Below are 56,684 nucleotides of genomic sequence, written 5' to 3'. Positions count from 1 at the left end.
GATGCAGATGAGGGCGAAGAGCGCCCAGTCGCCCCAGTCGTAGCGGGATGCCACTTGCACCACGGCCGCGACCAGAAGGCCCTGCGCCGCCCCGACGCCTGCCGCTGGCAGGTACCCGCGCATTGCGATGAGCGCGGAGGGACGTCGGCTGGTGAGAGCGCGCGCCGACACCGCTTGGAAGGCCACGAACGACGCCAGCCCACCGAACCAGAGCACCGCCATGGCCAGCAGGGGGACGGCCGCGAGGCCGAACAGGGAGGTGCTCACGCCGGTCGCCGACACGGGATCCGCGACGACATCGGCGAGGGTCGTCGCCTGCGCGTCGGTATAGGTCGGTAGTTGTGCGACGGCGGTGTCGAGACCGTCCGCGAGCGACGAGGTTCCGGATGCCACCTGACCGACGCCGTCGGCCAGTTGGGCCGCACCCGTCTCGGCGTCCGATGCCCCGGATGCCAGCTGCCCGGCCCCGGATGACAGCGCCGCCGCCCCGGTGCCGAACTGGCGTGCGCCGTCGGCGAGCTGCGTCGCACCTCCGGCGAGCCCGTCGATGCCGCCGGCGATCGTGCCCAGACCGGCTGCCGCTTCGCGGGCTCCGCCGGCGAGACCGGTGGAGCCGTCGGCGAGCTGCTGGTTGGCGTCGGCGATGGCGCGGATGCCGGCCGGGAGCTGCGCCGCCTGACCGGCGAGGTCACCGATGCGGGTCACGGTCTGCGTCGCCTGGGGGAGTGCTTCGTCGGCCTTGGTCGAGGCGTCGCGCAGCACCTGGCATTGCTCGGGGGTGCCGGTGCACTCCTCGGCCGCCTTTCGCAGGGCCGCTGCCGCGTCGACCAACGCGGTGTTCACCTGCGGCGCGGCTTGCGCGAGCTTCTCGGCGTCTGTGGCGAACTGCGGAGGAATCCGATCGGCGAGGCCGTTGACCTGCGTGGCGAGCTGCTGATTGCCCGCGGCGATGCCGTCGGCGCCCGCGGCGAGCTTGTCGACACCCGCCGCCGCTTCGCGCGTGCCGCCCGCCAGCGCGCCCGCTCCCGTCGCGAGCTGACTCGCGCCGTCGGCGAGCGGCCCCGCGCCCGCGGCGAGCTGCGAGGCGCCGTCGGCCAGGCCGGTCGCGCCGCTCGACAGCTGCCCGAGTCCGTCACTCAGGCCGGTGGCCCCGTCGGCGGCCTGACGCGCGCCGTCGGCGAGCTGATGCGCTCCGCTCGCCGCCTGCCCGAGCTGGTCGCTGAGCGACGTGAATCCCAGGAACACGTTCTTGAGGTACTGCGACGACAGCTCACTGCCGTAGACGCTCGACGCGGTGGACGCGAGGGTGGCGGTGATGGCACCGTCGACGACCCGCGCGCCGGGAGCCGTCTGCACGTCGATGGTCGCCTTCTCGGGGGTCTCACCCGGCCGGGTCGAGAGGGAGGCGGCCGTGAAGTTCTCGGGGATGGTCACGACGGCGGTGTAGGTGCCGTCGGCGAGGCCCGCCGCGGCGTCTTCATCGTTCGAAATGACCCAGTCGATGTTGCTCGGCTGATCGGAGGCGCCCTTGACGAGGCCGCCGGTCAACTGTCGTCCGAGCGGCACGGGTTGACCGTTCAATTCGACGGCCTTGTCGTCGTTGACGATCGCGGCGGTGATGTTGTCGAGACGGTCGGTGGGGTCGTAGAGCGCACCGACCAGGATGCCGCCGATGACGGCGGGGAGCAGGAGCACGCCGATGAGCGTCAGCCAGGTGACGGGGCGGCGCGAGCGGGAGCGCTCGACGGGGAGTGTCATGCGAACACCTCGGAGAGATCGGCGAAGGTTTCGGGTTCGGGCTGGTGCCGACGCGGGGTGGGCAACGCGAGCGACTGGACATCGGGGCGCTGGGCCTCGGCGAGCAGCGCGAGCGCGCGGCGCTCGTCGCGGGCCGACACCACCAGCGTCATGGGCGAGGAGGCGTCGTCGGACCGTTCGTGCGCCTCGAGTGCCGCACGACGCAGCACCCGGGCGACGTCGTCTCGGGCGTCGTCGTCGAGGCGGTCGATATCGGAGACGACCACGATGCGCGTTCCGCGCGCGATGGCCTGGGCGACCTCCGCCTCGGCGGTCGAGGGGTCGTCGAGCAGGGCGACGCCGACGCGGGCGCGCACGGCGCCGGCGCGCTCGGGCACCAGCGATCCGTCGACGCGCAGATTGCCCTCGATCTCGGACAGGCGACCGGCGAGGGCCAAGAGAAGAGTGCGCGTGGTGCGCGTCTCACCCGTCACGAGCAACGTGCCGCCGACGCCGACGCGCAGCGTCACGTCGCGGAACACAGGCTGCGCGGCGTCGGAGGGGACCGTGGTGCGCAGGTCGTCGGCGGCGATGGCCATGTCGGGTTCCGACGGCCAGTCCGCCAGGCGCACCTCGCGTTCGACGGCCTCGCCCTCGACATCGAGCTTGGGCAGCAGGCGGTCGAGCCAGCGCGGCATCCACCACGCCTTCGCGCCGAGCAGCGCGAGGATGGCGGGGACGAGCGTCATACGCACGAGGAACGCATCGACCGCGACGCCCACGGCCAAGCCCAGGGCGATCGGCTTGAGGCTCGAGTCGCCCTCGGGAACGAACGCCACGAACACGGCGAACATGATCACGGCGGCCGCGACGACGACGCGGGCGGATGCCGCGAAGCCACTGCGGACGGCGCCGAGAGCCACCTCGCGCGGCGTTCGGCCCTCGCGGTCGGCGTGCACGAAGTCTTCACGCATGCGCGAGACGAGGAACACCTGATAATCCATCGCCAAGCCGAACAGCACGCCCATGACGACGATCGGCATGAAGCTGATGATGGGCCCGACCTTCGCCACGTGCAGGGCGTCGGCGAACCAGCCCCACTCGAACACGGCGGCCACGACGCCGAACGAGGCGGCGACCGACAGCAGGTAGCCCCCGGCGGCGGTGAGCGGCACCCAGATCGAGCGGAACACGACCATCAGCAACACGAGTGACAGCCCCACCACGAAGAGGCCGAACGGCAGCAGTGCCGCCCCGAGCTGATCGGAGATGTCGATGGTCACGGCGGTGTATCCGGTGACGAGCAGCCGCACGCCGAACTCGTCGAACAGCCGGTTCTCTTGCGCCCGGAGTTCGCGGACGAGGTCGGCCGTGCGAGGGTCGTCGGGAGCGGTCTCTGGCACGATCTGCACGATGCCCGTGTCGGCCGTCTCGTTCGGCGTCGCCAGGGCGACCTCGGCCACACCGGGGATCTTGGCGATCTCGTCGCCGATGTCGGTCATGAGCGTCAACGGGTCGTTCGAGGTGACGATCGTTCCGGTCATGATGAGCGGACCGTTCGCGCCCGGGCCGAAGTACTCGTCGGTGAGTTCGTACGCGACGCGCGCCTCGTCGCCCTCGGGTAGCTGCCCGGCGTTCGGCAGCGTCAGCGCCAGCGACGCGGCGGGGATGGCGGTCGTGCCCAGGATCGCGACAACGGCGACGGTCGTGACCACCGGGTGCCGGGTCACCAGACCGACCCACCGCTTCGCGGGACCGTTGCGTTCGGCCCGCGCGGCCGAGGCCGCGGCCTTCGCCTCGCGCTCCCGGGCGGCTTCGGCGAGAGCGTCGGCGTCTTCTTGCGCCGACATCTCGCGGCGGCGACGCGACGAACGCGGGCGCGTGTGACCCCACCCCACCACGCGGCGACCGGCGAAGCCGAGTAGCGCCGGGGTGAGCGTCAGGCCGACGCACACGGCGATCGCGACGGCGACGGAGGCGGCGATGCCCATGGTCGTCAGGAACGGGATGCCGGCGAAACCGAGACCGATGAGGGCGATCAACACCGTGATCCCCGCGAAGACGACGGCCGAACCGGCCGTGCCCACCGCGCGCGCGGTGGACTCCTCGGGGTCCATCCCGGCTCTCGTCTGGTCTTGATGTCGCGACACGATGAAGAGGGCGTAGTCGATGCCGACCGCCAAACCCAGCATGACCGCCAACAGCGGCGTCGTCGCCGACACGGTCGCGAACCCCGTCGCGATGAAGATGAGCCCGACCGAGAGCGCCACGCCGAGGATCGCGGTGGCCAGCGGCATGCCGGCCACCAGGAACGAGCGGAACGTCACCATGAGCACGAGCGCGGCGATCAGAACGCCGAGCGCCTCGGTGAGGGAGGCGCCGGGGATCTCGGTCGCGAACAGTTGGCCGCCCAGCACGGCCTGCGATCCCGTCGGCAGCGCCGATCCGAGCGCGGTCGCCGCTTCGCGCAGGCCGTCTTCGGTGGCCTGCGGCACGGCCGTCGCCTCGCCGGAGAACTGGATGCGCACGATGGCGGCGCGATCGTCGTCGGCGACGCCGCCGGCGATGCGCGCGTCGTACGGGTCGGTGACGGCCTCGACGAAGTCGAGCTTCGCGATGTCGGCGGTCGTCGTGGCGATGGCCTGCTGGTAGGCCTGCTCGCGCACGCTCGCGCCGTCGGCCGCGACCACGATGATCTCGGCGCTCGCGCCGCTGACCTGGGGGAACGTGCGCTCCAGCATCTCGAGGCCGGCCTGCGACTCCGTTCCAGGGATCGTGAAGGTGTTGTCGGTGCCCTTGGCGAAGAGCGCGACCCCACCCCCGGCGATGACGACGATGAGCAACCAGGCGGTCACCACCCGCCACGGGTGGCGGAACGACCAGCGACCCAGGCTGTAGAGGTATGTCGACACGGCGGCTCCCACGATCGGTGAACGGGTCGATACATCACCGTATCGGATACATCAATGTATCGTAGTGCGGTAAGGGAGGATCGAACCTGGATCCATCCCGTGAACAGGAGGTCGCGGATGACCGACATCGCCCCATCGCGTCGGCGCGAGAACACGCGTACCCGTCTGATGGACGCGGCCGCGGAGATGTTCGCCGAGGTCGGCATCGACGCGGCGTCCGTCGAGGCCGTGTGCGAGCGCGCCGGATTCACCCGCGGCGCCTTCTACTCGAACTTCGCCTCGAAAGAGGAGCTCTTCCTGGCGCTCTGCGCGCGATCGGCCGAGACCACCATCGCGGCGGTGCGCGAGCGCGTGACGTCCATCGAGGATCGCGGCCTCGAGACGGCGGGCGACGTCATGCAGCTGGTGCAGGAGGTGCTCGAGGCGACCGGGGAAGACCGGCTCGACGTGCTCCTGGGTGCAGAGACGCGTCTGCAGGCCCTGCGCAACCCGGGCTTCGCCGAGGCGTATCTCGCCCTCAACCGGGGTCTGGGCGAGAGCGTCACGCAGCTCGTGCGCGACATCGCCGACGCACGCGGACTGTCGCTGCGGCTGCCGGCGGACGTCGCGACGGAGCTGCTGCTCTCGGTCTGGATCTCCACCTCCGAGACGGCGCTCCTCACCCGTCAGGCGCCGGCGGAGTCCCGGTCGGGGCTCGCCGAGCGGTTGTCGCAGGTGGTCGGGCTCATCCTCGAGTGATGCCCGCCGAGCGCGGCACCCGGGTGCGCCCGAGCCGACAGCTCATCTCGCCGTGCGCTCCAGCAGCGTGTGACAGCGGCGCAGGCGCTCGAGCCACCAGTCGCGGCGGTCGTCGGCGGCGCTCACGCGGTCGAGCTCCGCGGACGACGGCCGGGGGCGGTCGAGTGTCAGGACGCCTTCGCGCGCGACCAGGGGGGATGCCACGACGTCGGTCGTGAACAACGACGCGGTGCCCAGACCGCAGTCGTAATCGAGGCCGGGCAGCGCCGCCGCCAGCGTCGCGCCCATCGCCAGCCCGATCGAGGTGTCGAGGGCGCTGGAGACAACCGCGGGCAGCCCCGCCCGCGCCACGATGTCGAGCGCGGCGTGCACGCCGCCGAGGGGCTGCGCCTTGATCACCAGCAGGTCGGCCGCCCCCGCACGGGCGACCCGCAGCGGGTCGACGGCCTTGCGCACGCTCTCGTCGGCGGCGACGGGGATGTCGAGATAGGCGATGCGCTCGCGCAGCTGGGCGAGCTCATCGATCTCGGCGCACGGCTGTTCGACGTACTCCAGGTCGAACTCGGCGAGGGCGTGCACGGCCCGTTCCGCCTCGTCGAGGTTCCACGCGGCGTTGGCGTCGACGCGCACGCGCCCCTCGGGGCCCACCGCCTCGCGGACCGCCCGCACTCTCGCGACATCGTCGGCGAGGGTCTGCCCCGCCTCGGCCACCTTCACCTTGACCGTGCGGCATCCGTCGTACCGAGCCAGGATGCGAGGAACCTCGGATGCCGCGACGGCGGGCATCGTGGCGTTGACCGCGACGGTCTCGCGCAGCGCCGGCGGTGCGGGGTTCCATCCGAAGTCGAAAGAGCCGGCGAGCCAGGTCGCCGCCTCCGCGTCGTCGTACTCGAGGAACGGGGAGAACTCCGTCCATCCGCGCGGCCCCTCGAAGACGACGGCCTCGCGCGTCGTGACTCCGCGGAAACGCACCGCGAGGGGGAGGGCGACGACCCGCGCCGTCGCGAGCACGTCGGCGAGCGGGGGGAGGGGCATGGAGCTCATCCCCCCATCCTGGCCCGGGTGTCGGAGGGCCGGAATAGGCTTGCCGCATGCTCCTCGACACCCCGGTCCGGCTCGGCGTCCAGATCCAGCCGCAGCACGTGCAGTACTCCGACATCCGCGACGCCGTCTTCCGTCTCGAAGAGATGGGGGTCGACATCCTGTTCAATTGGGATCACTTCTTCCCCCTGTACGGCGACCCCGACGGCGAGCACTTCGAGTCGTGGACGATGCTGGCGGCGTGGGCCGAGCAGACCGAGCGCGTCGAGTTCGGGGCGTTGGTCAACTGCAACAGCTATCGCGGTGCCGACCTGCAGGCCGACATGGCCCGCACGATCGACCACATCAGCAAGAAGGGCGGCGACACCGGCCGCTTTATCTTCGGCACCGGGTCGGGCTGGTTCCAGCGCGACTACGACGAGTACGGCTACGACTTCGGCACCGCAGGATCCCGTCTGAACGCGCTCGCGACCGACCTCGACCGCGTCGTCGAGCGATGGGGGAAGCTCAACCCCGCGCCCACTCGCAAGATCCCCGTCATGATCGGCGGCAAGGGCGAGCAGAAGACCCTCCGCATCGTCGCCCGTCAGGCCGACATCTGGCACAGCTTCGTCACCCCCGACGAGCTGCCGCACAAGCTCGGCGTGATCGAGAACTGGGCCGGCACCGAGGGGCGCGATCTGTCGGGTCTCGTCGTCTCGAACGAGCTCAAAGACCGCGACGAGTCCGTCGCCGACGCCCTCTACGACGCAGGCACCCGTCTGTTCACGCTCGGCTTCTCGGGTCCCGACTGGGACTACTCGCTCATCGAGCGCTGGCTCACCTGGCGCGACGGCAAGAACGCCTGAGCCGGGCCACCGTCGCGACCGTCGAAGGACGGGTTCGGGGCGGCAGGGGTCAGATCGACCCGCTTCCTCCGCCGCCCGACGTGAACCGCTCGGCCTCACCCCGATACCTGTTCGTGCTCGCCTGACGCAACGCCGACTGGCGCGCCTGTTCGGCATCCTCGTGCGACGGTGGCGCGCCCACGAAGTACTCGCGGATCCGGCCGAGGACCGACATCTTCTTCGCCATGCTCATTCCCATCGTCGGGGGCGTCCAGGCTATGCGCACGCGGCGCCCGCGTCGATGGATCCGGCGAGACGGCGCGTCAGAGACCCCCGCGGCACGGCGACGCGTGGCGGTCCTCACACGTCGACCGCGATCTAGGCTGATCGGGTGACCGTCTCCGAGCTGTTCGACCCCGCGGAGTGGACCCTGGCGCCCGGCGCCGCGGACTACACCGACATCACCGCCCACGTCACCCACGACGGGCGCATCGCCCGCATCGCCTTCGACCGTCCGGAGGTGCGCAACGCCTTCCGGCCGCACACGGTCGACGAGCTCTACCGCGCTCTCGACATCGCGCGACAGGACCACCGCATCGGCGTCGTGCTGCTCACCGGTAACGGGCCCAGCCCGAAGGACGGCGGGTGGGCCTTCTGCTCCGGCGGCGACCAGAGGATCCGCGGACGCGACGGCTACAAGTACTCGCACGACGAGACCGCGGTGCACGATCCGGGCCGCGCGGGGCGCCTGCACATCCTCGAGGTGCAGCGCCTCATCCGCTTCATGCCGAAGGTCGTCATCGCCGTGGTCCCCGGCTGGGCCGCGGGTGGGGGACACTCGCTGAACGTCGTCTGCGACCTGTCCATCGCGAGCGCCGAGCACGGCCGTTTCAAACAGACCGATGCCGATGTCGGCTCCTTCGACGCCGGGTACGGCTCCGCGTACTTCGCCCGTCAGATCGGGCAGAAGTTCGCGCGCGAGATCTTCTTCCTGGCCGAGGAGTACTCCGCCGAGCGCGCGTACGAGATGGGCGCCGTCAACCGCGTCGTGCCGCACGTCGACCTCGAGCGCGAGGCCCTCGCGATGGCCCGCACCATCCTCACGAAGTCACCCACGGCGATCCGCATGCTGAAGTACGCCTTCAACGCCGTCGACGACGGCCTGGTGGGTCAGCAGCTCTTCGCCGGTGAGGCCACGCGCCTCGCCTACGGCACGGACGAAGCCGCGGAGGGCCGCGACTCGTTCCTCGAAAAGCGCGACCCCGACTGGTCGGGCGTGCCGTGGCACTTCTGAGCGGCCTCGGCGCATGAGGCTCGCGCCCGCGGCATCCGGTGATCCGCGCGACGTCGTGCGGGCGCTGCGGGCCGCCGTCCTCGGCGCGGGTCCGGCGGTCGCCCTGGGCGGAGCCGATCTGCCCGACGAGGCGCCCGCGGGAACAGCCGCCGTGGTGACCACCTCGGGTTCGACCGGCGTGCCGAAATCCGTCGTGCTCAGCCGCAACGCGCTCATCAGCAGCGCCTACGCCACGGCCGCGCGCCTCGGCGAGGGCGCGTGGCTGCTCGCCGTCCCCGCTGCCTACGTCGCGGGCGTCCAGGTCATCGTGCGGGCGCTCCTCGCCGATCGCGAACCGGCGATCGTCGCCGGCCCCTTCCGTCCCGAGCCGTTCGCCGCGGCCGCTCTCGGCATGGCATCCCATGTCGACGGCGCACGCGTGCCGAGCTTCACCTCACTCGTCCCCGCGCAGTTGCAGAGGCTTTTGGATGCCGCCGAGCACGATGCCGACGTCGCCCGCGCGCTGCGCTCGTTCGAGGCCATCCTGATCGGCGGCCAGGCGCTCGCGCCCGCGGTACGCGAGCGCGCGGAGGCGGCCGGCGTCCGCATCGTGCGCACCTACGGCTCGAGCGAGACCAGCGGCGGCTGCGTCTACGACGGCGTTCCGCTCGACGGCGTCGGCATGCGCCTGATCGACGGCGAGGTGCAGCTGTCGGGCCCGACGCTCGCCGAGGGGTATCTCGGCGACCCCGCGCGCACGGCATCCGTCTTCCCCGTCGACGCCGACGGCACGCGCTGGTACCGCACGGGCGACGGGGGCGAGATCGTCGACGGCGTGCTGCACGTGACCGGACGTCTCGACAACGTCATCGTCTCGGGCGGCGTGAACGTGTCGCTCGACCGGGTCGAGGCCGCCGTCCGTGGCATCCCGGGCCTGGCGTCCGCCGTGGTGGTGCCGATTCCGGATGCCGCGTGGGGCCAGGGATCCGCCGTCGTGGTGCCCGGGCTCGCCGCTGCCGACGAGCCGACCGTGCTCACCGCCGTGCGTGAGGCCGTGGCCCGGGCGGTGGGTGCTCCCGCGCGTCCGGCACGCGTGGTGGCCGTCGATGAGATGCCCACCCTCGCGTCAGGCAAGCCCGACCGGGCGACGCTGCGCGACACGCTCGCGCAGAACCCGCGGGCATAGGATGACCCTCCGTGGCAGCACCCTCTCGTAAGCGTTCGACCCCGACCAAGAAGCGTCGCCCCGGCGGCAACCCGCAGAAGCCGAAGGGCGGTGCGCCGCAGGCCGTCTCCCCGGCGACCGCGCGCGACTGGATCGCCGCGGCGCGCCTGCGGACTCTGCCCCTCGCGATCACTCCGGTGCTCATCGGCACGGGCGCGGCGACACTCGTCGACGACCAGCTCCACTGGGTGATCGCGCTCGCGTGTCTCGCCGTGGCGTTCGCCCTGCAGATCGGCGTCAACTACGCCAACGACTACTCCGACGGCATCCGCGGCACCGACGACGTGCGGGTGGGGCCCGGACGCCTGACCGGTGGCAAGAAGGCGAAGCCGCGCACGGTGCTCGTCGTCGCGTTGGCGTTCTTCGCGCTCGCGGCGGTCATCGGTCTCGCCCTCGTCGTCCGCACGGGGCAGTGGTGGCTCCTTCTGGTGGGCGCCGTCTGCATCGTCGCCGCCTGGTTCTACACCGGCGGCAAGCGCCCGTACGGCTACAACGCCATGGGTGAGCTGTTCGTCTTCGTCTTCTTCGGGCTCGTCGCCACCCTCGGCACGACCTGGCTGCAGGTGCAGTCGCTGCCGCAGGAGGCGTGGTTCGGCGCGGTCGCCGCGGGCCTGCTCGCGTGCGCGGTGCTGCTCGCCAACAACCTGCGCGACATCGACCAGGACCGCCTCGCCGGCAAGCGCACGCTGTCGGTGCTGATCGGCCGCCCGGCGACGAAGGTGCTCTTCACCCTCTTCGTGCTCGTGCCGTTCGCGATCGCGGTCTTCCTCGCCATGGTCTACCCGATCGCCTGGCTCACCCTGCTGGCGCTGCTCGGCGGTCTCTCGGCGATCCTCATCGTGTGGACGGCTCGCACCCCGCGCGAGCTCATCACGGCGCTGCAGGTGACGAGCCTCACGTCGGTCGCCTACGGCGCGCTGCTGTTCTGGGCGCTCGCCGGCTGACCGTGCGGTGCACGTGCGCTCGCGCGCCGACCGCGCGATGAGAACGGACGGCGAAGCAAGCTCGCCGTCCGTTTCTCCCCATCGCGCGACCTTCTCGAAAAGAAGCGGTCGTTCTCTTGCCGCAGACCTCAGGAGGTGCTGGTGATCAGGAACGTGGTGTAACTGAGCGGACAGCTCTCGCCGAGTCGAGTCACTATTCGGCCGTCGGGGATGTTGATGGGTGCGGGTGCCAGACGGGATGTCGTCGTGCCGTCGCCGAGTTGCCCTGCTCCGTTGAAGCCCCAGGCATTGACCGAACCGTCAGCCATGAGAGCGTATCCTGACCCGATCGTCGCCGCGACGGCCGATACGCCCGAGCCAAGACCGCTCACCGGGGCGAGGTTCGGATTCTGCGTGGGAGAGCTCGCGCCATTTCCGAGTTCGCCATCATGGTCGTTGAAACCGCAGCTCAGGACGGAACCGTCGGAGCGCAGCACGATCATGTTGCCCGATTCCGCGGTTATCTGAGTAGCGATTCCCGTCAGGCTCTGTACCGGTGATGATGTCGCTCGTTCGGTGGTCGTGCCGTCGCCGAGCTGACCGTAGTCGTTGAACCCCCACGCGCGCCCGGTGCCATCAGTCATCCGCGCATAGCCGGACACCGTTCCGGCGGCGATCTGCGCGACCCCGGAACTGAGACCGACGACCTGTTTGGGTGTCAGGCCGGGCCACGCCGTCCCGCCTGTGCCGGCGGCGTGGAAATCATTAGCTCCCCACGCCTTCACAGACCCGTCGGACAGCAAGGCGTATCCGGTGCGGCGACCGCGTGCGATCTGCGTGACGTTCGCCAGACCCGGCTGTTGCTTGGGAGAACTCACCGTGTCGTAAGGCTCGAATCCCCATCTCATGACCGTGCCGTTGCTCCGTAGGGCCATAACAGATTCTCGGCCGAGTGCGATCTGCGTCACAGTCGAAAGCCCGTTGACCTTCGCCCAGGTGGCCCGATCCGTCGTCGTGCCATCGCCGAGCTGGCCGGAGCTGTTCGATCCCTTTGTCCATACGGTGCCGTCAGCGAGAAGAGCGACGAAGAATGAAACGTTGTTCCAGGAACTCCCGCTGATCTGGGTGACAGGTGAGGGAAACGCGAGCTCCGCCTGCGACAGAGTGGAGGAGTACCCCTGCCCGGCCACAAGCACGTTCGCTCCGAGAACGATGAACCCTTTGGAAATGTTGCTGCTGCCCGCCATCGCGGTGATCGTCGCCGTCGAGCCCGGCGCCGCCCACGTGTCGTTCAGATTCACGGTGGTCGTCGCTACTCCGGCCGAATCCGACGTGGCGGTGGGTGGTGAGAAAGTGGCGCTGGCCGGGCCTGCGAATGTGACGGCTTGCCCGGCGACCGGGGATCCATCGCTGTCGACCACGATCGCGCTCACGGGCGCACCGCCGGCGGCCGGCAGTTGATCGTCCAGCGAGGACAAGCTCGCCACGCGGTTGTTGGAATCCGCGAATGCGGGCGTGGCCACCGTCATCGCTACGGCTGGCACGGCCCAGGCGGCAGTGGTCAAGACGAAGCGGCGTTGCACATCGCTCGGGCCGCCTGGAGTTGTCTCGGGGAGCGCGCTCCTCACTCGGTCGTTCATGTCGTGTCCGTCCTGCAGGAAGGGTGTCCGGGTGCGCACTCGCCTGCAAGAAATCGAAGGAGGACGCACTGCATAGGAAAGACCGGATAGAGGGCACCGCGCCCTGAGAGAGCTCAGCCTCCCGACGGGTGAGAAGGCTCCGGGTCGCGCGGACGGCGGCGCGCGGAGGCAGCCATCTAACGCCGCACCGTCACACATCGCCCGAAGGCTCACCCTACAAATCGTCGACTTTCACCACGCGAGTACGGGTACCCGGCTGCTTCGTGCGCGAGCTGCCCGAGGCGCGTCGAGCCCACGCGCCGCGAGGCGCACGTCGAGCCGGACCGCAGAGGTAGATCAGCGCGCGTCGTGGTCAGCCGGGCGCTGCGGTGCGTCGAGCGCCGCGTCTTCGGCATCCGCGTCGGCCTCGGCGCCCGTGCGACGGCCGGTGGTGCCGCGTTCGGCGCGGCGCGCGGCGAGGCCGCCCGTGACGTTCTCGAGGGGGCGACGCAGGAACAGCAGCGACAGGCTGAACCCGATCAGCGCCGCGAAGATCGCGGCGAGCCACGGCAGCTCCTGGAACACCGGGAACAGCAGCAGGATGCCGAGCGGCACGAGGAACGCGAGGAGTCGCAGCACCGTGTAGACGAGGGCCGAACGAGCGCGCATTCCGCCAGTCTACGACCGCGCTCTGTGCCTCTGCCGCGGGTGCTTCGACGGTGGGAGACCGGACGCCGTCTCCGGGCCGTCGCCCAGCCGACGCACGTAGAATCGGTCCATGGCACGGTTGCTTCTCATCCTGGCGCTCGTGGCGACCGTCTTCTGGGTCTACACGATCGTGGACTGCGCCGTGCAGCCTCCCTCTCGACACCGCGGGGTGAGCAAGGGCGCGTGGATGGCCATCGTCATCCTGTTGCCGGTGCTCGGTGGAGTGCTGTGGTTCGTCATCGGCCGAGGCCGCGCGGCGGGCAAGCCCGTGGTGCGTCGGGCCCCTGACGACGACCCCGAGTTCCTCGGACGCATGACGGCGTCGGCGCGCGCCGAGCAGGACGAGCGGATCCGTCGTCTCGAGGAGGAGCTCGCGCAGCTCGACTCCGAGGCCGACGACCCGCAGCCGCCGAAGAAGCCGAGCGACCCTGACGACCCCTCCGGCAAGGGCGACGACGACACCCGCGGTCAGCGCGGCGCCGTCGGCTGAGCCGCCGTGACCCCGCAGAACGGTCAGCCCGGCGTGCCCGCGACCGCATCGGCGACCCCGACCTCCACGACCGACGCCCAGGAGCGCGCTGCCGCCCCCGCGACCGACGCCGCGGCCGCTCTGCTCGCCGGTCTCGTCTCGCGCGGCGTGCGGCACATCGTCGTGAGCCCCGGTTCGCGATCGCAGGCCCTCGCGCTGGTCGCGGCCGAGCTGGAGCGCGCGGGCCTCATCCACCTGCACGTGCGCATCGACGAACGGGTCGCGGGGTTCACCGCGCTGGGCCTCGGCCGCGAGACGGGGATGCCGGCGGTCGTCGTCTGCACCTCCGGCACCGCCGTCGCCAACCTGCTTCCGGCGGCACTCGAGGCGCATCACGCGGGCGTTCCCCTGCTGCTCGTCACCGCCGACCGCCCCGCCGAGCTCCGTGGCGTCGGCGCGAACCAGACCACCCGCCAGCCGGGGCTGTTCCGTCCGGCCGTGCGGTTCGAGGCCGACCTGGCCGTTCCCGAGGCGCTCGATGCCGACGGCGCCGGTGAGCAGACCACCGCTCTCGACGCCCTGGCGGCCGAGGCGCTGGCCGCCTCGCTCGGCGAGGGGATGCGCGCAGCAGGCCCCGTCCACCTCAACGTCCCGTTCCGCGAACCCCTCGCCGGCGCTGTGCCGACATGGCTCGCCGAGCGGGCGGCATCCCGCGCGGTGGAGGTGCCCAGCGACGCCACGGACGACGTCTCGGGTGCCCTCTACCAGGGAGGCGGAGGCATCGGCGTCGCCGACGTCGCTCCCGAGACCGAGGCCGCGCACCGCATCGAGACCGGCCCGCCCACGATCGTCGTGGCGGGAGCGGACGCCGGAGCCGTCGCCGAGCAGTTCGCGCACGAGGGCGGTTTCCCCCTGGTCGCCGAGATCGTCAGCGGCGCGCGCTTCGGCCGCCAGATCGTCCACGGCTACCGTGCGCTGCTGCGCGAACCGACCCTCGGCGGGCGCATCGAACGCGTCGTCGTCTTCGGCCGCCCCACGCTCAGTCGCGAGGTCGCCCTGCTGCTCAGCCGCGACGACGTCGAGGTGATCGCCGTGCGCGGGCCCGGCGAGCCGATCAACCTCAACGGTGCGACGCTCGCCGTCGACGCCGTCCGAGTCTCGGGCCATGCGGATCGCGGGTGGCTGGGGGAGTGGATGCGCGCGTCGCGCGCCGCGGCCGTCGACCTGTCGCCGCCCGCCCCCGACGCCGACGGCCTCGCATCCGCCGTTCCGCACGAGCGGCTGGGAGCCATCAACGCCGAGGTGGAGGTGATGCGCACGCCGCTCGATCGCGCCGCCCTCGCCGACGCGCTCTGGCGCGCCACCTGGCCCCACGATCGCCTCGTCTTCGGCTCGTCGCGCCTCGTGCGCGTGGCCGACGAGGTGCTCGGCGGCAAGAAGGTCGCGGTGCATTCCAACCGCGGTCTCGCCGGCATCGACGGCACGATCGCCACGGCGACGGGGATCGCGCTGGCCAGTCAGGTCGACGAGCGCCCGGGCGTCACGCGGCTGCTGCTGGGCGACCTGGCGTTCCTGCACGACATGGGCGCGCTGCTGCTGCCCCCCGGTGAGATCGAGCCGCGGCTGCAGGTCGTCGTCGGCAACGACGGCGGCGGCACGATCTTCGACGGGCTCGAAGTCGCTGGTGTCGCCGGCGCCGATGCGATGGCGCGGGTGCAGTACACCCCCCACACCGCGCGCCTCGAGCAGCTCGCCCTCGCCTTCGGCTGGGAGTACCACCGCTGCACCACGCGCGTCGCTCTCGACCAGGTGCTCACCGCGCCCACCGGCGGACGTCAGCTCATCGAGGTCCCCCTTCCTCGCTGAGTCGCACGCGTCAACGGCTTTCGACGAATCCGGATCCCGCGGCATCATGCCGGGATGAGCACGAGCAGCCGCTGGTCCACGTCCGCCGCCGACGCCCTGCGCGTCGAGACGGGTTTCCGCCTCGCCGACATCGATCCGCGATCGACTCCCGGGTACGACGGAGACAAGGACGCGGGCAAGGCCGACCTCGATACCGGGCGCCGGCCCCTGGAGGATCTGCAGGAGCGCCTCTTCGCCCAGAGCGTCGCGGGCACCGCGACGGGTTCGGTGCTGCTGGTGCTGCAGGCGATGGACACGGCCGGCAAGGGCGGGATCGTGCGCCACGTGGTCGGCGCCGTCGACCCCCAGGGCGTCGAGCTGGCCTCGTTCAAGAAGCCGACCGCCGAGGAGCTCTCGCACGACTTCCTCTGGCGCATCGAGAAGCGGTTGCCGGATGCCGGGCGCCTCGGGGTCTTCGACCGCTCGCACTACGAAGACGTGCTCATCGGCCGCGTCCGCTCGCTCGCCCCGGCGGCCGAGATCGAGCGACGCTACGGCGCGATCGTCGCGTTCGAGGCGCAGGCCGCCGAAATGGGCATTCGGGTCGTCAAGGTCATGCTGCACATCTCGAAGGACGAGCAGCGCGCCCGCCTCGCCGAGCGGCTCGATCGCCCCGACAAGCACTGGAAGTACAACCCCGGCGACGTCGACGAGCGCCAGCTGTGGGACGACTACATGGAGGCGTACCAGGTCGCGATCGAGCGCACGTCGACGCCGATCGCGCCGTGGCACGTCGTTCCCGCCGACCGCAAGTGGTACGCCCGGCTCGCGGTGCAGCAACTGCTCATCGACGCTCTCGCCGACATCGACCCGCAGTGGCCCGCGGCCGATTACGACGTCGACGAGGAGAAGCGACGCCTCGCGGCATCCTGATTCGGGTCGTGCCGCGGCACCGGGTCTACGCCAGGGCTTCCACGATCGGTCGGAACTTCACGCGGGTCTCGAGCAGCTCCGACTCCGGAACGCTGTCGGCGACGATGCCCGCTCCCGCGTAGGCGGTGATCGGCGCGGTCGGCGACGACGGGGCGGCGCGGTCGATCTGCGCGCAGCGGAGCGCGATGGCCCATTCGCCGTCGCCCGAGGCGCTCGTCCAGCCCACCGCTCCCGCGTAGCGCCCGCGGTCGAACGGTTCGAGGCGGCGGATGACGTCGATCGCCGCCCGCGTGGGGGTTCCGGCCACCGCGGCCGTCGGGTGCAGCACCGACAGCAGGTCGAGCGACGACGCGTCTTCACTGAGCACGCCCTCGACGTCGGTCGCGAGGTGCCAGACGTTGGGGAGCTTGAGGGTGAAGGGCTGATCCTCCGCCGCCAGCGACGAGGTGTGCGGGCCCAGGGCCGTCAGCACGCTCTGCACCGCGAAGCGGTGCTCGTCCTGGTCTTTCTGGCTGCGCGTCAGACCGATGGATGCCGCGACGTCGGCGTCGGCGTCGCCTCCGCGTGCGACGGTGCCGGCGAGCACCCGCGCGGTCACCGTGCCGCCCGACACCGTCACCAGCGTCTCGGGACTCGCACCGATCAGGCCGTCGACGGCGAACACCCAGCAGTCGGGGTAGCCCTCGAGCAGCGACCGCACCAGCCGGCGCAGGTCGGACCCGGCGGGGACCGTGCCGACGATGTCGCGGGCGAGCACGACCTTGGCGACCTCGCGGGAGCCGATGGCCTCGATGGCCTGGCGGACGGCATCCTGGTACTTCTCCGCCGTCTGTCGCCCGGGGCCCAGTGTCGCCGACCAGTGCGGGCCGAAGGGGGAGCGCGGGGGAAGCTCGGGCTCGGGTTCGTCGGGGGTGTCGTCGAAGGCGAGTCGTGTCACCCACGCCCGACCGCCGTGGCGGCCGACGACCATGCCGGGCACGCGTAGGACGTTCTCGCGCTCGGACCGCGGGTCGAAGACGAAGGAGCCGAAGGCGATGAGACCGGTGCCAGGCAGCTGCACGGGGTCGTCGACCTCGGCCGCGGCGGCGATGGCCCGCCAGCGCTCGGAGATCGTGGCATCGCCGGGGTGTTCGCCGACCCAGCGCAGCGTCAGCAGGTCGCCGAAGGCGGCGAGCGTCTCTCCCCGCCGGCTCCAGAAGAGCGGATCGTACGGCGTGGTGTAGGCCAGCACGTCGTCCATCGGGGGCAACTCGCGCGTGATCACGCGCAGGCGCGGCACGACGTCATCCGCGGGTTCGGTCACGTCTTTCAGCGTAGACCCGCGGTCGGAGGGCCGGTCGCGGGTGCCTCCCGTCGGCCCGACGCCCGGCGGGTGGGGTGCGGCGGGCACGACGCCGGAGGTTCGGAGCCGAAGCGTTGCTGGAGCGGGGAACCGCGCTGTGTCCGGGCGGCCGCGGGGCGGGTCGCGGAGCCCGGCCGGGGCGCGCGATTTAGACTCCGGAGCATGGATCCCCGTCCCGCCCCCGGCACCCGCCTGCTGTTCGAGTGGCGCAAATGGGACGGCTCTCCGCACTGGGTGCAGGACACCGTCTACCTCGGCTCCGACGGGTGGGGCGACTGGTTCGGCCAGCAGGTGGGCTGGCGCAGCGCCCGGCCGGGCGCGGAGTTCGTGTGTCGCCAGCCCAACGTCACCCTCATTCCCGCCAGCGGCGACTGGGCATTCACCCATAACGCCGCGCCGCACCCCGTCGCGGTGTACATCGACCTGGCGTGGGACGTGCGATGGCACGACGACGGCGTGCCCCGCGGCATCGACATGGACCTCGATGTGGTGCGTCGCACCGACGGCCGGGGCACCTGGATCGACGACCGCGACGAGTGGGACGACCACCGGGTGCGCTACGGCTATCCCCTCGACATCGTCGAGCACCTGGATGCCACGGCCTTCGACCTCGAGCGTCGCGTGCGCGCGCGGGAGGCGCCGTTCTCGGACGCCATCACCGGTCCGTGGCTCGAACGGCTCGCGGCCCTGGCGACACCGGGCGCGTCTGCGGTGCGGCCCTGATCGACTCGCCGCGGTGGCGCCGACGGCGTGCGCGCGGCCCTCGCACCCCGGCGCCCACCCCGCCGCCCCGGCCTAGACTCGACGGGTGAGCAGCGACCCCAACCGCGCCGACCTCGGCAAAGACCCGCAGCGCGTCAGCGGCATGTTCGACCAGGTCGCGGCCGCCTACGACCGCACCAACGCGGTGCTCAGCCTGGGCAACGACCGTCTGTGGCGCGTCGCCACCCTGCGCGCCGTGGCGCCCCAGCGGGGCGAGCGCATCCTCGACCTCGCCGCCGGCACCGGCACCTCGTCGATGGCGTTCGTGCCGAGCGGCGCGCACGTCGTGGCCGCCGACTTCTCGCGCGGCATGATCGCCGAGGGTCGCCGTCGGCACGGCGACGTTCCGAATCTCGAGTTCGTGCAGGCGGATGCCACCGACCTCCCCTTCGCCGACGGCGAGTTCGACGCCGTGACGATGTCGTTCGGCCTCCGCAACGTCAACGACCCCCGGCGCGCGCTCCGCGAGCTGCGCCGCGTGACCCGCCCCGGCGGACGCATCGTCGTGTGCGAGTTCTCGCATCCGCCGTCCCCGGCGTTCAACGGCCTGTACCGCTTCTACAACGACCGGGTGCTTCCGATCGTCGCGAAGACCGTGAGCAGCAACGCCGAGGCCTACGACTACCTGAACGAGTCGATCCGCGACTGGCCCGATCAGCCGACGCTGGCGCGCTGGATGCGCGACTCGGGCTGGGACGACGTCGCCTACCGCAACCTCTCGTTCGGCATCGTGGCGCTGCACCGCGGCATCCGTCCTACGGAGTGACCGCGACTCCTCCCGACCGCGGGGCGCTGTCAACCGTCGAGATACCCGCGGCTGCCCGTCAGCGCGCCAGGCTAGGCTGAAAGCGTGACCCCGAGACCGCCCACGGCCGGCTCCCGCCTGTCCGGCAAACTGGGCCTGAGCGACCGCATCTTCGCAGGCCTCCGTTCGCGCACCCTTCTCTCCACCGTGGAAGCGGGGCTCGCGCGCGTCGAGACCGAGCTGGAGGGCGAGGTCCGCAGCGCCGACAAGCTCGCCGACGTCACTGCCCGCTACCTCTACGAGGCCGGCGGCAAGCGCGTGCGGCCGATGCTGGCGATTCTCACGGCGCAGCTGGGCCAGGGCACGACGCGCGAGGTCGTCGAGGTCGCCACCGCCCTGGAGCTCACCCACCTCGGGTCGCTGTACCACGACGACGTCATGGACGGCGCCGACAAGCGCCGTGGCGTGCCGAGCGCGCAGACGGTCTGGGGCAACAACATCGCCATCCTCACCGGCGACCTGCTCTTCGCCCGCGCCAGCCAGCTCATGGCCCGTCGCGGCGAGCGCGCGATCCAACTGCAGGCCGACACCTTCGAGCGCCTGGTGCTCGGACAAATGCACGAGACCGTGGGTCCGCAAGAGGGTGACGAGCCCGTCGACTTCTACCTGAAGGTGCTGGCCGACAAGACCGGTTCGCTCATCGCCGCGGCCGCTCAGTCGGGCGTCATCTATTCGGGGGCCCCCGAAGAGTACGAGCAGCCCATGGTGGTCTTCGGCGAGAAGGCCGGTGTGGCTTTCCAGCTGCTCGACGACGTCATCGACCTGTCGCCCGATCCCTCCGAGACCGGGAAGGTGCCCGGCACCGACCTGCGAGCGGGCGTGCCCACCATGCCGTACCTGCTGCTCGGCCACCGCTCCGACGCGGCATCCGCCGACCTGCGTGCCCGCATCGACGAGGGGCAGGAGCGCATCGCCGACGGCGCCGACCCATCGATCCTCGACGCCGCCCTCGCGGAGCTGCGCGACCACGAGACCACGCACGAGACCCTCGGTCTCGCGCACCAGTGGTCGCAAGAGGCGATCGACGCCCTTGCGCCGCTGCCCGACGGCGCCGTGCGCGAGGCGTTGACGCGCTTCGCCCGCGCCGTGGCCGACCGCTCGGCCTGACCCCCTTCCCACCCCCCCCGATCACGATCGAGAGGACCCCATGACGAAGCTGCGCCTCGCCATCGTCGGAGCCGGCCCCGCCGGCATCTACGCCGCCGACATCCTGCTCAAGGCCGAGCGTCAGTTCGACGTGTCGATCGATCTCTTCGAGCAGCTGCCGGCGCCGTACGGCCTGGTGCGCTACGGCGTCGCCCCCGACCACCCGCGCATCAAGGGCGTCGTCACCGCGCTGCGCGAGGTGCTCGACCGCGGCGACATCCGTCTCTTCGGCAACGTGCGCTTCGGCGAGGACATCACCCTCGACGACCTCAAGCAGCACTACAACGCCGTCATCTTCTCGACCGGCGCGATCCGCGACGCCGATCTCGACATCCCCGGCATCGACGCGCACGGCTCCTACGGTGCCGCCGACTTCGTCAGCTGGTTCGACGGACACCCCGACGTGCCCCGCGAGTGGCCGCTCGAGGCCGAGTCGGTCGCCGTCATCGGCAACGGCAACGTGGCCCTCGACATCACGCGCATGCTGGCCAAGCACGCCGACGACCTGCTGCCCACCGAGGTGCCCGACAACGTCTACCAGGGGCTGAAGGCCTCGCCGGTCACCGACGTGCACGTCTTCGGCCGTCGTGGCCCGGCGCAGGTGAAATTCACCCCGCTCGAACTTCGCGAGCTGGGCGAGCTTCGCGACGTCGACATGGTCGTCTACGACGAGGACTTCGATTACGACGAGGCCTCGAAGGCCGCGATCGAGACGAACAAACAGGTCAAGGTCATCGACCGCGTGCTGCAGCAGTGGCGTACCCGTCCGGGCGCGAACAACGCCGGGGGCGAAGCGTCGCGCCGTCTGCACCTGCACTTCTGGGCGAAGCCGATCGAGGTCGTGAAGGACGCCGATGGTCGGGTCGCGGCCCTTCGTTACGAGCGCACGCGGCCCGACGCCGAGGGCGGCGTCATCGGCACCGGAGAGATCCGCGAGGTGCCGATCCAGGCCATCTACCGCGCGGTCGGCTACTTCGGTTCGCCATTGCAGGACGTGCCCTTCGACGACCGTCACGGCGTCATCCCGAACCACGAGGGTCAGGTGCTGTCGGCCGACTCCAACTCGCGTGTTCCCGGCGTCTACGCCACCGGGTGGATCAAGCGCGGACCCGTCGGCCTCATCGGCCACACGAAATCGGATGCCATGGAGACGGTGCGCCATGTCATCAACGACCAGGGGGAGTGGTGGCGTCCCGCGCACCCCGAAGAGGAGGCCATCCCGGCGCTGCTCGAAGAGCGCGGCGTGCGGTGGACCGATCTCGGCGGATGGCACCGTCTGGACGAGCACGAGATCGCCCTCGGCACCCCGCACGAGCGTGCGCGCATCAAGGTCGTTCCGCGTGACGAGATGATCCGGATCTCGCGCGGCGAGTGACCACGGGGCGTAAGAGTCTCACTTCATCCTCCCCGGGAAAAACGTTCATGACCTGGTCCATCGACCCCGGCTCCGCGCGCAGCATCATCTCGTCTGCGCGGGCGGAGACCTCGTCGCTCGACGAGGCGGCGTCGGCCGTCGCCGATCGGTTCGCGGAGGCTGCGCGGGCTGCCCAGCATGCGCCGCGCACGGTCGGAGCCTTGACGAACCTCGCCGCCGATCCGTTCCTGGTGGCCATCGCCTCGGTGAGACGACGGATCGTCGCGGTCACCGACACGGCCGATGCCGTGATCGACGTGTACGTTGCGGGCGATCTCGAGATGGCGGCGCAGACGCAGGCTGCCATGCCGGGGGACGGATCATGATGCAGCCGGCTCAGCTCCCGGATGCGGGGAGCCTCTCGGCCGCAGCGAGCGGGATCTCGTCGTGCCTCGTGCGGTTCGACTCCGCGATCACCGAGCTCACCCACGGGTGGTCGGGACTGGCCGAATCGTACTCGGCTCCCGAAGACGAGGTGGTGTTGACGGCGTTCGGCCGGCTCGGTCCCATCCGCGACGACCTGGTGACGCTGGCCGGAGATGCAGGTCGTGCGCTGCAGGACTACGCCACGACCGTGGCGGGTCTCGCGACGCGCCGGGCGGCTCTCGTGGAGGACATCACCGCTTACCTCGCAGCCCCGGTCGACCCCGACGCGCCCTCGCCCCTGCCCGACCTCGAAGCGCGCGTCCTGCGCTTCGATGCAGACGCCGAGTCCGCCGACGGTGAGTGCGCCGATGCGTTGAGCGCGTTCCACCGCTACTACTCGTGGTCGATCGGCGAGGGCCTCGACATCGCCACCAGCGTCCCCGCCGGTGCCGCGCAGGGTCTCGCAAGCGAGATGCTGCAGCGCTACCGCGCACTCTGGGTTCCGGTGGAGGGTGTTGTCCTGCCCGACATCCCACGGCTGGACCGGCTCATCCCCGACGAGGTGATCGGGGGACGCCCCTACGTGCGGTCCCCGGGTGGACTCCTCGTCCCGCTCGGCTCGGTGCCGCCCGAACCGCTGCCCTCTCTCACCGCGCGCCCTCCCGGTTTCGACAATCACGCGGTGCTCTCCGGCAAGCCGTCGCTGGGCAGCCCGCCCGAGTGGGCACGGTGGGGTGGTCGATCGCTCGCTGTGGTCGGCGCCGGCCTCACGTACTGGGGCTCGTACACCGACCGCTACAACGAAACGCTCACGCAGCACCCCGAGTGGACCGAGGAGCAGCGCATCCAGAGTTCGGCGACCCACTCGGCGGTCGTCGGCTCGGCATCCGTCGGCGGCGGTATGGCAGCCGCATGGGGTGGCGCGGCCGCCGGAGCGGCCATCGGGTCGATCTTTCCGGGGCCGGGAACCCTCATCGGCGGAATCGTTGGCGGCGTCGTCGGCGGTGTCGTCGGTGGGGAGATCGGCAAGGGAATCGGCGAGTGGGCCATGGGACTGTTCGGAGGAGACGAGTGAGCGTCGCAGCGGTAGTGGTGGGCGTCGCGCTGACTGTCGCGGGGACGGCGGCCTATCTCGGACGCTGGCGGCGGTGGGCCTTCGCCCGTCCCGTGTTCTCGTATGCGATCGGTTTCGGGGTGCTCTACGTCGGGATCGGCATGGTGATCTTCGGCATCCTGACGATGCTCGGCGACGCCGTACCACTCGTTCTCGAGCGCGCTGCGGCCGTGGTCGTCCTCGCGCTGATCGCGACCATGCTGCTGTCGCTCTTCTGGTTCCCGGCCTTCCTGACTCCGCGATGGTTCCGGGCTGAGCGTGCGGCGCAACGCGGTGCGCGCCGCAGGGAGGCGTCATGACCGACGAGCCCATGACACGCGCGGGGCTGTTCTCTCTCACGATTCCGGAAGGGTGGTCCACGGAGGAGTTCGAGGGAGCGGATGCCGTTCTCGTCGCCCCGGTGGTCGAGGGGGACTTCCGTGCGAACGTCGTCCTGACGAGCGTGGAGTCGGCGGCACCGGTCGAAGAGGCGTTGCGTGTGGCCGTCGAGGCGGCCTGGCGGCAGCATCCCGGCGCCCAGGTCGTGGCCACCGATGTGTGGCCGGGCGACCCGGAAGGGCGTCGCCTGATCTTCACTTACCCGGTGGGGGAGGCCGACCAGCTCGAGGTCGAGAAGTGGGTCTGGGCGACGGGCGCCCGCCATGTGCACCTCTCGGCGACCTGGACCCCGCCCCAGCGGGCCGTCGTCGATCCGATCGTGAAGCGGCTCGCGGCGACGGTGGCGATCGTGCACGACAGCGAGGGCGACGCGTCGGCCCCCACCCCGTCGCGTCCAGAACCCGATTTCCGCGGCCGCCAGCACATGAAGGTGGATGGTCCGAAGATCCCCCGCTCGGCACTGGAACTGCTGGCGACCGCGACGCGCAGCGGTCGCGTGGCGATGTCCGCGCTCCGCAGTGCCGATGGGGCGGCTCTCGTCGAGGCGGGTCTCATCGGCCGATTCGGCGGACTCACTACGCAGGGGCAGGATGTCTGCGCGCACTGGGCACGTCCCACGGCGGCGGTGCTGGGGATCGATCGTTCAGACGGGGAGGCCGCGGGTTCTCTGTCGGCGTGGTTCGCCGCAGGCAGTGTGCTGCTGGCGGCACCGCACCCGGTGGGCACCGAGCCGCTGGCCGACGGGCACGTCGTGGTGTGGACGACGTCGGCCTCGCGACTGGTCGCGGCCGTGACCGCGTGGATGGGGCTCGCTCCCGCTCCCGCGTACGCCGATGAGGACGACATCGTCTTCACCACCGGGACGGTCGAACGCCGGCTCGGGAATGCCGCGACGCCTCCGCCGCCGGGGTCTGGTGCCCACCTTGTCGGGGCGTGGGAGCGCGGGTGGACCGCGTACGACATCCGTACCAGTCAGGGACTGCTGCCGCTCATTGCCCTCGACGACGGGCGCTGGTGGCGGCGACGTTCCGTCCCCGACGGCGAGCAGCTGGTGCCGATGCCCGCTGCCGCCGTATTCGAGGCCGTGCATGCCGTCGTCCTCGACGCGCTGCTTTCGCCGGCCGGATGATCCGACGGGTGATTTACGGGTCTCCGCGTCCGCGGATGGATCGCGCTCGCTGAGAGACCCGCGTCCCGCTCCCCACGTGTCATCCGTGCTGTTGGCGACCGGGCGGCCCCTCGCACGCACGCATCGCGACCGTGTCTCCCTCATCACCCGCTGCGTGACTCGGCGCTCATTCGGGCTCGGGGAAGGCTGCCGCACGTTCCGCCTGTACGGTCGGCATCCGGGATCCCGGTCGAATTGCTCAGCGTCCTCTTCGACCGGCTCGACCCCTGCACCTTCCGTTGCCCGTCCATCACCCGAGGAAGAATCTTGCGCAAATTTCTCTCCGCAGCCGCGGCTCTGCTGATAGGCGGTGCCCTCATCGTCAGTTCCGGTGCGGCAGCGACGGCAGCTCCGACGGCCGCACCCGGCACCGTGATCGCGACCATCCCCGTGGGCCGTTACCCCGAGGCCATCGTGACGAGCCCGGACGGTGCGACGGCGTACACCGCCAACTACAACCACGGAACCGTGACGGTCATCTCGACGGCGTCGCACGCCGCAACGGGCACCATCGCCGTCGGTGACTACCCGTCGGGCCTGGCCATGAGCCCCGACGGCTCCACCGTCTACGTCGCGAACTACGGCAGCAACTCGATATCGGTGATCTCGACGGCGTCGGGCACCGTGACGAAGACTTTCCCGATGACTGCGGGTCCGTCGTCGATCGTCGTGAGTCCGGACGGTGCGACTCTGTACGTCATCGTCAACAACAGCGCGGTGGCGGAGGTCTCGGCCGCCTCGGGCGCAGTGACTCGGACCATACCGTTCGAAAGCTACGTCCCGGGCTTGGCCCTGAGCCCGGACGGCGCGGAGCTGTACGTCGCGGACGCCTACGGCGACAGGGTCGCCGTCGTCTCGACCAGCGTCGGTTCCGTCGCGCGGAGCATCCCACTTCCCGCAGACTCCCGGCCCAATGCCGTCGCGGTCAGCCGGGACGGATCGACCCTCTACGTCGTCAACAGATCCAGCGGCAGCGTCTCCGTCGTGACCGCCTCGACCGGCGCGATCGTCAAGAACATCGTCGTCGGCGGGGGACCGGGCGCCATCGCATTGAGCCCTGACGGCCTCACCGTGTACGTGACGAACCAGAACGACAACACTCTTTCCGTCATCTCCACGGCCTCGGGTACGGTGACCGACACCGTCGCCGTCGGCGTGCAGCCCTGGGCCGTCACGGTGAAACCCGATGGGACCGAGGTCTACGTCGTCAACTTCGGTGCCTCCACGGTGACGGTGCTGGCTGCGGCGACCGCCCCCGCCTTCGACGCGGCGACGCCGCCGTCGGGCGTCGTGGGCTCGGCCTACGCATACACCTTCGAAGCATCGGGCAACCCCGAGCCGACGTTCGCGGTGGCATCGGGCGCACTGCCCGCCGGGCTCGCGCTGTCGTCAACCGGTGAGCTCACCGGTACGCCCACCGCGGCGGGGACGTACACCTTCACGGTGTCGGCGACGAACAGCGTCGGCGTCGTGACCACTTCGACGATCACCATCACTGTCACCGCCGCGGCGACGACGACGCCCTCTCCGTCCGCCTCGGCGCCGACGACGGCCACTTCGGCACCCGTTGCGACCCCGGTGAAAGCCAGCGCTTCTTTCACCGGCTGACATCGGGTACCCCGGTTGTCGGTCTGCCGCCCTGTCGACACGATCCGCCGCGGGTGCTCTTCCGGCCCGAAGGGATGATGCCGAGCCTCACGGCTCGACTCCATCCCTTCGGGCCCTCGGTCTTCTCGTACGCCATCGGATTCTTCCTGACCCCGCGATGGTTCCGGACGGAGCCTGCAGCGCAGCGCGGCGCCCGGCGCGGAGCACCGTCGTGACCGACGATCTCGAGGCCGCTGATCGCCTCGGATGACGCACGCTGGTGACGTCGACCCTCTGTCGACGAGGGGGAGCGGCGGGGAGCTCGACCAGCCGCCGCCGTGCGCACCGTCATCCTCGACGCGCTTATGAGCGCCGCCTGATCTCCCGCGCGCGAGGAGCACCCCGAGCGCCAGCGTCGTCCGCTCATCCACGCGAAGGCCCCGCGCGAGTACCACCCGCCTCGTGCCGGGGCAAGCCTCGTGGCCGGAATCCACCCGCCTCGGCAGGATGGAACGCACGACGCCGGGCTCCGACGCCCGCACACCGAGGCGAGGGGGCCGAATGCGCAGCCTGAGACGGATCGTGGCCGGAGCCTCGGCCCTCGCCCTGGCCGGTACGCTCGGCGCGTGCTCGGCGGGCGACGGTGTGCCCACGCTCACCTGGTACATCAACCCCGACGACGGCGGTCAGGCCGAGATCGCGGCATCCTGCACCGAGGCCGCGAACGGGGCCTACCGTATCGAGACCTCTCTGCTGCCGCGCGACGCGGCGTCTCAGCGCGAGCAGCTCGCCCGTCGTCTTGCGGCCAGCGACCGGTCGCTCGACATCATGAGCCTCGACCCGCCGTTCATTCCCGAGCTCGCGGAACCCGGGTTCCTCGCTCCCGTGCCCGACGATCTGCGCAACACCGACGGGATCGTCGAGGGAGCGGTGCAGTCGGCCAGCTGGAATGGCGAACTCGTGACCGTGCCATTCTGGGCCAACACGCAGCTGCTCTGGTACCGCAAGTCGGTCGCCGAGGCTGCCGGACTCGACATGACCCAGCCGGTCACGTGGGACCAGATCATGGAGGCCGCCGAAGACCAGAACAAACAGCTCGGCGTGCAGGGCGCTCTCGCGGAGTCGATGACCGTGTGGATCAACGCGCTCGTGGCATCCGGGGGCGGGAAGATCCTCGAGAACCCCGACGCCAAGCCCGACGAGATGCAGTTGGGGCTCGACTCCGACGCGGGCAGGAAGGCTGCCGAGATCATCGGGCGCATCGGCTCGTCGAACCTCGGCGGGCCGGGACTGCCGACGGCCGACGAGAACGCCAGCATGAACCTCTTCCAGGGCGACAACGGTTCGTTCATGGTCAACTGGCCGTTCGTCTACCCGGCCATGCAGGGCGCGGCGCCCGAGGTCATCGACGACCTCGGCTGGGCGGTCTACCCCCGGGTGGATGCCGGGACCCCGGCGGCCCCGCCCGTGGGCGGCATCAACCTCGGCGTCGGCGCCTACAGCGAACACACCGACCTGGCCTGGCAGGCGGTCGCCTGCATCGTGACCCCCGAGAACCAGGCGCAGTACTTCGTCACCAACGGCAACCCGCCCTCGAATCTCGCGGCCTACGACGACGCCGAGGTGACGGAGAAGTTCCCGATGGCCGACACCATCGCCGAGTCGCTCCAGCTCGGCGCCCCGCGCCCGCAGACGCCGTACTACAACGAGATCTCGATTGGCCTGCAGCGCACGTGGCATCCGCCGAACGCCGTGAGCCCCGACACGACGCCCCAGACCTCGACCGACTTCATCCTCGCGGTGCTCAGAGGGGAGCGTCTGCTGTGACCGCCGAAATCGCCGCCACCGGAAAGCTGCGTGCCGACCGGCAACGTCCGGATGCCGAGACGAAACCGAAGAAGCGACGTTCCGACCGCGCCCGCGCCGAGGCCCGCCTCGGCTGGATGCTCGCCGGTCCCGCGTTCGGGATCATGCTGCTGGTCACGCTCTACCCGATCGTGCAGGCGCTGTGGGACTCGCTGTTCAGCCTGCGGCTCACCGCCCCCGGCGACCGGGAGTTCATCTGGTTCCGCAACTACGCCGTGATCCTCGGCGACCCGGCGTTCTGGCAGTCGATGGGCGTCACGCTGTTCATCACCGTCGTGACGGTGCTGCTCGAGCTCATCATCGGCTTCGGCTTCGCCCTCGTGATGCACCGGGCGATCAAGAAGCTGCGCGGCTTCGCCCGCACGGCGATCCTCGTGCCGTACGGCATCATCACGGTGGTCTCGGCCTTCGCGTTCTTCTACGCCTTCGACATCAACTCCGGCGGATACGTCAACAACTGGCTGTCGTGGATCCCCGGGTTCGACGAGAACCTCAACTGGTTCGCCTCGCAGAGCACCTCGCTCACCGTCATCATCCTCAGCGAGGTGTGGAAGACCACACCATTCATCTCGCTGCTGCTGCTGTCGGGACTCGCGCAGGTGCCGGGTGACCTGGAAGAGGCGGCGAAGGTCGACGGGGCGACGGGCTGGGAGGTGCTGCGCCGCGTCATCCTGCCGAACATGAAGGCCGCGATCATGGTCGCCGTGCTGTTCCGCACCCTCGAGGCGTTCCGCATCTTCGACAACATCTTCATCATGACCGCCGGTGCCAACAACACCGAGGCGCTGTCGCTGCTGGCGTACAACACCTCGATCGGACGGCTCGAGATCGGTCTCGGCTCGGCGATCTCGGTGCTGCTGTTCCTCAGCGTCCTCGTCATCGCCGGCATCTTCATCAAGGGATTCAGAGTCGATCTGTCGGCGGGGAGGAATTCTTGATGCGCGCAATGACCTGGCCCCAGCGGATCATGTGGATCGTGATCATCGCGGCCGTGCTGGTGTGGTCGCTGTTCCCGGTGTTCTCGATCCTCATGACGTCGTTCAAGACGCCGGCGGGATTGTTCTCGGGAACCCTCCTGCCGCAGGAATGGACGCTCGACAACTACGCCACGATCCTCGCGCCGGGCGGCAGCGCGCAGGATCTGTTCCTCCCGGCCTTGCGCAACTCGATCGGCATCTCGCTGATCGCCACGTTCATCGCCGTGGTGCTCGCGACCCTCTGCGCGTACGCGATCGCCCGGCTCGACTTCCCGGGCAAGCGCATCATCCTCACCACGGCGCTCGCCGTGTCGGTCTTCCCGATCGTGTCGATCGTCACTCCGCTGTTCAACCTCTGGCGCGTGGTCGGTCTGTACGACACATGGCTCGGCCTGATCATCCCGTACCTGTCGTTGACGCTGCCCATCTCGATCTGGACGCTCGCGGCGTTCTTCCGCCAGATCCCCTGGGAGCTGGAGCAAGCGGCGCAGGTCGACGGGGCGACGCCCTTCGAGGCGTTCCGCAAGACCGTCGTGCCGCTCGCGGCTCCCGGTGTCTTCACGACCGCGATCATCGCGTTCTTCATCGCGTGGAACGACTTCGTCTACGGCATCTCGCTCACCTCGACGGATGCCGCCCGCCCGGTGCCCGCGGCCCTGTCGTTCTTCACCGGGGCCTCGCAGTTCGAAGAACCCACCGGCGCCATCTCGGCCGCCGCCATCGTGGTGACGATCCCCATCGTCATCGTCGTCGTCATCTTCCAGCGTCGGATCGTCTCCGGTCTCACGCAGGGCGCCGTCAAGGGATAGAGGAGAGAGTCATGGCATCCATCACCCTCAACAGAATCGTCAAGACCTACGACGACGGTTTCACCGCGGTCAAGGGCGTCGACCTCGACATCGCCGACGGCGAGTTCGTGATCCTCGTCGGGCCCTCCGGCTGCGGAAAGTCGACCCTGCTGCGTATGATCGTCGGCCTCGAAGACATCTCGGACGGCGAGCTCAGGATCGCCGACGAGGTGGTCAACGACAAGGCGCCCAAGGATCGCAACCTCGCGATGGTCTTCCAGAACTACGCGCTGTATCCGCACCTCACGGTCTACGAGAACATCGCGTTCCCGATGCGACTGAAGTCGAGCGACCTCAGCGACAAGGAGATCGACGAGCGCGTGCGCCGGGCGTCGAAGCTGCTCGAACTCGATGAGCACCTCGAGCGCAAGCCCGCCAACCTCTCGGGTGGTCAGCGGCAGCGCGTGGCGATGGGGCGGGCGATCGTGCGCAACGCCAGCGCCTTCCTGTTCGACGAGCCGCTGTCGAACCTCGACGCGAAACTGCGCGGCCAGATGCGCACCGAGATCGCGCGGCTGCAGCGCTCCCTCGGCATCACCACCGTCTACGTCACGCACGACCAGACCGAGGCCATGACCCTCGGCGACCGGGTGGCGGTGCTGCGCCGCGGCGAGCTTCAGCAGGTCGCGAGCCCCCGCGGGCTGTACGACCAGCCGGTGAACCTCTTCGTCGCCGGGTTCATCGGCTCGCCGCCGATGAACTTCCTCAGCGGAACCGTCGACGGTGACGTGCTGCGCCTGCCGATCGCCGACGTGCCGCTCGACGACCGGCTCCGCAAGGCCGTCGAGGGGCGCGATCTCGTGATCGTGGGCGTGCGCCCCGACGCGTTCGAAGACGCCGACTCGACCGAGCGCGACCTGACGGGAGGGGTGACCGCCGAGCTCGACATCGAGATGACCGAGTGGCTCGGCGAGGTGCTCTACGCCTACGTGCCGTACGAGACGGATGCCACGGTGAAAGACAAACTGTCGGAACTCGATCGCGATCTCGACGGTGAGAGCCTGCGCACCGAACTCGTCGTGGCGCTGGATGCCATGAGCTCGATCCGCGCCGGGGATGCCGCGCGTCTGTGGTTCTCACCCGATTCGCTGCACCTGTTCGACCCCGAGACCGGCGTGAACCTCACGCGCGACGAGGCCAAGGCCGAGAAGCTCGAGGAGGACGCGCGGGCCGCGCGCAAGCGCGCGCTGGAGCGGGCGAAGGAGCGCGCCGCGCGGGAGGCGTCGGCCGGGCGCTGACCGGCAGCCGCACCTCCTCAGGCGGCCGCGCCGAGCTGGCCCAGCCAGACGTAGCCGCCGACGAACGCCGCCGCCCCGGCGAGGGTGGCGAGGCAGCCGAGCACGCCGGGCGTAATGCGCGGGCGGGATGCCACGATGGCGGCGGTGATCAAGGCGACACCGAGAACGATCTGCAGAGCCCAGTAGACGGGGCTCGTGGTCGCCGCGACGACGGTGAGCCCGTAGACACCCTCGCCGACCAGCACGGCGGCCACGGGTGAGGCTGCCAGCGGTCCCCAGCGGGTGGGGCCGGACCGTACCAGCGTCGCCGACAGTCCGACCACCGGACCGGCGAGGGTCCCGATGAGTGTGAAGGTGTCTTGGAACGGTTCGGCGTAGTGAAAGCCCCGCCAGCCCGAGACGATCCGATAGCCCTCGATCAGGAGGACGAACGACACGGCACCGAGGGCCGCGGCGATCGGCAGGCGCACGCGCGTGAGCCAGACGAGACCGAATGCGAGCATCGTCCAGCCCCCCGCGGAGTTCGCGAACGACACAAGGGCGTCGGGCAGGACCGTCTGCCCGACGCTGGTGAGACCGCCCAGCAGGAGAGACCCGGTCGCGACGAGCAGGGCGGGCACGAGCCAGTGTCGGGGGTGCATGCGTTCACCGTAGGAGGCGGCGACTCCCGGCGCGTCCGTCGCGAGAGGGTGGTGGGTCATCCGTGAGAGGGAGACACCCGCGCCGACGCGTGTCGCTGTTCGCGTCCCGTCGGTGCGAGGCGTCCGACGACGAGATGCCGGGCCTGATCCGCAGACCAGGCCCGGCATCGGGATACATCTCAACCGCCGATGAGGCTCACCAGCAGTCGGATCGAGAGCGCGACGACCGCGATGAGGCCGATTCCGCCGGCGACGTTCTGCCACCAGCGGTTGCGGAGCGGCCCCATCAACGCCCGGTTGTTCGCCATCACGATGATGAGCGCCGCCAGGATCGGGGCGAACAGCACGGTGAGCGCCTGCGCGATCACGATCAGCTGCACGGGGGATGTGCCGGCGAAGGCGAGGGTCACGCCGATCCCGAACAGCAGGATGAACGCGCTGCCGAGCCGCGCCGTCGGCGTCTCGGCCGAGGCGCCGCGTCCGATGGCATCCGACAGCATCGTTCCGCCCGCGATGCAGTTCGGGATCATCGACGAGAAGGCTGCGCCGAAGAAGCCGAGCGCGAAGATGAACGCGCCCACAGGACCGGCGACGGGCTCGAAGATCTTGGCCAGGCCCGTGAAAGCACCGGGGGTGTCGGCGCCGGTCTGTCCGAGAACGGATGCCGCGACCACGATCACGAGTGCCGTCATAAGACCGGGGGCCACGATGCCGGGGATGGTGTCGACGATCGTGATGTCGCGGTACTCGCTCTCGTCGCGGCGTCGCGCCTTGGTGCCGTAGGAGGCGAAGAAGGCCGCGTTGATCGAGAAGTTCGTTCCGACGAGACCGATGATGAGCAGCCACGCCCCGCCGGGGACGATGGGGATGAGGCCGGCTCCGGCCGCCGCCCAGTCGGGGTTCGAGGCGAAGGCCGAGGCGATGAAGCAGAACGCCATCAGCGCGACGATGGCGATGAGGATCTTCTCGACGACGCCGTAGATCTTCTTCAGCAGCAGGATCGTGCCGACGAGCACGGTGCAGATGACCGTCCACATCACCGGTGACGTGCCGGGGACGAGCATCGACAGGCCCACGCCCGAGCCGACGGCGTTGCCGACGGAGAAGCACAGCGTGATGAGGAAGACGCCGATGCCGGCGACGACGCCCGCCCAGGTGCCGAGGGAATCCTTGATCGACGAGATCAGCGAGACGGGGGTGCGGATGCCCAGGCGCACGCTCATGTCGGTGAGGAAGATCATGAGGATGGTCGAGACGATGATCACCCAGATGAGGGTGTACCCGTAGAGCGCTCCGGCGTTCATCGCCGTGGTGAGGTTGCCGGGGCCGAACTGCCAGGCACCCGCGACGAACGCGGGGCCGATGAGGGCGAGGCGCCGCCAGAAGGTGCGCCGCGTGCGGTGGGAGTCGACGATGCTGCGCACCGTCTCTGTCGAGATGCGTCCGTGGCCGGTGCCGGGGGTCGCGGGAGGTCGTTGGGTGGTGCGATCGCTCATGGTCGGTCCTTCCGTCGTCGTTGACGTGATGGGTTCATGAGGGGCGGCCGGCGTGCCGACCGCCCCCGGTAGGTCACGCCGGGACGGCCACGCTGCCGAGCTCGGCCGAGGCGAAGGCCGCGGCGATCTCGGCGTCGGCTCCCGCCGGAAGGGGCAGCAGGGGCTCACGCACGGTGGCGTGATCCAGGATGCCACGGTTCACCAGACCCCACTTGAGGGCGACGGTGCCCTCCATGTGGGAGCCGCGGTGGTAGACGGCCTTGGTCACCGGGAGCAGTCGCTCGTGGATGGCGTGGGCGGCCGCGTAGTCGCGCGCTTTGCCTGCCTCGATGAGGTCGACGAGCAGCTCGGGAGCGATGTTGCCGTAGCCGACGAGCAGGCCGTCGACGTCGAACATCGTGGGGAGGAGGTACTCGTCGTGGCACGACAGCACCTGCAGCTCGGGGTAGGCGGCGCGCAGGGCCGGGATCTCGGTGTACCACCGGCGCATGTTGCGCACGCCGTTCTTCGTGTGGTTGACGCCCTCCTGCCCGGCGATCTCGAGCTGCGTGTCGAGGTCGTACGACGCCTTGGTGTTGTCGGGGTACTGGAAGAGGATCTCCTCGAGACCCGACTCCTCCCAGATGGCGCGGTAGCGGGTCTGCGGGGCACCGGGCTGGAACCCGAAGCGCAGCCAACCGTGCGAGGGGTAGACGAGGGCGCCCTTCGCGCCGGCGGCCGCGGCATCCTTCGCCTCGAGGGCGGCCGTGATGTTGCCCTCCTTCGTGATGCCGGCGATGATCGGCAGGCGGTCGTCGACGGAGTCGCGGAACGCGCGGATGACGTCGAGCTGCTCCTTCTCGGTGAGGAACGTGCCCTCGCCGGCGTGCCCGAGCACGACCAGGCTCTTGACGCCCTCGATCGAGCCGAGCCACGAGCCCAGGCGCTGAATGGCGTCGTAGTCGACGTCGCCGTCGGGGGTGAACGGGGTAACGGGGGCGGGGTTCAGGCCACGGAGGTCGAGGACCATCGTCGTCTCCTTCTCTTCGTCGAGCGTCCTCCGGATGAGAACGTTTGCAGGAACGATTGCAAGTGCGCACCTGAGCCCGCTGCGAGTCAAGGGTCGCGGTGAAAACGTTCCCGGGAAGGATCCTTCGATGGCCGGTATGCTGGTCGCGAGGAGGTGCCATGGTCGACATCGAAGTGAGCGAACGTCACGTCGTCACGCTGAAAGACGTCGCCTCGGCCTCCGGGGTGAGCATCTCGACGGTCAGCCGGGTGCTCGACGACCGGACCCCTCCGTCGTCGTCCGCGACGGCCAAGCGCGTGCGGGCGGTGGCCGACGAGCTCGGCTACCGGCGCAACGTCTCGGCATCCAGTCTCCGCCGGGGCGCGACCGCCACCCTCGGCGTTCTCGTTCCTCGTCTCACGGATGCCGTGATGGCGCTCATGTTCGAAGCGGTCGAGCGCGCATCGCGTCGGCGCGGCTACTTCGCCGTCGTCGCGACCTGCGGAGACGATTCCGACGAGGAGCGGCGGGCCACCGAGACGCTGCTGGATCGCGGCGTGGACGGTCTGGTGCTCGCGACGGCCAGGCTGGACGACGTTCTTCCCGCGTCGCTGCGCGACCGGGGGATCCCGCACGTGCTCGCCCTGCGCACCGACGACGTCAGCCCCTCGGTGCTCGGCGATGACGAGACCGGGGGCTACCTCGCCGTGCGGCACCTGCTCGACCTGGGGCACCGCGACATCGCCGTCTTGACGGGGCCGTGGTTCACCTCGAGCGGTCGCGACCGCCGCGCGGGCGCCGAGCGGGCGCTGCGAGAGGCCGGTGTGAGCCTGCCCGAGGAGCGTGTGCTGGCCGTGGGGTACGGGCTCGACCACGGCATCGACGCCGGGCACCGTTTGCTCGGCTCGGCGGACCGGCCCACCGCGGTGTTCGCCGCCAACGACAACCTGGCCGTCGGCGTCTCCACAGTCGCGCAGTCGCTCGGGCTGGAGGCGGGCCGCGACCTGTCGATCGTCGGCTACAACGACATCCCCCTCGTCTCGAGGCTGCCCGTGCCCCTCACCTCGGTGCGCACGCATTTCGACCGCGTCGCCGAGGTCGCCCTCGACCTGCTGCTCGCCGACGGCTCCGAGGGGCGGATCGAGCGCGTCATGCCGACGTTGATCCCGCGCTCCTCGACGGCTCCGCTCGCTCCGCGTCCGAGATCCTGAGCATCACACGGCGGCCGCAAGGGAGCTTCGATACTCGGGCGCCGCGGCGTCGATGGTGTACTCCAGGATCTCAACCTTGTGTTCCCGGAGGGCGTCCAGCACTTGCTCCGGAGTCGCTCGGAAATACTCCCGTCGGAGATTGATCTTGTTGATTCGATCAGCGGAGAAGTGTGCGTGCAGCTTCGCCTCGATCGAGACCGCGTCGTCGGCGAAGAACAACGCGTGTACGTCGAATCGAAAGGGGACGGAGGCATCACCCAGTTCGTTGACGCGGTCCATCGGGTCGAGCCGTCGAGTCAGTCCGATCTTGACGACATCAGGCCCGAAGGCGCCGACATTGCTGATGACGTAGACGTACCCCGCTCGAATATTAGCGGCGCGGTAATCGACATTCTCAATCGCGTGCTCCACGTCCGCCAGCTTCGCGCGCAAACGGTCCGCGCCCTCGATGTCGCCGTTCGCGATGAGCGTGGAAAGTGCGTTGGCATAATGCGCGCGTTCTTTCTGCAGGCGTTCCTTCTCCCGCGCGAGCTCCTGCTCGGCCTTACGCTGCTCTCGGAGCTCCTCACGACGCGCCCGCTCGAGTTCCTTTTCAACTTGGACGGCCTGGAAGTGGCGACTCGTTAGCTCGAGTTCCTTCAGACGGAGATGGTGGTAGGCAGACGTGATCCGCAGGTCGATCATCGTTCCGAGTCGCTCGACCTGCGCGACCACCGTGGACAGTCGCTTGCGCGCCGCCTCGAGATTGCCTGCCTTCACCGTTTTGACACAGTTCTCAGCCTCGGCGTTATAGGCCCTCAGCAGGAGCTTGGACATGTCAGAGACGAACTTGCGCCCTTTCGCTGCGCTGTTGTTGAAGACGAAGTTCGACGAGGCCTCCGTGGCTTCGCCGGTGCGCACACGTTGCTTTATCTGCGTTCGCACGGATTCAAGCTCCGTGCCGAGCGCCACCGATGACTCGGCGGGGTTCTCGAAATCGAAGAGTCCGAACTCCTGAAGGTGCACGGCATCGCGAAGGTCGACAACCTCGTCGGCGATGCTCGACCGCTCGGCGATGGCTCTCGTGGTGTCGGCGCGCAGTTCCGCGAGTTCTCGCTTCGCAGAATCGATCTCCGCACGCAACGCACGCTTGCGATCGTCAAGTTCGACGACATCATCGAGTCCGTAGTGCGATATCAATCCCGCGAGTCGCTCGTTTTCGACCATCAACGTCTGCGCCTGCTTCTTGGCGCCGAAGAATGAGACCTTGCCCTGAGAGGGTGTGACGCCGTCGACGAACTCGCGCACTTCGGTGGCTTCGTGCGCCGGTGCGGACTGTAGCGACCGGGCGGGCTCGGCAGCGCGAGAAGGCGCCTCGTCATGGTTGCGGTCCGCCGCTTCCCGCACCTCAGCCTCCCTCTGAAGACGCTCCCGCTCCGCTCGGCGAGAACGAGAAGCCGACTCGCTAACCGCTTCGGAGCGGGTCTCGGACAGCTGGCCGGGGGAGGCTGCGGTGAGTGGGTCCAGGCTCTGCGAACCTGACGTGAAGACGTGCTCCGTCCACGTCGCGCCGTCCCAATATCGGCGTTCGTGCCGTCCGGTCGGATCCGGAAACCAACCTGCCGGTGGGTTCAAGTTACTGGTCATTGGTGCCCCTCACTTCGTCACCCCAATATGGTCCATGACCGTCGAGCGCTCCAACGCGGGAACGGAGTAGCGTCGAGGAGTTCGCGCGTACGCGCTGGCGATCGAAGGAGCACCATGACCCCCACCGCTGCGTCCGCCACCGAGCGCTACCGGGCCGCGCGTGACGAACTCCTCGCCGCGCGCACCGACCCCCACCGGGCGGCGGCGTTCACCTGGCCGCGCTTCGAGGGGCCGTTCAACTGGGCGATCGACTGGTTCGACCCCATGGCGCGCGGCAACGACGCCCCCGCGCTGATCGTCGTCGACGACGACGGCACCCACCATCAGCGCACCTTCGACGAGCTCGCGCGCCGCTCCGACCAGGTCGCCGCGTGGTTGGCATCCCGAAACGTCCGCCGTGGTGAGACGGTGCTGCTGATGCTGAACAACCAGGTCGAGCTGTGGGAGGCGATGCTCGCGATCATGAAGCTCGGCGGTGTCATCGCCCCGACCACCACCGCGCTGGGCACGACCGATCTGGGCGACCGCATCGAGCGCGCCGAGATCCGCCACGTGATCGTCGGCGCGGCGGATGCTGAGAAGTTCGACGACCTGCCCGACGGTCTCGGACGAATCGTCGTGGGCGGCGAGCACCTTGGGTGGGCGACGTACGACGACGCCTTCGCGGTGGATGCCGAGCCCGCCCGGCATCCGGGAACCACCGCCGACGACCGGTTGCTGCTCTATTTCACCTCGGGCACCACGTCGAAGCCGAAGCTCGTGGAGCACACGCACGCGTCGTACCCCGTCGGCCACCTCAGCACGATGTACTGGCTGGGCCTTCAGCCCGGCGACGTGCACCTCGCGATCAGCTCGCCCGGGTGGGCGAAGCACGCGTGGAGCCTCTTCTTCGCGCCGTGGATCGCCGGGGCCACCGTGCTCGCACTCAACTACTCGCGGTTCTCGGCGGAGCGGTTGCTCGCCGAGCTCGAGGCCGACCGTGTCACGACGTTCTGCGCGCCGCCGACGGTGTGGCGCATGCTGATCCAGGCCGACCTCACCGGCCGACGCGGGGCGCTGCGCGAGGTCGTGTCGGCGGGGGAGCCGCTCAACCCCGAGGTCATCGCGTCGGTGCAGCGTGCGTGGGGACTCGACATCCGCGACGGGTACGGGCAGACCGAGATGACCGCGGTCGTCGCCAACACCCCCGGCGCCGACCTCGTGCCCGGCTCGATGGGGCGGCCCCTGCCGGGCTGTCCGGTCGTGCTCGTCGACCCCCTGACGGGGGAGCGCGCCGACGAGGGCGAGATCTGCCTCGACCTCACCGATCGTCCGCTGAACCTCATGACCGGCTACGTCGGCGACCCCGAGCGCAACGCCGAGGCCTTCGCCGACGGACTGTTCCACACCGGCGATGTCGCCCGGCGCGATGAGACCGGCAGCATCACCTATATCGGGCGCACCGACGACGTGTTCAAGGCGTCGGACTACAAGATCAGCCCGTTCGAGCTCGAGAGCGTACTCATCGAGCATCCGGCCGTGGTCGAGGCGGCGGTCGTTCCCGCTCCCGACGAGCTACGACTGGCCGTGCCGAAGGCGTACATCGTGCTGGCGAACGGACGCGAGGCGGGGGAGCAGGTCGCGCTCGACATCCTGCGCTTCGCGCGCGAGCGACTGGCGCCGTTCCAGCGGGTTCGTCGGGTGGAGTTCTTCGAGCTGCCCAAGACGATCTCGGGCAAGATCCGCCGCGTCGAGCTCCGCCAGCGCGAAGAGGCCGTCGCCCGCGGTGAGGTCGAGTGCGTCGAATGGACGGATGCCACCCTGCGGGGCTGACGCCGTTGACACCGCCCGGCCGGCGTTGCACCCACGGATGCCACTCTGCGGCGCGCGCGACGTCGGCAACCCCCTCGCGGGCACCCACCGAACGTGTGAGCATCGACGCATGGACCACGAGAAGAAGCAGCCGTTCGAGAACCCCACCGTCGACGAAGAGAGCGACATGCCCTCGCACCAGGAGGAGCGTGTCATGGGCCGCGAGACCGAGCGCGAGATCGATCAACTGATCAACGGCATCGAGGGCTGACCGGCCCGGCGTCAGACCGGTTCGGTCGTGCGGATGAGGCCGCAGGTGACGCACGACCACGCGACGAGGAAGCGCTCGTCGTCGAGGATCTCGAAGCGCAGCGGGTCGCCGCACGTCGGGCACGTCCGCGGGTCGAGCGGGCGCGTCATCGCGCGAACGTGACGTGCACGACGCCGCTCTCCGCCACCTCCGAGGTGACGGTGTAACGGGTATCGAGACCGCGCAGGTCGTCCCACAGTCGTCCGCCGCGACCCAGGATGACCGGGCGCACCGCGACGTGGAGGCGGTCGACGAGGTCGGCCTCCAGCGCTGCGCGCACCGTCGACAGCCCCCCGCCCACCCGCACGTCGGCGTCGCCGGCGAGGCTTTGGGCCCGGGCCACGGCATCCGTGATGCTCTTCGAGGAGAACTCGAAACGGGTGCCGTTGTCGAACTCGATGGGCGCGCGTTCGCGATGGGTGAGGACGATGACGGGCACGCGGAACGGCGGTTCGTCGCCCCACCACCCACGCCAGTCGGGGTCGTCGGGGAAGGAATGCAGGCCGAACATCGCCGCGCCGATCACCTCGGCGCCGACGCCCTCGAAGTACGCCGCGGCGTAGCGGTCGTCGACGCCGGTCGTGCCGGCGCCTGTCGTGTCGCCGAACACACGTTCGCGGAAGGTTCTCGTCGCCATGTAGTCGGCGACCAGGCGACCCCAGTCCTCGCCCATCGGGTTCTCGGGCGACGGATCGGCGGGCGCGGCGACCCCGTCGAGCGAGATGTTCAGATCGACGCGGACAGCCATGGCATCCCTCTCGCGAACGAGCTCAGCGGTAGTTCGTGAACTGCAGGTCGACGTCGAGGTCGGCGGCCTTGAGCAGTCGCTGCACCTCTTGCAGGTCGTCGCGCGACTTCGACTGCACGCGCAGCTCGTCGCCCTGGATCTGCGACTTCACGCCCTTGGGTCCCTCGTCGCGGATGATCTTGCCGATCTTCTTCGCGTTCTCCTGCGAGATGCCCTCCTTCAGCGTGGAGGTGATGCGGTACTCCTTGCCGCTGGCCACGGGCTCGCCGCTCTCGAGGCTCTTCAGCGAGATGCCGCGCTTGATGAGCTTGGTCTGGAACACGTCGAGCACGGCGTTGGCGCGCTCCTCGGAGTTCGCCTTGATGACGATCGACTCGCCGCTCCACGCGATGGAGGCGTCGGTGCCCTTGAAGTCGTAGCGCTGCTCGACCTCTTTGTGGGCCTGGTTGAGCGCGTTGTCGGCTTCCTGCCGGTCGATCTTGGACACGATGTCGAACGAAGAATCAGCCATGCATCGATTCTATTCGCGAGCCCCCGGCGCGCAGCCCCTGGACACCAGGCCCTCGACGTCCGACGAGAGGTCGAACTCGCTCTGCACGTCGGCGAAGGCGGCCACCTCTTCGCGGAGCCTCGCCTCGAGGCGTCGCCCCTCGCGCACCCACTGTCGGCGGTGATCCTGGGCTTCCCACCCGGTCTCGGGCAGGTGATGCGCCTCCCAGTACGCCTGCCAGCGGGCCAGGTCGGCCGCCAGGCCGGGCGTCAAACCGTACTCGTCGGGGCCGGTGGCGTACCCGACGTCCCACGTGGGCGTCGAGCTCTCCCAGAGCGGATAGTCGCGACTGTAGTCCGGGAACAACCGGATGGTGCGGCGGGCGGGCGGCACTTCCCGCCGGGCGCGGGGGAGATCCGGCCAGCCGTCCTTCGGCGACCGGTCGTCGTCGCGGCGGAGCACGCCGGTCCAGGATGCCGACTGCTCGCCGGTGCGGCTCCGCACCTCGCCGGGTCTGCGGCCCGTGAAGGTGAAGCCGCTCTTCTGCGCGACGCGCATCGAGGCCACGTTGCCGATCACGCATTCCCATCGCACGGCCGCGAGGCTCGTCCGGGCGAACATCGCGTCGACGACCGCGGGGAGGGCTTCCGGCAGGATGCCGCGTCCGCGGTGCTCTCCACCGAGCCAGAACCCCACCATGCCGCTTTCGACCCGCACGCCGATGACGCCGATCAGGGGAGCGCCCGCGTTCTCGCGGATCGCCCACGTCCACTCGCGGTCGTCGGCCCATCCGGTCGTGACGTACTGGTCGACGAAGCTCACGGCATCCCCGCGGGTGTACGGCCACGGGATCGTCAGGAAGTGTTCGAAGACCGGGTCGGAGCAGTACCGGGTGATGTCATCGACGTCGTCGTCGGTGGGCTGATCGATCACCAATCGTTCGGTGCGCAAAGCGAAGGGCTCCATCGCCGCAGCCTACCGAGACGCTCGTAGACTCGGATGCCATGCAGGCACTCACCGAAGACCAGGTCCGGGACGCATTCGTGAACGCCACCCCCGACGAGCTGCGCGTGCTCGCCCTGCCGCACGACTTCCTCCTGGCCGACTGGGATCACCTCGACTTCCTCGCCTGGCGCGACCCGCGGACCCGCGGTCGGGCGTACATCGTGACCGAGCACGAGGGCGAGCCCACGGGCGTGGTGCTGCGCGGCGCCGAGGGGCAGTCGCGCGCTCGCTCGGCGATGTGCAACCTCTGCCACACGATGCAGCCGGGCGATCAGGTGTCGCTGTTCACCGCCCGCAAGGCGGGCGAGGCCGGCGAGCACGGCGACACTGTGGGCACGTACATCTGCGCCGACATGTCGTGTCACGAGACGGTGCGCCTGGCCGCGCCCCTCGCGCCCAGCGAGATCCGCGCGAGCGTGGACCGCAAGATCGACGGCACGAAGCGTCGCACCGAGGAGTTCGTCGCGCGCGTGCGGGACGCCGCCGAGGTCGCGCGCTGACGCGCGTCGCGGTCGTGGTTCGACGCATGGCCGCGGGGATAGTAGAGTGATCTATCGCGCCTCCGGTCGACTGAGAAAGCCGGGCGGGTGCGCACTCTGGCGAGTTACCCAAGCGGCCAAAGGGATCTGACTGTAAATCAGACTGCATTGCATTCGGGGGTTCGAATCCCTCACTCGCCACCGAAAGAAAAGGGCACCCGATCGGGTGCCCTTTTCGCGTTCTCTCGTCAGGTGCGTCAGCAGGCCGCCAGCAACGCTTTCGACCGCACCTCGAGGAACGACACCAGTGCGCCGAGCACGACGACCTCGTTGCCGAGGTTGACCAGCTCGACGGCGCTGAGCTCGATGGTGGCGTCGCGCGCCTCCATCGTCGCTTTCCAGGCGCCGTCGCCGCCGGCGATCGGCTGCAGGTACGTGACCGTCTTCGCTCCGCTCAGGTCGACCACGATCAGGCCCGCGTCGGGGTCGGACTCGTCCTCCTGCTCGAGCAGGCGGATCTCGCTGCCGGTGAGGTAGCCGAGCTCGCGGAACTGGGTCAGCCAGTCCTCGAGGAGGTCTTTGTTCAGCAGAGGTCGTACCGGCACCGCTCTCCCCGATCCATGCACGTGAATATCATGTGCTCCCACATCAGCGTGGGCCGGAGCGGGTCGGGTGCGGGAAACGAAACGATCAGGCTGCGCGAACCGGACGACCGGCCGCGCGAGCGGGGGTGCGGAACTGCTCTTCGGCGGACTCCCACGTGCGCACGTCGACGACGAGGCCGGACGCGGCGTTCGCCTGGTCGGCGAGCGCGCGGAGGTAGTCGCCGACGAGCTGCTCGGGCTCGACGGACTCGAAGACGAAGCGGAGGGGAATGGCCGGCTGGAGCCAGATCGTGGAGCGTCCCTCCGCATCCTCCGTTCCCGTCCAGGTGAGGGTGAAAGACTCCCCGCGGCGCAACTTCGTGGATGCGATGACCTTGATGTAGCCCATCAAGCGATCCGGCAGGGAGATGGGTGCCGTGTCGGAACCGTAGTACAGGGTTGCCATGGTGATCTCCTTCGGTCGTCAGTCGGGTTCGGCTGACAACTAAGCTACCACGTATTTCACGAACTTAATTATTTTCGTGAAATATTCGGTCTTCTCACTATGGTGGGGGGAGCGGTCAGCCGGATCGCATCGAGGGGGTGGATGCCGTTGTCGCTTCCGTCCGCGTTGATGGCGGCCCTCGACGACTACGTCGCCGCCCGTGACGACGCCATCGCGAAGGCCCGCCGCGACCTCGGTGTCAGCGATCTCGAGGCGGCGGCCCTGGCGCGGATCGGTGAAGATCCCGGCATCCGTCCCTCGGTCCTCCGCGGTCACCTCGGCGTGACCGCTGCCGGTGTCACGACCCTCGTCGACCGCTTGATCGGTCGCGGACTGTTGCGGCGGGAGCTCGACGAGCAGGACCGGCGCGTCAACCACATCTACCTCGAGATCGACCTCGATGCCGAGCCGTGGGTGGCTCTGCGTCGCTTCCCCCGCGAGGTCGCGTCCGCCGTGGCATCCGAGCCCGCCGATGTCGCGCGCGCGGCCGCGGAGATGCTGGCGCGCATCACCGAACGGGTTCGCACGCGGGCGTGACTCCCTCACGCGCGCCGACCACCCTGCCGGCGTCGAGTTCCACCACCTGATCGGCGTCGCCGATGAGGCGCGCGTCATGGCTTACGCAGACGACGGTGGCACCGCGACGTCGCTCGTGCACGATGGCGGCGCGATTGCGCTCCGCGCTCGCCGCGTCGAGGCCGGTCGTGGGCTCGTCGAGGAAGAGGATGTCGGCCTCGCGTGCCAGGCCCTGCGCCAGCAGCGCGCGTTGGCGCTGGCCGCCGGACAGCGACGCGAAGGGTCGTCGCGCCAGGGGCAGGACGTCGAGACGCTCCATGGCCCCGGCGATCGCAGCCCGGTCGTCGGCGGTGAGGCGGCGGAACGCCCCGGTGCGTCCCCATGCGCCCACCGACACCATCTCGCGCACGGTGAGGGGCAGGTGCTCCGAGACGGCGGCGCGCTGGGGGACGAAGGCGCGTGAGCGTGTGCCGACGTCGACCCGTCCCGACGACGGTTCCCGTGCGCCGGCGAGCACCTCGAGAAGCGTCGACTTCCCCGCGCCGTTCGGGCCCACGAGAACCGTGAGTGCTCCGGCCGCGACGTCGAGGTCGACGCCGCTCAGTGCCGGCGTACCGCCGAAGTCGACTCGGATGGCGCGCGCGACGACGGCAGTGAGGGGCATGGCATCCAGTATACGAGTTTGAGAATCGTTCTCATTCTCGCTAGCGTCGGGCACCGTGTCCTGGCTCTCCGATCCCTTCTCGCTCGAGTTCGTGCAGCGCGCCCTGCTCGGCGGCGTTCTCGTGGCGATCCTGTGCGCGATCGCCGGAACCTGGGTGATCGTGCGGGGAATGGCGTTCCTCGGAGAGGCGCTCGCGCACGGCATGCTGCCCGGCGTCGCTCTGGCGACGGTGCTCGGACTGCCCGTGCTGCTGGGGGCCGCGGTGAGCGCCGTTGCGATGAGCCTCGGCATCGGGGCGTTGCAGCGGCGGGCCAGGCTCTCCTATGACACGAGCATCGGACTGCTGTTCGTCGGCATGCTCGCGCTCGGGGTGATCGTCATTTCGCACGCCGGGAGCTTCGCGACGGATGCCACGGCCATCCTCTTCGGCGACATCCTCGCCATCGGGGTGGGCGATCTCATCGTCCTGGCCGTCGCCGTGGTCATCGGCGTCGTCGCCGCGCTGCTGGCTCACCGCAGTCTTGTCGCGCTCGCCGTCGACGAGCGCGTCGCGCGTGTGCTCGGCCTCGGGCCCCGCGTCGCCCAGACGGTTCTCGTCGGGCTCGTGACGCTGGCCGTCGTCGCCTCGTACCAGGCGGTGGGATCGCTGCTCGTCGTCGGCCTGCTCGTCGCGCCCGCGGTCGCCGCGCGCCAGTGGACGCACCGCATTCCGACCACCATGGCGCTCGCCGCCGCGATCGGCGCCGTCTCGGTCGCCGCGGGCCTGCTCGTCTCGTGGCATGCCGCCACCGCCGCGGGCGCGACCATCGCCGCCTCGGCCATCGCCGCTGCCGGAGTGTCGTGGGCCCTTCGCGCGTGCCGTGACGTGGTGCGCCGGCGCGTGGCATCCCCTGTCCTCCTTCCCGCCTGATCCAGAAAGCCCCCCATGCTCCACCCCGCCTCCCCCCGACGGCTCGCGCCCCTCGGTGCGCTGCTGCTCGTGGCCCTCGCCGGCTGCGCCGCTCCGGCCGTGACGACCGCCCCCGACCCGACGACCGAACCGACCGCCGACACGCACGGCGAGATCGCCGGAGCCGCCGAGGTGGCGGAGCCCGCCGTCGGTCTGACCTCCATCGACGGCGCGGGGCACGTGACGCATTTCGACCTGCTCGACGAGACCACCGCCGACCTCGGGACGGTCCGCGCGCCCGTCTCTGTGCACTCCGACGGTCGTTACCTGTTCGCCTCCGACGAGACGGGTGTCTCGATCGTCGACAGCGGGGTGTGGACCTGGGACCACGTCGACCACTTCCACTACTACCGCGCGGAGGCGAAGGTGCTGGGCGACGTGCGCGGCAGCGGGGCGGCCACGGTGTCGACATCGAACTCGTCGACCACCGGGGGAACCGGGCTGTTCTTCCCCGACTCCGGTGAGGCCGTGCTGCTCGACACCGAGGCCCTGTCGAAGGGCGAGATCGTCGAGGACTTCCGCATCTCCGCGACACCGGGCGACGGACTCGTGGTTCCCGCCGGTTCGTTCGCGGCGGTCGCCGCTGCCGGCCAGGTCACGCTGCACACGGCCGACGGAACGCCGCTAGGCGAGCCGACCCCGTGCGTCGAACCCTCCGGAACGATCACCACCCGCGTCGGCGCGGTCATCGGATGCCAGGACGGCGCCCTGCTCGTCACCGTCGAGGAGGAGAAGCCCGCGGTGGAGCGCATCCCGTACCCGGCGGGCGCGACCGCGTCGCGAGCCACCGCCTTCGCCAACCGCGAGGGGCGCCCGACGGTCGCGGCGATCGCCGACGGCGCCGGCGTCTGGATGCTCGACACGCGAGAGCGCGCGTGGACGCTTCTGCCCACACCGGAGCCGGTCGTGCAGGTCACCGCCGTCGACGACAAGGACGCGAACCTCCTCGCCCTGACCCCCGACGGACGCGTGCTGGTGCTCGACGGCGAGACGGGCGCGCAGCGCGCGGCATCGCCCGCCCTCGTGGGCGCGAGCCTCGCCGCCGGGCAGCCGGTCAGCCTGATCGCCGACCAGCAGCGCGCCTACCTCAACGGTCCGTCCGAGGGGCGCATGTGGGAGATCGACTTCGCCGACGACGCCCGCGTCGCGCGCGAGTTCACGCCCGAGCGCACGCCGCTCTTCGTGGCCGAGACGGGGCGCTGAGATGCGCAGACTGCTCGCCGTAGCGCTGACCGGTGCCCTGCTCGCCCTCACCGGGTGCGCCGGGGGAGCGGCATCCGATCGTCCCCTCGTCGTGGTCACGACGAACATCCTCGGCGACGTCGTGTCGCACCTCGTCGGCGACGACGTCGAGGTGATGACGCTCATGCGCCCCGGTGCCGACCCGCACTCGTTCGAGATCTCGGCCGCCGAGGCCGCGCGCATGCGCTCGGCCGACCTGCTCGTGGCCAACGGCCTCGGGCTCGAAGAGGGGCTGCAGCAGCACCTCGACGCGGCGGCATCCGAGGGGGTGCAGACCTTCGTCGCGGGAGACGCCGTCACGGTGCTGCCGTACACCTCGACCGACGCCGACGGTGCCGACGACCCGCACTTCTGGACCGACCCCGCGCAGATGATCGCCGTCGTCGATGCGCTCACCCCCGTTCTCGAAGGGCTCGGCGCTCCCGCGGTGACCGAGCACGCCGCCGCGTATCGCGCCGACCTCGAGACCCTGGACGCCGAGATGACGACCGCCTTCGCGGCCATCCCGGCCGACCGGCGGGCGCTCGTGACCAACCACCACGTCTTCGGGTATCTCGCCGACCGCTTCGGCTTCCGCGTCGTCGGGGCCGTCATCCCCGGCGGCACGACGCTGGCCGCACCCAGCACGAGCGATCTGGCCGACCTCGTGTCGGCGATCGACGAGGCCGGGGTGCCAACGATCTTCGCGGAGTCCTCCTCGCCCGACCGGCTCGTCCGTGCGCTCGCCGACGAGGCGGATCGCCAGGTGACGGTGACCGAGCTCTTCACCGAGTCGCTGACCGACGCCTCCGGCGGCGCGCCCGACTATCTGACCATGATGCGCGTCAACACGGAGCGCATCACCTCCGGCCTGTCGCCCTGAGCGGCCGGCCCGACACCCAGAAAGAGAAATCACATGCGCAGTTCCTCCTTCCGCGCGGACGGCTTGCGTCGCGCGGGCCTGCTCGCACTCGCGATCGGCGCGACCGTCGGCCTGTCGGCGTGCGCCGGCGGCACGGGCAGCGGCTCGGCCGCGCCCGCCTCCAGCGCCCCGGCCGAGTCGAGCACCCGCGTCGCCCTGTCGTACCCGGGCGGCATCGTCGTGCTCGACGGCGAGAGCCTCGAGACGCTCGGCGACTTCACCTCCGAGGAGTTCACCCGTCTGAACTCCGCGGGCGACGGCCGCCACGTCATGGTCACCACGAGCGCGGGCTTCCAGGTGCTGGATGCCGGCACCTCCGACGCCGAGCCCGAGCTCACCGACCTCGTCTTCCCGGCATCCAAGCCCGGACACGTCGTGACCCACGGCGGCAAGACGGTCCTCTACGCGGACGGCACGAGCGACTCGACCATCTTCGACACCGATGCCCTGTTGGCATCCACCGACGAGCTCCCCGCGTCCGAGACCATCCCGGGCGTCGAGGCGCACCACGGCGTGTCGATCGCGCTCGAAGACGGCTCGTTCGTCACGACCGTCGGCAACGCCAACGGCCGCACCGGCATCGTCGTGAAGGACGCCTCGGGCGCCACCGTCGCCGAGAACGCGACCTGCCCCGGCGTGCACGGCGAGGGCACCGCGCAGAAGGAGGTCGTGGTCTTCGGCTGCGAGAACGGCGCCCTCGTCTACGCCGACGGCGAGATCACCAAGATCGACGCCCCCGACCAGCCGTACGGCCGCATGGGCAACATCTTCGTGACCGACACCAGCCCGCTCGTGCTCGGCGACTACAAGGACGATCGGGATGCCGAGGGCTACCTGCTGCACCGCGTCGCGCTGATCGACACCGAGGCCAAGACGCAGACCGTCGTCGACATGCCCGAGGGGGCCGAGTACACGTTCCGCGACCTGGCGCGCGGGCCGAGCGACCTCGGCTACATCCTCGCCTCCGACGGCGCGATCCACGTCATCGACCTGGAGAAGGGCGCGTTCACCGAGGAGTTCCCCGTCATCGGCGCGTGGGAGGGCCCGGCCGAGTGGCAGGACGCGCACCCCGCGATCAAGGTCTCGGGCGACATCGCCTACGTGACCGAGCCCGCGAAGAACGCCGTGCACGCGGTCGACCTCACCACGGGTGAGGTCGTCAAGAGCGTGACGCTCGACGTGACGCCGAACGAGATCGCCCTGACCAAGTAACCCGTCACTCACCGACCGCCCCGGTCGTACGCCACCTGCAGTGCCCCGCGCACCGCGCGTACGCCGGGGCGGTCGGCCGTTCCGCGACGGACGGCCGTGAACACCTCGCGACGCGGCTCGCCCGGCAGATCGACCAGGCGCACCGCGGGGGTGTCGCCCGCGAAGACGAGGTCGGGGATCATGCCGACGGCGTGACCGGATGCCACGAGCCGTACGTGCGCGGTCAGGTCGGCCATCTCCAAGCGCACGTCGGGCTCGAACCCGACGGCGCGGCACTGCTGCGTCGCCCACTGCCGGGCGGCGGTGCCCACCGGCTCCATCACCCAGGCGCGGCCGCGCAGATCGTCGAGTCGCTGCGCGGGGTCGTCGCGCGAGACGGCGAGGCGGATGGCATCCCGGCCCAGGAGGCTGCGCTCGATGCCGTCGCGGTGCTCGCGGGTGTGGCCGGGGTACTGCTCGGCGACGGCGAGGTCGAACCCGCGGGCGGCGACCTCGAAGAGTCCTTCCTCGGGGGCGAGCTCGGCGATCTCGATGCGCAGCTGCGGCTCGCTCGCGGCCAGCGCGTCGAGGGCGCGGGGGAGCAGGCCGTGGGCGGCGGACTGCATGACGGCGACCCGCACCGGAGCGAGGGAGGGACGCAGACGCTCGAGCTCGGCGCGCGCGGCCTCGTCGGCTGCGAGCATGTGGGCCGCGTGGGCGGCGAGCGCGGCGCCCTGCGCGGTGAGCCGCAACCGGCGCCCGTCGGGTTCGAGAAGCTTCACCCCTGCCTCCTTCTCGAGGAGGGAGAGCTGCTGGGAGATGGTCGACGGGCTGTACGAGAGCGCTTCGGCGACGGCGGCGAGCGTGCCGCGCAGCGAGAGTTCGTGCAGCAGGCGGAGGCGGCGCAGATCGAACATGTCGTCCCTTCGGCTTTGTCGATCATTATCCGTCGGTAATCATCGCTTTTGCTGACGGGATGCCGGCCTCATGCTGAGGGCATCCACGAAAGGATCGCCATGTCGCTCACCGATCAGCACACCACCGCCGCGCTCGTCTCGCCGCACGAGCTCGCCGACGAGGCGATCGCGCTCGTGCGCCGCTGGCTCGCCGCGAGCCGCGAGGAGCCGGTGGACGTGTCGGCTCAGCGCCTGGCCGGCGTGCTGCGCGACCCGCACGGACTCGACTTCACCGTCGGATTCGTCGACGGTGTGGTCCGCCCCGAGGACGTCCGCGTCGCCGCGCGCAACCTCGCCGCCCTGACTCCGCTGATCCCCGGCTTCCTGCCGCTGCACCTGAAGGCGGCGATCCGCCTCGGCGCCTTCGCGGCGCCTCTCGTGCCGCAGGTCGTGGTGCCCGCCGCTCGCATGGCGCTGCGTTCGATGGTGCGTCATCTCATCGTCGACGCCAGCGACCGCAAGCTCGGCGACGCCATCACCTCGATCCGCGGGCGGGGCGACGGCATCCGGCTCAACGTGAACCTGCTGGGTGAGGCGATCCTCGGCAAGAAGGAGGCCGCTCGCCGGCTCGAGGGCACGCGGAAGCTCCTCGCCCGCGACGACGTGGACTACGTCTCGATCAAGGTCTCGTCGACCGTCGCGCCGCACACGCCGTGGGCGTTCGACGCCGCCGTCGCCGACGCGGTCACGGCCCTGCGCCCGCTGTACCGCGTGGCGAAGGAGACCGGCACCTTCCTCAACCTCGACATGGAGGAGTTCAAGGACCTCGACCTCACCCTCGCGGTCTTCGAGACGCTGCTCGGTGAGCCGGAGTTCCAGGGTGTCGAGGCAGGCATCGTGCTGCAGGCCTACCTGCCCGATGCGCTCGCCGCCATGATCCGCCTGCAGGAGTGGACCGCCGCGCGGGTGGCATCCGGGGGCGCGCCGATCAAGGTGCGCGTCGTCAAGGGCGCGAATCTGCCGATGGAGCGCGTGGATGCCGACGTGCACGACTGGCCGCTCGCCACCTGGCCGTCGAAGCAGGCGACCGACGCGTCATACAAGGCGGTGCTCGACTACGCGCTGCGGCCGGAGCACACCGAGAACGTGCGGATCGGCGTCGCGGGCCACAACCTCTTCGACGTCGCCCTGGCCTGGCTTCTCGCGGAGCGGCGGGGAGTCGTCGGGGGTATCGAGGTCGAGATGCTGCTCGGCATGGCCACGGCGCAGCAGGCCGTCGTGCGCCGCACCGTCGGGTCGATCCTGCTGTACACCCCCGTCGTGCACCCGCAGGAGTTCGACGTCGCGATCGCATACCTCATCCGTCGTCTCGAGGAGGGGGCGTCGAGCGAGAACTTCATGTCGGCGGTGTTCGACCTCGATACCCACGAGGCGCTGTTCGCCCGTGAGCGCGACCGCTTCTTGGCATCCCTCGCCGACATGCCCGAGGGAGTGCCGGCATCGAACCGCGTGCAGGATCGCACGGCCCCGGCCGCGCCCGCGCCGACGCACGGCTTCCGCAACACCCCTGACTCCGACCCCGCGATCGCGGCGAACCGCGCCTGGAGTCGAGCGATCATCGAGCGCATGCAGGGCTCCGACCTCGGCCGCGCGACCATCGCCGCGCACACGGTGACCGACGAAGCCGCTCTGACCGCGCTGATCCAGGATGCCGCGGACGCCGCCGCCGCCTGGCGCTCGCTCGGGGCCGCCGGTCGCGCCGAGATCCTGCACCGCGCGGGCGACGCGCTGGAGAAGCGCCGCGCCGACCTGCTCGAGGTCATGGGCGCCGAGTGCGGCAAGGTCATCGAGCAGAGCGACCCCGAGGTGTCGGAGGCGATTGACTTCGCGCACTACTACGCCGAGCAGGCGCGCACCCTCGAAGCCGTCGACGGCGCGACCTTCACCCCGGTGGGCGTCACGGTGGTCACCCCGCCGTGGAACTTCCCCGTCGCGATCCCTGCCGGTTCCACCCTCGCGGCGCTGGCCGCGGGTTCCGCCGTGGTCAGCAAGCCCGCGGGTCTCTCCGAGCGCTCCGGTGCGGTCATGGTCGAGGCGCTGTGGGAGGCAGGGGTCCCGCGCGAGGTGCTGAAGCTCGTGCAGGTGTCCGAGAGCGACCTCGGCCGGCAGCTGCTGACGCATCCCGCCGTCGAGCGGGTCGTGCTCACCGGCGCGTACGAGACCGCCGAGCTGTTCCGTTCCTTCCGCCCCGACCTGCCGCTGCTGGCCGAGACGAGCGGCAAGAACGCCGTGATCGTCACCCCCAGCGCCGACCTCGACCTCGCCGCGAAGGACGTCGCGATGTCGGCCTTCGGGCATGCCGGACAGAAGTGCTCCGCGGCATCCCTCGTCGTGCTCGTCGGCTCCGTCGCCCGCTCCCGCCGCTTCCGCGACCAGCTCGTCGACGCGGTGACCTCTCTCGAGGTCGGGATGCCGTGGGACGAGTCCTCGCGCATCGGACCCCTGATCGAGCCGGCGCAGGGCAAGCTGCTCTCGGCGCTGACCACGCTGGAGCCCGGCCAGCGCTGGGTGGTCGAGCCGCAGAAGCTCGACGACGAGGGGATGCTGTGGCGCCCCGGCATCCGCGAAGGCGTGCAGCCCGGGAGCGCCTTCCATCGCACCGAGTACTTCGGCCCGGTGCTGGGCATCATGACGGCCGAGACGCTGGAGGAGGCCATCGAGATCGTCAACGCCATCGAGTACGGACTCACCTCGGGCCTGCACGCCCTGGACGCCTCCGAGATCGACACGTGGCTCGCGCGTATCGAGGCGGGCAACATCTATGTCAACCGCGGCACCACGGGCGCGATCGTGCAGCGCCAGCCCTTCGGCGGGTGGAAGAAGTCGGCCGTCGGCGCGGGCACCAAGGCCGGCGGTCCGCACTACCTGTTCGGCTTCGGCACGTGGGCGGATGCCGACGCCTCTGCGCCTCGCACCCCCGACGCCCTCGCCGCCCCCGCACTGGCGGCCGTGCCCGCGGACGACCGCGAGTGGCTGGCATCCGCTCTCGCCGGCGATGCGGCGGCGTGGACGTCGGAGTTCTCGCTCGCTCGTGACGTGACCGCTCTGGAATCGGAGCAGAACGTGCTGCGCTATGCCGCGGTACCGGTGACCGTGCGGCTCGAGGACGCCTCGTCGTCCGCTCTCGTGCGCGTCGTCGCCGCGGGGGTGCGGGCCGGCTCCGCCGTGACCGTGAGCTCCGCGACCGAGCTCACGCCCGCCGTGCGCGCGTGGCTGGAGGGTGTCGGCGTGCGCGCCGCCGTCGAGGACGCCGCCGACTGGGGCCGTCGAGCCGCACGCCTGGCTCGCACCGGCGGGCGCGTCCGTCTGCTCGGCGGTTCCGCGCGCGCGGTGGCCGAGGCGACGGGCGGTTCGCCGTCGGTCGCGGTCTACGCCGGGGAGGTCACCCGCGCGGGACACGTCGAGCTGCTGCCGTTCCTGCGCGAGCAGGCTGTATCGGTCACGGCGCACCGCTTCGGCACCCCGCGGCGGTACGAGGTGCCGCCGTTGGTCGCCGCGCGCTGAGACGGCAGACGGGCGGGGTCGTTCTCGGGCGGCCCCGCCCGTCGACGTTCGGTCGATCCGCGGACGTGAGGGCCTGGGGCGCCGTATCCGTCGGCGCGCACACCTCCTGCAGGAACGCCCGTGCGGACGCGTCGCGGGACACCGAGGGCGGTCGTGCCGGAGTCCTGCCGCGCCGGCGGCGGTTGTGCCGGGGTCGTGCCGCGCCGGCGGCGGTCACCCTGCCGGGCCAGCACTCGTCGGGAGCCTTGTGCGGGCGCACAACTCCCTAAGCACGTGTGTGGCAGTAAGCACGTGTGTGGCAACGCGAGAGGGCGGCTCGGGCGGTTGTGCAGGACGTGTGCCGTCACGGGCCGGAGCCCGGTCGTGCCGGGCCGGGGACACGGTCATGCCCGGCCAGGGCCCCGGTCGTGTCGGGCCGGGTCAGATCGCGCCCGTCGCCGCGAGCCGCTCGGCCGCGAGTCGCACCGAGGCCGGAACCGGTGTTCCGGCCGCCGTCTGGGGCGAGGTGACCGGCTCGCCCACCTGCGTGCGCAGCTGCACCGGATCGTGGCGCTGCGGCAGCTCGGCTTCGGCCTCGACGATGTCGCGTCGATCCTGGACCAGGGGTGGATGCGGATCGCATCACCCTCCTGCTCCGCGAGCGTCGCATCGAGGTCGAGCGCGAGCATCGGATCGCGGCCGCGCGGCTCGTCGACGTGGAGCGACGCCTCCACCTCATCGAGAGAGAGAAGCACATGCGAGACATCGAGATCGTCCAGAAGTCCCTGCCCGCCGTTCGCTTGGCCGCCCGTCGCCGGTTGGTTGCGGACGGTGCCGAGATGGCGAATGTCGTCGGACCGACCTTCGACGCCGTCGCCGCCGTCATCGGTGCGCAGACGGGCGCTCTCGACACCCCCATCGCGCAGTACGCCGCTCGCGAGGACGGAACGGAGGTGCTCGCGGGATACCTGTACTCCGGTGGGGCGCGCGACGGTGTCGAGATCGTCGAGCTGCCCGCCGTCGAGGTGGCGATATGCGGCATCCATCTGGGGCCGATGGAGCGAATCGGCGAGAGTTGGCAGTTTGTTCACGCGCAGATCCTCGACCGCGGGCTCGTGCCGTCCGGCCCGTGCCGAGAGCTCTACGTGCGGGCCGCCTCCGACGACCAGGCAGATTGGGTCACCGAACTGCAGCAGCCGGTTGTCGCCGTCTGACGCGGCGCAGTCTCTCTGAGTGCTATCGCTAGGTCAGCCGTCGAGCCATTGCGCTGCGGTGAGGAGTTGGCGCGCGATGTCGGGCGGTGTGCGGCCGTCGGTGGCGATGCGGATGGCGACGTCGAGGGCGTCGAGTTCGTCGGCGGCGCGTCGGCTCCGAGCGAGGTGTGCCTCGATCGCAGGTCCGAACTCGCGGCGGCGAAGTCGGTTGTCAACGGTCGCATCGTCCGCCGTCAGAAGTACTGCTGTCGCGTCGACGTCTCCGCCGAGGGCTCGGCTCAAGCCGTCCATTTGCGCCACGCTGTCCCATCAATGAGAGGTCGTTGTACCCGGCATGCTTCCCGACGCGAACGCTCCGGCAACGTCGCCACTCAGAAGGGCGGCGGATCCGATGGCGTGCCGGCGGCCAGGTCGTCACCGTCGGGGAGGAACAGGACGCGCGGCGGCGGAGCCTCTTCGATTCTCTGGCCGAGTGGGCTGACAAATCCAAGGGTGCCGTCGGGTTGCTGCGAGACGGTCCACGCGGTCTCCGTCTTGAGCGTGTGATGTCGAACACAGAGGTGAGCAAGGTTCGCCAGCGTCGTCGCCCCACCGTCGCGTGCTTCGTGATTGTGATCGATCTGGCATCGCGACAGGGGTGCACGGCATCCGGGGGCCCGGCAGTGCTGGTCGCGCGCGGCGAGGTATCGGCGCTGCGCCGCGGTGGGGCTGTAGCGGTCGACCTCGAGCACCGTGCCGGCGACGGGGTCGCACATCACGCGGTCCCAGCCGGGTGCGCGTGCCGCGAGACGGCGGGCGGTGCCCGGATCGATGGGGCTCCGGCCCGCGAGCGCCGCTCCTGCGTCGGTGCGCCCGAGCAAGGTGAGCACCGGGACGGTGATCTGCACGTGCGCACGGATCGCGCCGAGGCCGCCGGGGCACGTGTCGTCGTCTGTCGGGTCCATCGTTGGCGCGCCGGTGAGCAGGAGGTCGGCGCACACGTCGGCGCCGATCTGGGCGAGGGTGCGTTCGTCGCGCACCGGGCGGGAGTCCGCGCCGCCGTCGGCGATGTCGCCCGGCGTCACGTCGATCGTGGAACCGGAGGGCGTACTCGCAAGCAATCCACCTATGGACGAGTCCGGCGCCACGTCGATCGCGTCGGCGGCGAGGAGAGGGGCGACAGACGCGCCGAGCGCCTGGTGCCCGTCTGAGGCGTCTGTCGCCGCGCATGCCGCACGTATCGCCGCGGCCTGCCGCCGCAACCGATCGCGAATGCCGTACGCGACCGTCGCCGGCAGGATGATGCTCAGCTCAGCCATCCCGTCGGCGAGGTCTCGCACGCTCACCCCCCGTTCTTCCGCGGCTCGCGCGTGTCGAGCGGTCATGCCGACCGGCTGCACGCTCTCGGCCAACTCCCGTGCGAAGGCCCGCGTGCGGCCAGGGGAGTCGCGTTCTGCGCGCGTCAGGACGACCTGTTCCCACCCCCTCCGGGTGTCGTCGTCGTCGATCGCAGCGCCCGTGTCGAGAACTGCGTGCGCGTGCCGCATGCTGATGCGTCCGGACTCGAGGGCGTCGACCGTCGCGGCGAACTTCTCGGTGAGCGTGTGCGCTTCGCCCAGCTCTTTCTGCACGGTGAGGTCGTGGGTCTGCGTTGCGGCGGCGATGTCCAGCGCCACTGAACGCACCGGGAGTTCCCGCTCGCGTGAGCGGCGGGATGCGCATCGAGCGACCTGTTCCAACGCGATGTGCATGACCGCCGCCCTGTGACGAATGAGCCCCGCGTGCACGCGCGCCAACTCGACCGTGTCGGCCCGGATGTGCTCGACGAGCTCGCGCAGACGGACGGACTCGTCTTCGCCGGAGAGGTCGACATCCGGGGAGTGGAGATCGGTCATGGCTCTAGTTTAGAAACTATGTTCGAATGACGCGATGATGCTCACCTCGACCTCATTCGATTTCACCCGGTGGCCGCGAGCAGGCCTCACAGCGTCAGCGCCAGCATCAGCACCGCGCCGCTGTATCGCGATGCAAGGAGGCCCCCGAAGCCACCGCCACCCGCCACGCGCCCGACGCGTCACCGGCGCGCCGCCTCACTGCAGCGCCACCAACACCCCGCGCCGTCTCACTGCAGCGCCACCAACGCCCCCGCCTCGCGCTCACCCGCCGAGGATCTCCCCCGCCGCCTCACTGCCACGCCACCAACACCCCCGCCGCCTCACTGCCACGCCACCAACACCCCCGCCGCCTCACTGCCACGCCACCAACACCCCCGCCGCCTCACTGCCACGCCACCAGCACCCACGCCGCCTCACTGCAGCGCGACCAACACCCCCGCCGCCTCACGGCAACGCCACCAACACCCCCGCCGCCCGCAGCCCGCAGCCCGCCTCACCCGCACCCGCCGAGGATCTCCAACGCCGCCATGGCCGCGTTCTGCCCGCCGATGCCGCTGAC

53 protein-coding genes and 1 tRNA gene (1 of these 54 running past the window's edge) are annotated in these 56,684 nt (G+C 70.3%); 33 read left to right on the top strand and 21 right to left on the bottom strand.

Annotated features, from left to right (window positions below; all coding sequences use genetic code 11):
* Both AS029_RS14545 and AS029_RS14540 read right to left on the bottom strand, forming a co-directional pair.
* Positions 1-1,758 carry the 5' portion of a YhgE/Pip domain-containing protein gene (locus tag AS029_RS14545; protein ID WP_058233321.1) on the bottom strand. It extends 327 nt beyond the left edge of the window, so the window shows 1,758 of its 2,085 coding nt (coding positions 1-1,758); the start codon lies at positions 1,756-1,758; its stop codon lies off the left edge, out of view.
* Positions 1,755-4,649: an MMPL family transporter gene (locus AS029_RS14540; protein WP_058233417.1), complete on the bottom strand. Its 2,895-nt coding sequence runs from the start codon at positions 4,647-4,649 to the stop codon at positions 1,755-1,757. Before AS029_RS14540 ends, AS029_RS14545 begins: the two co-directional genes overlap by 4 nt.
* A 117-nt stretch (positions 4,650-4,766) precedes the next feature.
* Between AS029_RS14540 and AS029_RS14535 the strand changes: the two genes are divergently transcribed.
* A complete protein-coding gene (locus AS029_RS14535; RefSeq protein WP_058233320.1) occupies positions 4,767-5,387 on the top strand; it encodes a TetR/AcrR family transcriptional regulator in 621 nt (206 codons plus the stop codon).
* Between the two features lie 42 nt (positions 5,388-5,429).
* On the opposite strand, the gene AS029_RS14530 is transcribed toward AS029_RS14535, so the two are convergent.
* Positions 5,430-6,422: an o-succinylbenzoate synthase gene (locus tag AS029_RS14530; RefSeq protein ID WP_058233416.1), complete on the bottom strand. Its 993-nt coding sequence runs from the start codon at positions 6,420-6,422 to the stop codon at positions 5,430-5,432.
* Positions 6,423-6,478: 56 nt separating this feature from the next.
* Between AS029_RS14530 and AS029_RS14525 the strand changes: the two genes are divergently transcribed.
* Entirely contained in the window at positions 6,479-7,276 is a 798-nt protein-coding gene (locus AS029_RS14525; RefSeq protein WP_058233319.1) for an LLM class F420-dependent oxidoreductase, read from the top strand.
* A gap of 49 nt (positions 7,277-7,325) precedes the next feature.
* Here the strand turns inward: AS029_RS14525 and AS029_RS14520 are convergent, their stop codons facing one another.
* On the bottom strand, positions 7,326-7,508 hold the full coding sequence (locus AS029_RS14520; protein WP_058233318.1) for a hypothetical protein: 183 nt from the start codon (positions 7,506-7,508) through the stop codon (positions 7,326-7,328).
* 138 nt (positions 7,509-7,646) lie between these two features.
* On the opposite strand from AS029_RS14520, the gene AS029_RS14515 reads away from it, so the two are divergent.
* The 3 genes from AS029_RS14515 to AS029_RS14505 are packed head-to-tail and all read left to right on the top strand — an operon-like array spanning position 7,647 to position 10,697.
* Positions 7,647-8,549, top strand: a complete 903-nt coding sequence (locus tag AS029_RS14515) for a 1,4-dihydroxy-2-naphthoyl-CoA synthase (protein ID WP_058233317.1) — start codon at positions 7,647-7,649, stop codon at positions 8,547-8,549.
* A gap of 13 nt (positions 8,550-8,562) precedes the next feature.
* Positions 8,563-9,714, top strand: a complete 1,152-nt coding sequence (locus AS029_RS14510; RefSeq protein ID WP_058233316.1) for an AMP-binding protein — start codon at positions 8,563-8,565, stop codon at positions 9,712-9,714.
* An 11-nt stretch (positions 9,715-9,725) separates the two neighbouring features.
* Positions 9,726-10,697: a 1,4-dihydroxy-2-naphthoate polyprenyltransferase gene (locus tag AS029_RS14505; protein ID WP_058233315.1), complete on the top strand. Its 972-nt coding sequence runs from the start codon at positions 9,726-9,728 to the stop codon at positions 10,695-10,697.
* 128 nt (positions 10,698-10,825) lie between these two features.
* On the opposite strand, the gene AS029_RS17025 is transcribed toward AS029_RS14505, so the two are convergent.
* Both AS029_RS17025 and AS029_RS14490 read right to left on the bottom strand, forming a co-directional pair.
* The gene (locus AS029_RS17025) at positions 10,826-12,205 is read right to left on the bottom strand and encodes an RCC1 domain-containing protein (protein WP_074615962.1); all 1,380 of its coding nucleotides are present in this window, start codon (positions 12,203-12,205) and stop codon (positions 10,826-10,828) included.
* Positions 12,206-12,652: 447 nt separating this feature from the next.
* Positions 12,653-12,964 carry a DUF4229 domain-containing protein gene (locus tag AS029_RS14490; protein WP_058233312.1) on the bottom strand — a complete coding sequence of 104 codons (312 nt, stop codon included), beginning with the start codon at positions 12,962-12,964 and terminating at the stop codon, positions 12,653-12,655.
* 109 nt (positions 12,965-13,073) lie between these two features.
* Between AS029_RS14490 and AS029_RS14485 the strand changes: the two genes are divergently transcribed.
* Genes AS029_RS14485 through AS029_RS14475 form a run of 3 tightly spaced genes read left to right on the top strand, consistent with a single transcriptional unit; the run spans position 13,074 to position 16,250 of the window.
* On the top strand, positions 13,074-13,493 hold the full coding sequence (locus AS029_RS14485) for a PLD nuclease N-terminal domain-containing protein (protein ID WP_058233311.1): 420 nt from the start codon (positions 13,074-13,076) through the stop codon (positions 13,491-13,493).
* A gap of 33 nt (positions 13,494-13,526) precedes the next feature.
* Positions 13,527-15,338, top strand: a complete 1,812-nt coding sequence (menD, locus tag AS029_RS14480) for a 2-succinyl-5-enolpyruvyl-6-hydroxy-3-cyclohexene-1-carboxylic-acid synthase (protein ID WP_058233415.1) — start codon at positions 13,527-13,529, stop codon at positions 15,336-15,338.
* A 54-nt stretch (positions 15,339-15,392) separates the two neighbouring features.
* Positions 15,393-16,250, top strand: coding sequence for a polyphosphate kinase 2 family protein (locus AS029_RS14475; protein ID WP_058233310.1), 858 nt, complete (start codon positions 15,393-15,395; stop codon positions 16,248-16,250).
* 25 nt (positions 16,251-16,275) lie between these two features.
* On the opposite strand, the gene AS029_RS14470 is transcribed toward AS029_RS14475, so the two are convergent.
* The gene (locus AS029_RS14470; protein ID WP_058233414.1) at positions 16,276-17,490 is read right to left on the bottom strand and encodes an isochorismate synthase; all 1,215 of its coding nucleotides are present in this window, start codon (positions 17,488-17,490) and stop codon (positions 16,276-16,278) included.
* A 264-nt stretch (positions 17,491-17,754) separates the two neighbouring features.
* Here AS029_RS14470 and AS029_RS14465 point away from each other — a divergent pair, with 264 nt between their 5' ends.
* The 13 genes from AS029_RS14465 to AS029_RS14405 all read left to right on the top strand — a co-directional run bounded on the left by AS029_RS14465 (position 17,755) and on the right by AS029_RS14405 (position 31,261).
* The gene (locus AS029_RS14465) at positions 17,755-18,315 is read left to right on the top strand and encodes a DUF402 domain-containing protein (protein ID WP_058233309.1); all 561 of its coding nucleotides are present in this window, start codon (positions 17,755-17,757) and stop codon (positions 18,313-18,315) included.
* An 85-nt stretch (positions 18,316-18,400) separates the two neighbouring features.
* Positions 18,401-19,120 (top strand): demethylmenaquinone methyltransferase, encoded by a 720-nt coding sequence (locus tag AS029_RS14460; protein ID WP_058233308.1) that lies wholly within the window; start codon positions 18,401-18,403, stop codon positions 19,118-19,120.
* A gap of 84 nt (positions 19,121-19,204) precedes the next feature.
* Positions 19,205-20,266 (top strand): polyprenyl synthetase family protein, encoded by a 1,062-nt coding sequence (locus AS029_RS14455; protein ID WP_058233307.1) that lies wholly within the window; start codon positions 19,205-19,207, stop codon positions 20,264-20,266.
* Between the two features lie 40 nt (positions 20,267-20,306).
* Positions 20,307-21,680 carry an FAD-dependent oxidoreductase gene (locus tag AS029_RS14450; protein WP_058233306.1) on the top strand — a complete coding sequence of 458 codons (1,374 nt, stop codon included), beginning with the start codon at positions 20,307-20,309 and terminating at the stop codon, positions 21,678-21,680.
* Between the two features lie 47 nt (positions 21,681-21,727).
* The gene (locus tag AS029_RS14445) at positions 21,728-22,045 is read left to right on the top strand and encodes a DUF6507 family protein (protein ID WP_058233305.1); all 318 of its coding nucleotides are present in this window, start codon (positions 21,728-21,730) and stop codon (positions 22,043-22,045) included.
* The gene (locus tag AS029_RS14440) at positions 22,042-23,160 is read left to right on the top strand and encodes a hypothetical protein (protein ID WP_139168138.1); all 1,119 of its coding nucleotides are present in this window, start codon (positions 22,042-22,044) and stop codon (positions 23,158-23,160) included. The genes AS029_RS14445 and AS029_RS14440 overlap by 4 nt, the downstream gene beginning before the upstream one ends.
* Positions 23,157-23,498, top strand: a complete 342-nt coding sequence (locus tag AS029_RS14435; RefSeq protein ID WP_139168137.1) for a hypothetical protein — start codon at positions 23,157-23,159, stop codon at positions 23,496-23,498. Before AS029_RS14440 ends, AS029_RS14435 begins: the two co-directional genes overlap by 4 nt.
* On the top strand, positions 23,495-24,706 hold the full coding sequence (locus AS029_RS14430) for a hypothetical protein (RefSeq protein WP_058233302.1): 1,212 nt from the start codon (positions 23,495-23,497) through the stop codon (positions 24,704-24,706). The genes AS029_RS14435 and AS029_RS14430 overlap by 4 nt, the downstream gene beginning before the upstream one ends.
* Positions 24,707-25,012: 306 nt before the next feature.
* The gene (locus tag AS029_RS14425; RefSeq protein WP_139168136.1) at positions 25,013-26,353 is read left to right on the top strand and encodes a beta-propeller fold lactonase family protein; all 1,341 of its coding nucleotides are present in this window, start codon (positions 25,013-25,015) and stop codon (positions 26,351-26,353) included.
* 540 nt (positions 26,354-26,893) lie between these two features.
* The gene (locus AS029_RS14420; protein ID WP_058233300.1) at positions 26,894-28,159 is read left to right on the top strand and encodes a sugar ABC transporter substrate-binding protein; all 1,266 of its coding nucleotides are present in this window, start codon (positions 26,894-26,896) and stop codon (positions 28,157-28,159) included.
* Between the two features lie 26 nt (positions 28,160-28,185).
* Entirely contained in the window at positions 28,186-29,136 is a 951-nt protein-coding gene (locus AS029_RS14415) for a carbohydrate ABC transporter permease (RefSeq protein WP_058233413.1), read from the top strand.
* Complete coding sequence (locus AS029_RS14410; RefSeq protein ID WP_058233299.1) at positions 29,136-29,984, top strand: carbohydrate ABC transporter permease; 849 nt, start codon at positions 29,136-29,138, stop codon at positions 29,982-29,984. The genes AS029_RS14415 and AS029_RS14410 overlap by 1 nt, the downstream gene beginning before the upstream one ends.
* Positions 29,985-29,995: 11 nt before the next feature.
* Positions 29,996-31,261: an ABC transporter ATP-binding protein gene (locus AS029_RS14405; RefSeq protein WP_058233298.1), complete on the top strand. Its 1,266-nt coding sequence runs from the start codon at positions 29,996-29,998 to the stop codon at positions 31,259-31,261.
* Positions 31,262-31,278: 17 nt separating this feature from the next.
* On the opposite strand, the gene AS029_RS14400 is transcribed toward AS029_RS14405, so the two are convergent.
* The 3 genes from AS029_RS14400 to AS029_RS14390 form a co-directional block, all read right to left on the bottom strand.
* Positions 31,279-31,902 carry a DUF6518 family protein gene (locus AS029_RS14400; RefSeq protein WP_139168135.1) on the bottom strand — a complete coding sequence of 208 codons (624 nt, stop codon included), beginning with the start codon at positions 31,900-31,902 and terminating at the stop codon, positions 31,279-31,281.
* Between the two features lie 179 nt (positions 31,903-32,081).
* A complete protein-coding gene (locus AS029_RS14395) occupies positions 32,082-33,398 on the bottom strand; it encodes an Nramp family divalent metal transporter (RefSeq protein WP_082642321.1) in 1,317 nt (438 codons plus the stop codon).
* A 73-nt stretch (positions 33,399-33,471) separates the two neighbouring features.
* Entirely contained in the window at positions 33,472-34,407 is a 936-nt protein-coding gene (locus AS029_RS14390; RefSeq protein ID WP_058233296.1) for a dihydrodipicolinate synthase family protein, read from the bottom strand.
* A 158-nt stretch (positions 34,408-34,565) separates the two neighbouring features.
* Here AS029_RS14390 and AS029_RS14385 point away from each other — a divergent pair, with 158 nt between their 5' ends.
* Positions 34,566-35,597, top strand: coding sequence for a LacI family DNA-binding transcriptional regulator (locus AS029_RS14385; protein ID WP_058233295.1), 1,032 nt, complete (start codon positions 34,566-34,568; stop codon positions 35,595-35,597).
* A 3-nt stretch (positions 35,598-35,600) separates the two neighbouring features.
* On the opposite strand, the gene AS029_RS14380 is transcribed toward AS029_RS14385, so the two are convergent.
* Positions 35,601-37,223 (bottom strand): SNIPE associated domain-containing protein, encoded by a 1,623-nt coding sequence (locus AS029_RS14380; protein WP_175456671.1) that lies wholly within the window; start codon positions 37,221-37,223, stop codon positions 35,601-35,603.
* 114 nt (positions 37,224-37,337) lie between these two features.
* Between AS029_RS14380 and AS029_RS14375 the strand changes: the two genes are divergently transcribed.
* Both AS029_RS14375 and AS029_RS17715 read left to right on the top strand, forming a co-directional pair.
* Complete coding sequence (locus AS029_RS14375) at positions 37,338-39,035, top strand: AMP-binding protein (protein WP_058233293.1); 1,698 nt, start codon at positions 37,338-37,340, stop codon at positions 39,033-39,035.
* Positions 39,036-39,144: 109 nt separating this feature from the next.
* Complete coding sequence (locus AS029_RS17715; RefSeq protein ID WP_167345284.1) at positions 39,145-39,285, top strand: hypothetical protein; 141 nt, start codon at positions 39,145-39,147, stop codon at positions 39,283-39,285.
* Between the two features lie 11 nt (positions 39,286-39,296).
* Here AS029_RS17715 and AS029_RS17710 read toward each other — a convergent pair whose 3' ends face one another.
* The 4 genes from AS029_RS17710 to AS029_RS14360 are packed head-to-tail and all read right to left on the bottom strand — an operon-like array spanning position 39,297 to position 41,528.
* Positions 39,297-39,434, bottom strand: a complete 138-nt coding sequence (locus AS029_RS17710) for a hypothetical protein (RefSeq protein ID WP_167345283.1) — start codon at positions 39,432-39,434, stop codon at positions 39,297-39,299.
* Entirely contained in the window at positions 39,431-40,072 is a 642-nt protein-coding gene (locus AS029_RS14370; RefSeq protein WP_058233292.1) for a dihydrofolate reductase family protein, read from the bottom strand. The genes AS029_RS17710 and AS029_RS14370 overlap by 4 nt, the downstream gene beginning before the upstream one ends.
* A gap of 22 nt (positions 40,073-40,094) precedes the next feature.
* Complete coding sequence (locus tag AS029_RS14365) at positions 40,095-40,583, bottom strand: YajQ family cyclic di-GMP-binding protein (protein WP_058233291.1); 489 nt, start codon at positions 40,581-40,583, stop codon at positions 40,095-40,097.
* Between the two features lie 9 nt (positions 40,584-40,592).
* Positions 40,593-41,528, bottom strand: coding sequence for a GNAT family N-acetyltransferase (locus tag AS029_RS14360; protein ID WP_058233290.1), 936 nt, complete (start codon positions 41,526-41,528; stop codon positions 40,593-40,595).
* A 38-nt stretch (positions 41,529-41,566) separates the two neighbouring features.
* Here AS029_RS14360 and AS029_RS14355 point away from each other — a divergent pair, with 38 nt between their 5' ends.
* Positions 41,567-42,067 carry an FBP domain-containing protein gene (locus AS029_RS14355; protein WP_058233289.1) on the top strand — a complete coding sequence of 167 codons (501 nt, stop codon included), beginning with the start codon at positions 41,567-41,569 and terminating at the stop codon, positions 42,065-42,067.
* 98 nt (positions 42,068-42,165) lie between these two features.
* Positions 42,166-42,247 (top strand) — tRNA-Tyr (locus tag AS029_RS14350).
* A 56-nt stretch (positions 42,248-42,303) separates the two neighbouring features.
* Here the strand turns inward: AS029_RS14350 and AS029_RS14345 are convergent.
* Positions 42,304-42,651, bottom strand: a complete 348-nt coding sequence (locus tag AS029_RS14345) for a hypothetical protein (protein WP_058233288.1) — start codon at positions 42,649-42,651, stop codon at positions 42,304-42,306.
* 85 nt (positions 42,652-42,736) lie between these two features.
* Positions 42,737-43,096 carry a DUF7882 family protein gene (locus tag AS029_RS14340; protein ID WP_058233287.1) on the bottom strand — a complete coding sequence of 120 codons (360 nt, stop codon included), beginning with the start codon at positions 43,094-43,096 and terminating at the stop codon, positions 42,737-42,739.
* A gap of 141 nt (positions 43,097-43,237) precedes the next feature.
* On the opposite strand from AS029_RS14340, the gene AS029_RS14335 reads away from it, so the two are divergent.
* The gene (locus tag AS029_RS14335) at positions 43,238-43,672 is read left to right on the top strand and encodes a MarR family winged helix-turn-helix transcriptional regulator (protein ID WP_058233286.1); all 435 of its coding nucleotides are present in this window, start codon (positions 43,238-43,240) and stop codon (positions 43,670-43,672) included.
* Here the strand turns inward: AS029_RS14335 and aztA are convergent.
* Positions 43,644-44,315, bottom strand: coding sequence for a zinc ABC transporter ATP-binding protein AztA (aztA, locus tag AS029_RS14330; RefSeq protein ID WP_058233285.1), 672 nt, complete (start codon positions 44,313-44,315; stop codon positions 43,644-43,646). The genes AS029_RS14335 and aztA overlap by 29 nt on opposite strands.
* 55 nt (positions 44,316-44,370) lie before the next feature.
* Here aztA and aztB point away from each other — a divergent pair, with 55 nt between their 5' ends.
* Genes aztB through aztD form a run of 4 tightly spaced genes read left to right on the top strand, consistent with a single transcriptional unit; the run spans position 44,371 to position 48,619 of the window.
* Positions 44,371-45,225: a zinc ABC transporter permease AztB gene (aztB, locus tag AS029_RS14325; protein ID WP_058233284.1), complete on the top strand. Its 855-nt coding sequence runs from the start codon at positions 44,371-44,373 to the stop codon at positions 45,223-45,225.
* A gap of 15 nt (positions 45,226-45,240) precedes the next feature.
* The gene (locus tag AS029_RS14320) at positions 45,241-46,467 is read left to right on the top strand and encodes a hypothetical protein (protein ID WP_058233283.1); all 1,227 of its coding nucleotides are present in this window, start codon (positions 45,241-45,243) and stop codon (positions 46,465-46,467) included.
* A gap of 1 nt (position 46,468) precedes the next feature.
* Positions 46,469-47,368, top strand: a complete 900-nt coding sequence (gene aztC, locus AS029_RS14315; RefSeq protein ID WP_058233282.1) for a zinc ABC transporter substrate-binding protein AztC — start codon at positions 46,469-46,471, stop codon at positions 47,366-47,368.
* A gap of 33 nt (positions 47,369-47,401) precedes the next feature.
* Positions 47,402-48,619, top strand: coding sequence for a zinc metallochaperone AztD (aztD, locus tag AS029_RS14310; RefSeq protein ID WP_058233281.1), 1,218 nt, complete (start codon positions 47,402-47,404; stop codon positions 48,617-48,619).
* Between the two features lie 8 nt (positions 48,620-48,627).
* On the opposite strand, the gene AS029_RS14305 is transcribed toward aztD, so the two are convergent.
* Positions 48,628-49,515 (bottom strand): LysR family transcriptional regulator, encoded by an 888-nt coding sequence (locus tag AS029_RS14305; RefSeq protein ID WP_058233280.1) that lies wholly within the window; start codon positions 49,513-49,515, stop codon positions 48,628-48,630.
* Between the two features lie 99 nt (positions 49,516-49,614).
* On the opposite strand from AS029_RS14305, the gene AS029_RS14300 reads away from it, so the two are divergent.
* Complete coding sequence (locus AS029_RS14300) at positions 49,615-53,058, top strand: bifunctional proline dehydrogenase/L-glutamate gamma-semialdehyde dehydrogenase (protein WP_058233279.1); 3,444 nt, start codon at positions 49,615-49,617, stop codon at positions 53,056-53,058.
* 605 nt (positions 53,059-53,663) lie between these two features.
* Positions 53,664-54,251, top strand: coding sequence for a GyrI-like domain-containing protein (locus AS029_RS14295; protein ID WP_058233278.1), 588 nt, complete (start codon positions 53,664-53,666; stop codon positions 54,249-54,251).
* A gap of 33 nt (positions 54,252-54,284) precedes the next feature.
* On the opposite strand, the gene AS029_RS14290 is transcribed toward AS029_RS14295, so the two are convergent.
* Both AS029_RS14290 and AS029_RS14285 read right to left on the bottom strand, forming a co-directional pair.
* Positions 54,285-54,542 (bottom strand): hypothetical protein, encoded by a 258-nt coding sequence (locus tag AS029_RS14290; protein ID WP_058233277.1) that lies wholly within the window; start codon positions 54,540-54,542, stop codon positions 54,285-54,287.
* 80 nt (positions 54,543-54,622) lie between these two features.
* A complete protein-coding gene (locus AS029_RS14285; RefSeq protein ID WP_058233276.1) occupies positions 54,623-56,125 on the bottom strand; it encodes an HNH endonuclease in 1,503 nt (500 codons plus the stop codon).
* Between the last annotated feature and the right edge of the window lie 559 nt (positions 56,126-56,684).

This window comes from Microbacterium enclense (assembly GCF_001456955.1).
Classification (GTDB): Bacteria; Actinomycetota; Actinomycetes; order Actinomycetales; family Microbacteriaceae; genus Microbacterium; species Microbacterium enclense.
The sequence above is the reverse complement of the archived record's forward strand: the minus strand, read 5'-3'. Positions and strand labels throughout refer to the sequence as shown.

Coding starts and splice junctions, on each gene's coding strand:
- AS029_RS14535 (WP_058233320.1), top strand. CDS start 4,767: ATGACCGACATCGCCCCATCGCGTCGGCGCGAGAACACGCGTACCCGT.
- AS029_RS14530 (WP_058233416.1), bottom strand. CDS start 6,422: ATGCCCCTCCCCCCGCTCGCCGACGTGCTCGCGACGGCGCGGGTCGTC.
- AS029_RS14525 (WP_058233319.1), top strand. CDS start 6,479: ATGCTCCTCGACACCCCGGTCCGGCTCGGCGTCCAGATCCAGCCGCAG.
- AS029_RS14520 (WP_058233318.1), bottom strand. CDS start 7,508: ATGAGCATGGCGAAGAAGATGTCGGTCCTCGGCCGGATCCGCGAGTAC.
- AS029_RS14510 (WP_058233316.1), top strand. CDS start 8,563: ATGAGGCTCGCGCCCGCGGCATCCGGTGATCCGCGCGACGTCGTGCGG.
- AS029_RS17025 (WP_074615962.1), bottom strand. CDS start 12,205: ATGACGGTGGCCACGCCCGCATTCGCGGATTCCAACAACCGCGTGGCG.
- AS029_RS14490 (WP_058233312.1), bottom strand. CDS start 12,964: ATGCGCGCTCGTTCGGCCCTCGTCTACACGGTGCTGCGACTCCTCGCG.
- AS029_RS14485 (WP_058233311.1), top strand. CDS start 13,074: ATGGCACGGTTGCTTCTCATCCTGGCGCTCGTGGCGACCGTCTTCTGG.
- AS029_RS14475 (WP_058233310.1), top strand. CDS start 15,393: ATGAGCACGAGCAGCCGCTGGTCCACGTCCGCCGCCGACGCCCTGCGC.
- AS029_RS14470 (WP_058233414.1), bottom strand. CDS start 17,490: ATGGACGACGTGCTGGCCTACACCACGCCGTACGATCCGCTCTTCTGG.
- AS029_RS14465 (WP_058233309.1), top strand. CDS start 17,755: ATGGATCCCCGTCCCGCCCCCGGCACCCGCCTGCTGTTCGAGTGGCGC.
- AS029_RS14450 (WP_058233306.1), top strand. CDS start 20,307: ATGACGAAGCTGCGCCTCGCCATCGTCGGAGCCGGCCCCGCCGGCATC.
- AS029_RS14445 (WP_058233305.1), top strand. CDS start 21,728: ATGACCTGGTCCATCGACCCCGGCTCCGCGCGCAGCATCATCTCGTCT.
- AS029_RS14440 (WP_139168138.1), top strand. CDS start 22,042: ATGATGCAGCCGGCTCAGCTCCCGGATGCGGGGAGCCTCTCGGCCGCA.
- AS029_RS14430 (WP_058233302.1), top strand. CDS start 23,495: ATGACCGACGAGCCCATGACACGCGCGGGGCTGTTCTCTCTCACGATT.
- AS029_RS14420 (WP_058233300.1), top strand. CDS start 26,894: ATGCGCAGCCTGAGACGGATCGTGGCCGGAGCCTCGGCCCTCGCCCTG.
- AS029_RS14410 (WP_058233299.1), top strand. CDS start 29,136: ATGCGCGCAATGACCTGGCCCCAGCGGATCATGTGGATCGTGATCATC.
- AS029_RS14405 (WP_058233298.1), top strand. CDS start 29,996: ATGGCATCCATCACCCTCAACAGAATCGTCAAGACCTACGACGACGGT.
- AS029_RS14400 (WP_139168135.1), bottom strand. CDS start 31,902: ATGCACCCCCGACACTGGCTCGTGCCCGCCCTGCTCGTCGCGACCGGG.
- AS029_RS14395 (WP_082642321.1), bottom strand. CDS start 33,398: ATGAGCGATCGCACCACCCAACGACCTCCCGCGACCCCCGGCACCGGC.
- AS029_RS14390 (WP_058233296.1), bottom strand. CDS start 34,407: ATGGTCCTCGACCTCCGTGGCCTGAACCCCGCCCCCGTTACCCCGTTC.
- AS029_RS14385 (WP_058233295.1), top strand. CDS start 34,566: ATGGTCGACATCGAAGTGAGCGAACGTCACGTCGTCACGCTGAAAGAC.
- AS029_RS14380 (WP_175456671.1), bottom strand. CDS start 37,223: ATGACCAGTAACTTGAACCCACCGGCAGGTTGGTTTCCGGATCCGACC.
- AS029_RS14375 (WP_058233293.1), top strand. CDS start 37,338: ATGACCCCCACCGCTGCGTCCGCCACCGAGCGCTACCGGGCCGCGCGT.
- AS029_RS17715 (WP_167345284.1), top strand. CDS start 39,145: ATGGACCACGAGAAGAAGCAGCCGTTCGAGAACCCCACCGTCGACGAA.
- AS029_RS17710 (WP_167345283.1), bottom strand. CDS start 39,434: ATGACGCGCCCGCTCGACCCGCGGACGTGCCCGACGTGCGGCGACCCG.
- AS029_RS14370 (WP_058233292.1), bottom strand. CDS start 40,072: ATGGCTGTCCGCGTCGATCTGAACATCTCGCTCGACGGGGTCGCCGCG.
- AS029_RS14365 (WP_058233291.1), bottom strand. CDS start 40,583: ATGGCTGATTCTTCGTTCGACATCGTGTCCAAGATCGACCGGCAGGAA.
- AS029_RS14360 (WP_058233290.1), bottom strand. CDS start 41,528: ATGGAGCCCTTCGCTTTGCGCACCGAACGATTGGTGATCGATCAGCCC.
- AS029_RS14355 (WP_058233289.1), top strand. CDS start 41,567: ATGCAGGCACTCACCGAAGACCAGGTCCGGGACGCATTCGTGAACGCC.
- AS029_RS14340 (WP_058233287.1), bottom strand. CDS start 43,096: ATGGCAACCCTGTACTACGGTTCCGACACGGCACCCATCTCCCTGCCG.
- AS029_RS14335 (WP_058233286.1), top strand. CDS start 43,238: ATGCCGTTGTCGCTTCCGTCCGCGTTGATGGCGGCCCTCGACGACTAC.
- aztA (WP_058233285.1), bottom strand. CDS start 44,315: ATGCCCCTCACTGCCGTCGTCGCGCGCGCCATCCGAGTCGACTTCGGC.
- AS029_RS14320 (WP_058233283.1), top strand. CDS start 45,241: ATGCTCCACCCCGCCTCCCCCCGACGGCTCGCGCCCCTCGGTGCGCTG.
- aztC (WP_058233282.1), top strand. CDS start 46,469: ATGCGCAGACTGCTCGCCGTAGCGCTGACCGGTGCCCTGCTCGCCCTC.
- aztD (WP_058233281.1), top strand. CDS start 47,402: ATGCGCAGTTCCTCCTTCCGCGCGGACGGCTTGCGTCGCGCGGGCCTG.
- AS029_RS14305 (WP_058233280.1), bottom strand. CDS start 49,515: ATGTTCGATCTGCGCCGCCTCCGCCTGCTGCACGAACTCTCGCTGCGC.
- AS029_RS14300 (WP_058233279.1), top strand. CDS start 49,615: ATGTCGCTCACCGATCAGCACACCACCGCCGCGCTCGTCTCGCCGCAC.
- AS029_RS14290 (WP_058233277.1), bottom strand. CDS start 54,542: ATGGACGGCTTGAGCCGAGCCCTCGGCGGAGACGTCGACGCGACAGCA.
- AS029_RS14285 (WP_058233276.1), bottom strand. CDS start 56,125: ATGACCGATCTCCACTCCCCGGATGTCGACCTCTCCGGCGAAGACGAG.